This is a genomic window from Ideonella sp. B508-1, assembly GCF_000333615.1.
In the GTDB taxonomy this organism is placed as follows: domain Bacteria; phylum Pseudomonadota; class Gammaproteobacteria; order Burkholderiales; family Burkholderiaceae_C; genus Ideonella.
Map to the genome: position 1 here is coordinate 1 of NZ_BADL01000106.1, position 40,780 is coordinate 40,780.

The 40,780-nt window shown below is 68.8% G+C and carries 41 protein-coding genes; 14 read left to right on the plus strand and 27 right to left on the minus strand.

Annotation, left to right across the window (positions count from 1 at the left end):
- The first annotated feature begins 13 nt into the window (after positions 1–13).
- From I73_RS04360 to I73_RS25890, 4 genes are all read left to right on the plus strand, one after another.
- Positions 14–706, plus strand: coding sequence for a 16S rRNA (uracil(1498)-N(3))-methyltransferase (locus tag I73_RS04360; RefSeq protein WP_026096295.1), 693 nt, complete (start codon positions 14–16; stop codon positions 704–706).
- 130 nt (positions 707–836) lie between these two features.
- Positions 837–1,265, plus strand: a complete 429-nt coding sequence (locus I73_RS04365; RefSeq protein WP_022979496.1) for a YidB family protein — start codon at positions 837–839, stop codon at positions 1,263–1,265.
- Positions 1,266–1,452: 187 nt separating this feature from the next.
- Positions 1,453–3,018, plus strand: a complete 1,566-nt coding sequence (locus I73_RS04370) for a methyl-accepting chemotaxis protein (RefSeq protein ID WP_026096296.1) — start codon at positions 1,453–1,455, stop codon at positions 3,016–3,018.
- 14 nt (positions 3,019–3,032) lie between these two features.
- On the plus strand, positions 3,033–3,371 hold the full coding sequence (locus I73_RS25890) for an energy transducer TonB (RefSeq protein ID WP_022979497.1): 339 nt from the start codon (positions 3,033–3,035) through the stop codon (positions 3,369–3,371).
- Here I73_RS25890 and I73_RS04380 read toward each other — a convergent pair.
- The 7 genes from I73_RS04380 to argS form a co-directional block, all read right to left on the minus strand.
- Positions 3,362–4,687, minus strand: coding sequence for a class I SAM-dependent RNA methyltransferase (locus I73_RS04380; RefSeq protein WP_022979498.1), 1,326 nt, complete (start codon positions 4,685–4,687; stop codon positions 3,362–3,364). The genes I73_RS25890 and I73_RS04380 overlap by 10 nt on opposite strands.
- Complete coding sequence (locus tag I73_RS04385) at positions 4,684–6,201, minus strand: RNA polymerase factor sigma-54 (protein ID WP_022979499.1); 1,518 nt, start codon at positions 6,199–6,201, stop codon at positions 4,684–4,686. The genes I73_RS04380 and I73_RS04385 overlap by 4 nt, the downstream gene beginning before the upstream one ends.
- A gap of 10 nt (positions 6,202–6,211) precedes the next feature.
- Positions 6,212–6,976, minus strand: a complete 765-nt coding sequence (gene lptB, locus I73_RS04390; RefSeq protein WP_022979500.1) for an LPS export ABC transporter ATP-binding protein — start codon at positions 6,974–6,976, stop codon at positions 6,212–6,214.
- Positions 6,973–7,590 (minus strand): lipopolysaccharide transport periplasmic protein LptA, encoded by a 618-nt coding sequence (gene lptA / locus I73_RS04395; RefSeq protein WP_022979501.1) that lies wholly within the window; start codon positions 7,588–7,590, stop codon positions 6,973–6,975. The genes lptB and lptA overlap by 4 nt, the downstream gene beginning before the upstream one ends.
- 145 nt (positions 7,591–7,735) lie before the next feature.
- Complete coding sequence (locus I73_RS04400) at positions 7,736–8,380, minus strand: thiol:disulfide interchange protein DsbA/DsbL (protein ID WP_022979502.1); 645 nt, start codon at positions 8,378–8,380, stop codon at positions 7,736–7,738.
- Between the two features lie 55 nt (positions 8,381–8,435).
- Positions 8,436–9,173: an SPOR domain-containing protein gene (locus I73_RS04405; RefSeq protein ID WP_022979503.1), complete on the minus strand. Its 738-nt coding sequence runs from the start codon at positions 9,171–9,173 to the stop codon at positions 8,436–8,438.
- Positions 9,170–10,870 (minus strand): arginine--tRNA ligase, encoded by a 1,701-nt coding sequence (gene argS / locus I73_RS04410; RefSeq protein WP_022979504.1) that lies wholly within the window; start codon positions 10,868–10,870, stop codon positions 9,170–9,172. The genes I73_RS04405 and argS overlap by 4 nt, the downstream gene beginning before the upstream one ends.
- Before the next feature lie 124 nt (positions 10,871–10,994).
- Between argS and I73_RS04415 the strand changes: the two genes are divergently transcribed.
- Positions 10,995–12,392: a serine/threonine-protein kinase gene (locus I73_RS04415; protein WP_022979505.1), complete on the plus strand. Its 1,398-nt coding sequence runs from the start codon at positions 10,995–10,997 to the stop codon at positions 12,390–12,392.
- A gap of 143 nt (positions 12,393–12,535) precedes the next feature.
- Positions 12,536–12,874 (plus strand): PsiF family protein, encoded by a 339-nt coding sequence (locus tag I73_RS04420; protein ID WP_022979506.1) that lies wholly within the window; start codon positions 12,536–12,538, stop codon positions 12,872–12,874.
- A 105-nt stretch (positions 12,875–12,979) separates the two neighbouring features.
- Here the strand turns inward: I73_RS04420 and I73_RS04425 are convergent, their stop codons facing one another.
- On the minus strand, positions 12,980–13,252 hold the full coding sequence (locus tag I73_RS04425) for a hypothetical protein (RefSeq protein WP_022979507.1): 273 nt from the start codon (positions 13,250–13,252) through the stop codon (positions 12,980–12,982).
- 179 nt (positions 13,253–13,431) lie between these two features.
- On the opposite strand from I73_RS04425, the gene I73_RS25895 reads away from it, so the two are divergent.
- On the plus strand, positions 13,432–14,166 hold the full coding sequence (locus I73_RS25895) for an N-acetylmuramoyl-L-alanine amidase (RefSeq protein WP_374701942.1): 735 nt from the start codon (positions 13,432–13,434) through the stop codon (positions 14,164–14,166).
- Positions 14,163–14,546 (plus strand): lysozyme inhibitor LprI family protein, encoded by a 384-nt coding sequence (locus I73_RS04435; RefSeq protein WP_022979509.1) that lies wholly within the window; start codon positions 14,163–14,165, stop codon positions 14,544–14,546. Before I73_RS25895 ends, I73_RS04435 begins: the two co-directional genes overlap by 4 nt.
- 45 nt (positions 14,547–14,591) lie before the next feature.
- Here I73_RS04435 and I73_RS04440 read toward each other — a convergent pair whose 3' ends face one another.
- A complete protein-coding gene (locus tag I73_RS04440; protein ID WP_022979510.1) occupies positions 14,592–15,497 on the minus strand; it encodes a LysR family transcriptional regulator in 906 nt (301 codons plus the stop codon).
- Between the two features lie 91 nt (positions 15,498–15,588).
- Here I73_RS04440 and I73_RS04445 point away from each other — a divergent pair, with 91 nt between their 5' ends.
- Positions 15,589–16,275: a haloacid dehalogenase type II gene (locus I73_RS04445; RefSeq protein ID WP_022979511.1), complete on the plus strand. Its 687-nt coding sequence runs from the start codon at positions 15,589–15,591 to the stop codon at positions 16,273–16,275.
- A gap of 59 nt (positions 16,276–16,334) precedes the next feature.
- Positions 16,335–18,551: a malate synthase G gene (locus tag I73_RS04450; RefSeq protein ID WP_022979512.1), complete on the plus strand. Its 2,217-nt coding sequence runs from the start codon at positions 16,335–16,337 to the stop codon at positions 18,549–18,551.
- A 61-nt stretch (positions 18,552–18,612) separates the two neighbouring features.
- On the opposite strand, the gene I73_RS04455 is transcribed toward I73_RS04450, so the two are convergent.
- Both I73_RS04455 and I73_RS04460 read right to left on the minus strand, forming a co-directional pair.
- The gene (locus I73_RS04455) at positions 18,613–19,374 is read right to left on the minus strand and encodes a TSUP family transporter (RefSeq protein ID WP_022979513.1); all 762 of its coding nucleotides are present in this window, start codon (positions 19,372–19,374) and stop codon (positions 18,613–18,615) included.
- A 267-nt stretch (positions 19,375–19,641) separates the two neighbouring features.
- Positions 19,642–21,318 carry a GMC family oxidoreductase gene (locus I73_RS04460; RefSeq protein WP_022979514.1) on the minus strand — a complete coding sequence of 559 codons (1,677 nt, stop codon included), beginning with the start codon at positions 21,316–21,318 and terminating at the stop codon, positions 19,642–19,644.
- Between the two features lie 123 nt (positions 21,319–21,441).
- Between I73_RS04460 and I73_RS04465 the strand changes: the two genes are divergently transcribed.
- Entirely contained in the window at positions 21,442–22,344 is a 903-nt protein-coding gene (locus I73_RS04465; protein WP_022979515.1) for a LysR family transcriptional regulator, read from the plus strand.
- Positions 22,345–22,363: 19 nt separating this feature from the next.
- Here I73_RS04465 and I73_RS04470 read toward each other — a convergent pair whose 3' ends face one another.
- Entirely contained in the window at positions 22,364–23,002 is a 639-nt protein-coding gene (locus I73_RS04470) for a MarC family protein (RefSeq protein WP_022979516.1), read from the minus strand.
- A gap of 295 nt (positions 23,003–23,297) precedes the next feature.
- On the opposite strand from I73_RS04470, the gene I73_RS04475 reads away from it, so the two are divergent.
- Positions 23,298–23,732 (plus strand): RNA-binding protein, encoded by a 435-nt coding sequence (locus tag I73_RS04475; protein WP_022979517.1) that lies wholly within the window; start codon positions 23,298–23,300, stop codon positions 23,730–23,732.
- A gap of 73 nt (positions 23,733–23,805) precedes the next feature.
- Here the strand turns inward: I73_RS04475 and lptC (I73_RS04480) are convergent, their stop codons facing one another.
- From lptC (I73_RS04480) to I73_RS04495, 4 genes are read right to left on the minus strand one after another with little or no spacing between them, the layout of a single operon-like run.
- The gene (gene lptC / locus I73_RS04480) at positions 23,806–24,000 is read right to left on the minus strand and encodes an LPS export ABC transporter periplasmic protein LptC (RefSeq protein WP_026096300.1); all 195 of its coding nucleotides are present in this window, start codon (positions 23,998–24,000) and stop codon (positions 23,806–23,808) included.
- Between the two features lie 2 nt (positions 24,001–24,002).
- Positions 24,003–24,494 carry an LPS export ABC transporter periplasmic protein LptC gene (gene lptC / locus I73_RS30695; protein ID WP_026096301.1) on the minus strand — a complete coding sequence of 164 codons (492 nt, stop codon included), beginning with the start codon at positions 24,492–24,494 and terminating at the stop codon, positions 24,003–24,005.
- 42 nt (positions 24,495–24,536) lie between these two features.
- Positions 24,537–25,112 carry an HAD family hydrolase gene (locus I73_RS04490; protein ID WP_022979518.1) on the minus strand — a complete coding sequence of 192 codons (576 nt, stop codon included), beginning with the start codon at positions 25,110–25,112 and terminating at the stop codon, positions 24,537–24,539.
- Position 25,113: 1 nt separating this feature from the next.
- Positions 25,114–26,133, minus strand: a complete 1,020-nt coding sequence (locus I73_RS04495) for a KpsF/GutQ family sugar-phosphate isomerase (protein ID WP_051049002.1) — start codon at positions 26,131–26,133, stop codon at positions 25,114–25,116.
- A 56-nt stretch (positions 26,134–26,189) separates the two neighbouring features.
- Here I73_RS04495 and I73_RS04500 point away from each other — a divergent pair, with 56 nt between their 5' ends.
- Positions 26,190–28,187: a cation:proton antiporter gene (locus I73_RS04500; protein ID WP_022979520.1), complete on the plus strand. Its 1,998-nt coding sequence runs from the start codon at positions 26,190–26,192 to the stop codon at positions 28,185–28,187.
- A 96-nt stretch (positions 28,188–28,283) separates the two neighbouring features.
- Entirely contained in the window at positions 28,284–28,853 is a 570-nt protein-coding gene (locus tag I73_RS04505; RefSeq protein ID WP_022979521.1) for an adenine phosphoribosyltransferase, read from the plus strand.
- A 26-nt stretch (positions 28,854–28,879) separates the two neighbouring features.
- Here I73_RS04505 and I73_RS04510 read toward each other — a convergent pair whose 3' ends face one another.
- The 11 genes from I73_RS04510 to yidD all read right to left on the minus strand — a co-directional run bounded on the left by I73_RS04510 (position 28,880) and on the right by yidD (position 40,573).
- Positions 28,880–29,356 (minus strand): Crp/Fnr family transcriptional regulator, encoded by a 477-nt coding sequence (locus tag I73_RS04510; protein ID WP_040499541.1) that lies wholly within the window; start codon positions 29,354–29,356, stop codon positions 28,880–28,882.
- A 69-nt stretch (positions 29,357–29,425) separates the two neighbouring features.
- The gene (locus I73_RS25905) at positions 29,426–30,799 is read right to left on the minus strand and encodes an MFS transporter (RefSeq protein ID WP_022979523.1); all 1,374 of its coding nucleotides are present in this window, start codon (positions 30,797–30,799) and stop codon (positions 29,426–29,428) included.
- A 70-nt stretch (positions 30,800–30,869) separates the two neighbouring features.
- Positions 30,870–31,850, minus strand: a complete 981-nt coding sequence (locus I73_RS04520; protein WP_022979524.1) for a DUF535 family protein — start codon at positions 31,848–31,850, stop codon at positions 30,870–30,872.
- Between the two features lie 479 nt (positions 31,851–32,329).
- Positions 32,330–32,794, minus strand: a complete 465-nt coding sequence (locus I73_RS04525) for a hypothetical protein (RefSeq protein ID WP_026096303.1) — start codon at positions 32,792–32,794, stop codon at positions 32,330–32,332.
- Entirely contained in the window at positions 32,794–34,023 is a 1,230-nt protein-coding gene (locus tag I73_RS25910; protein ID WP_083876541.1) for an AAA family ATPase, read from the minus strand. The genes I73_RS04525 and I73_RS25910 overlap by 1 nt, the downstream gene beginning before the upstream one ends.
- Positions 34,020–34,481, minus strand: a complete 462-nt coding sequence (locus I73_RS04535; protein WP_026096304.1) for a CHC2 zinc finger domain-containing protein — start codon at positions 34,479–34,481, stop codon at positions 34,020–34,022. Before I73_RS04535 ends, I73_RS25910 begins: the two co-directional genes overlap by 4 nt.
- Before the next feature lie 131 nt (positions 34,482–34,612).
- Positions 34,613–34,882 carry an AlpA family transcriptional regulator gene (locus I73_RS04540; RefSeq protein WP_022979525.1) on the minus strand — a complete coding sequence of 90 codons (270 nt, stop codon included), beginning with the start codon at positions 34,880–34,882 and terminating at the stop codon, positions 34,613–34,615.
- Between the two features lie 574 nt (positions 34,883–35,456).
- Complete coding sequence (locus I73_RS04545; RefSeq protein ID WP_026096305.1) at positions 35,457–36,686, minus strand: site-specific integrase; 1,230 nt, start codon at positions 36,684–36,686, stop codon at positions 35,457–35,459.
- 186 nt (positions 36,687–36,872) lie between these two features.
- A complete protein-coding gene (gene mnmE / locus I73_RS04550; protein WP_026096306.1) occupies positions 36,873–38,273 on the minus strand; it encodes a tRNA uridine-5-carboxymethylaminomethyl(34) synthesis GTPase MnmE in 1,401 nt (466 codons plus the stop codon).
- A gap of 255 nt (positions 38,274–38,528) precedes the next feature.
- Positions 38,529–40,181, minus strand: coding sequence for a membrane protein insertase YidC (gene yidC / locus I73_RS04555; RefSeq protein ID WP_022979528.1), 1,653 nt, complete (start codon positions 40,179–40,181; stop codon positions 38,529–38,531).
- Positions 40,178–40,573: a membrane protein insertion efficiency factor YidD gene (gene yidD / locus I73_RS25915; protein ID WP_022979529.1), complete on the minus strand. Its 396-nt coding sequence runs from the start codon at positions 40,571–40,573 to the stop codon at positions 40,178–40,180. The genes yidC and yidD overlap by 4 nt, the downstream gene beginning before the upstream one ends.
- Positions 40,574–40,780 lie beyond the last annotated feature (207 nt).

The window sequence follows — 40,780 nt, forward strand, 5'->3', positions numbered from 1 at the left end:
ACCTGGAAGCCCCCTGCACGAAGGCGCCGAGCTGACCCTGCCCCCCCATTCCACCCGCCACATCCAGGTGCTGCGCCTGCAGCCCGGTGACGGCCTGACCGTCTTCAACGGCGAGGGCGGCGAATGGGACGCCACCGTGACCCGCATGGGCCGTCAGGATGTGGACCTGCGCATCGGCGCGCACCAGCCTGGCGACTGCGAGTTGGCCTGCCCAGTGACCATCGCCCTGGGCATGCCCGCCAACGAGCGCATGGACGCGCTGGTGGAGAAGGCCACCGAGCTGGGGGTGGCCGCCATCCAGCCGCTGATGTGCGCGCGCTCGGTGCTCAAGCTCTCGGGCGACCGGGCCGAGAAGCGGCGCGCCCACTGGCAGGCGGTGGCCGTGGCGGCGGCCGAGCAGAGCGGCCGCACCCGGGTGCCCACCGTGGCCCCCATCCTGGCGCTGGACCGCTGGCTGGCCGATGTCGGACCCACCACCGGCGCACGCCATGTGCTGAGCTTTGCGGCCGATGCGGCCGGCCCCGCCACGCTGCTGCAGGCGCGCGGGCCGGTGCTGCTGCTGTCGGGCCCCGAAGGCGGGCTGGACCCGCGCGAGGAGGCCCTGGCGCGTCAGGCCGGCTTCGCGCCGCTGAGCCTGGGCCCGCGGGTGCTGCGGGCCGACACCGCGCCGCTGGCCGCCCTGAGCCTGCTGGGCCTGGCCGACTGAGCACCGTGGCGCCGGCTCCACGCCGGGCCCACCTTTCGCACGGTGCCCAAACGTCCCATCCCGATGGACGTGACAAGGTCATCGGGGCCGGTCATGCTGCGGGCTTCATCCCCACTGAAGGAGGAACACCATGGGACTGCTGGATGCCGTGAGCGGCCTGCTGAACGAATCGACCGGCGGCGGCAACGCCCCGGACCTGATGTCCATCGCCAGCCAGCTTCTGGACAGCAACGCGCCGGGCGGTGGCCTGGCCGGTCTGGTGCAGCACTTCGAGCAGGGCGGCCTGGGCGAGGTGGTGGGCTCCTGGATCTCCAACGGCCAGAACCTGCCGATCAGCGCCGATCAGCTGCAATCCGCGCTGGGCAGCCATCCGGCGCTGGCCGGCCTGCTTCAGCAGGCCCAGGGACCGCAGGACCAGGCCCTGCTGGGCCAGCTGGCGCAGATGCTGCCGGAGCTGGTGAACAAGATGACCCCACAAGGCCAGCTGCCCGCCACGGCCGCGGAATCGCCTGATCTGGGCAGCCTGCTGGGGGGCCTGAGCGGGCTGCTCAAGGGCTGAAAAACGCCCCATCCGAAGGCACCGCGCTGACCAGCGCGGTGCATGCCTGCCACCCCTTGGTGCCCTGCGTGAACTAGCCCACAGGAAGGCCATTATTCGACTCATGTAGTCGGGTTCCCGTTCCGATACTCCCGTGACCTCAAGGCGCGACAACGCGCCGATTCGTCACTGTTGTTGGGAGTTTTGGATGAATTGGCTTTGGAAGTTCCGCATCGGAACCCGCCTGGCGCTGGCCTTCGGCGCCATGATCGCCCTGCTGCTGCTGATCTGCGCCTTCGGCGTCAGCAGCACCCGCACCCTGGCCCGGGACCTGGAGGCCACCGCCTCCCAGGACCTGGTCAGGCTCTCGCATGTGCAGGCCCTGGACAAGAACGCGAGCGTGATCGCGCAGGCTGCGCGCGAGCTGCTGCTGCTGGACGCCGCCGGCCCGATCAAGAAGCAGCGTGAGCTGATCCACCACAGCCTGGCCGACAACGACAGCCAGGTCCAGGCCCTGCAAGCCATGGGCGGGCCCGAGGCGCTGCGCCGCCAGATCGACGAGGTGGCCCGCCAGCGCACCGCCTTCGGTCAGGCCATCGCCAAGTACCTGGACACCCTGGAGAACGGCAGCCCGGACGATGCGCGCACCGCCCTGCTGGTGGACCTGCGGCCGACGCAGACCGGCTACGAAAAGATCCTGCATGCGCTGACCGACAGCGTGGAGGCCCAGGCCACCGAGCGGGCCACGATGGGCCATCAGCTGGCGGCGGCCGACAGCCTGAAGATGATGGCCGGTGGCGCCGCCGCGGTGCTGCTGGCGGTGGTGGCCGCGGTGGCCATCACGCGCTCGATCAAGCTGCCGCTGAACCAGGCCGTGGAGGCCGCGCGCAGCATCCGGGAAGGCCATCTGGACCGGACGATCCAGGCCCGAGGCCAGGACGAGGTCGCCGACTTGCTGCGGGCCATCGCTGAGATGCAGGCCCACCTGCAGCAGGTCATCCTGTCCGTGCACCAGGCAGCCCGGGATGTGGCGGTGAGCACCAGCGAGATCGCCCAGGGCAATGCGGACCTGTCCGCCCGCACCGAGCAGGCCTCGGCCCATCTGCAGCAGACGGCCTCGGCCATGTCCAGCATCGCGTCCACCGTCTCCGAGGGCAGCCAGCGCGCCCGCGAGGCCTCCAGCGTGGCCAATCAGGCCCGGGCCTCGGTGGTGGCCGGTGGCGAGGCGGTGGACAGCCTGGTGGACACGATGAACCGCATCGCCGAGTCCAGCACCCGCATCAAGGACATCATCGGCGTGATCGACGGCATCGCCTTCCAGACCAACATCCTGGCGCTCAATGCCGCGGTGGAGGCCGCGCGGGCGGGCGAGCATGGCCGCGGCTTCGCCGTCGTGGCCAGCGAGGTACGCACTCTGGCCGCTCGCACCGGGGCGGCCGCCAAGGAGGTCAAGCAGCTCATCGACGACTCGGCGGAGAAGGTGGCCAGCGGCAACCAGACCGTCAGCGCGGTGGGCGAGCGCATCCGCGGCATCGTCAGCGAGGTGGTCAATGTGCGCGAGCTGATCGAGGTCGTCTCGCAGAGCGGCCACCAGCAGGAATCCGAGATCGGCCAGATCAACCAGCGGGTGTCGGGTCTGGATCAGAGCACCCAGCAGAACGCCACCCTGGTCGAGGAGCTCTCGGCCACCACCGAATCCCTGAAGTCCCACGCCGAGCGACTGGTCTCGACGGTGGAGTTCTTCCGTCTCGAATCGCAACCCGCCACAGCCTGAAGGAGCACCGCCCGATGAAGTCCCCCGTCCCCGTTGTTTCCCACGCCGGCCTGGCCCTGGTCACCAGCCTGCTGCTGGCCACCGGCGCCCATGCCGACCCGAAGATCCTCAAGAAGGTCCCGCCGGACTTTCCGCAGGAGGCCCTGCGACGCAACGTGCCCAACGGCGTGCTGCAAACCCAGCTGGCCATCGACGGCCAGGGCAATGTGACCGACGTGAAGGTGGTCAACGCCTCGCCGCCGCCGGCCCGTGTCTTCAAGGATGCGGCGACCGAGGCGCTGATGAAGTGGAAGTTCGAAGGCTCGGGCAAGCCCGACACCGCCGAGGTGAAGCTGGTCTTCTCTCAGGAGTGACGGGCGGAGCCGGCCACCATGTCGAAGCGGAACAGCCGGCACTCGATCGGCCCGTTCCACATCGGCACGCGCCGGCTTTCTTTCAAGCGCATCAGGCTGGGCAGCTTGGCCTCGGGCGTGAGCACCCAGGCCGTCCAGCCGGCGTAGCCCTTCTTCCAGTGCGCGGCCAGGCGGGCATAGAACTCGCCGGCATCGGCCGCGCCTTCGAACTTCTCGCCCTGGGCACCGGCCCGGCCGTGGCCCAGGCCACCCTGGCCCTGGCCGGAGCCCTTGGGCGCGATGCGCTCGCCATAGGGCGGGTTCATCAGCAGCACGCCATGGTCGGCCGGCGCGGGGCGCTGCAGCGCGTCGGCGGTCTTGAACTCGATGGCGTGCTTGACGCCGGCACGCTCGGCATTGCGCGTGGCGAAGTCGGTCATGCGGAAGGACACATCACCCGCCCACACCGGCACCGTGGGCGCATGCACGGCGGCCTGGGCCGCGACCTTCATCTCGCGCCAGGCGCCCAGCTGGTCCCGGAAGGGCAGCAGGCGCTCGAAGGCGAAACGGCGCTGCAGGCCCGGGGCGATGCCGCAGGCGATCTGCGCGGCCTCGATGGCGATGGTGCCGGCGCCGCAGCAGGGGTCCAGCAGGCCGCCGTCCTCGGGCCGGCCCTGCCAGCCGATGGCCGCCAGCATGGCCGCGGCCAGGGTCTCCTTCAGCGGGGCCTCGCCCTTGGCCTCGCGCCAGCCGCGCTTGAACAGGGCTTCCCCTGAGAGGTCCACGCTCAGGCTGGCGTGGTCGGGCCCCAGGTGCAGCACCAGCGACAGGTCGGGATGGTGGGTGTCCACGCTGGGCCGCTCGCCGCAGGCCTCGCGCATGTGGTCGCAGACGGCGTCCTTGATGCGCAGGGCGGCGAAGTTCAGGCTCTGCAGCGGCGAGCGCCAGGCACTGGCGTCCACCCGCAGGGTCTGCTGGGGCGTGATCCACTCGTTCCAGCGCACCCGGCGCGCCAGCTCGTAGAGGTCGTGCTCGTTGGCGTAGCCGCCCTCGGCCACCTGCCACAGCACGCGCTGCGCCAGCCGGCTGCCCAGGTTCAGGCGCATGGCCTCGCCCAGGCCGCCCTCGACATAGACGCCACCGCGCCCGGCCTCGACCCGGGCCTGCGGGCCCAGCAGGGCCTGACATTCCTCGGACAGCCAGGGTTCGGTGCCAGCGGCGCAGGGCAGAAACAGCGTGCCCTGACGCACGCTGGAGGTGGGACGGGGACCGGCGGCAACCCGCACCACACGGCGCGGTCCGGCTGCGCCGGGCGCCGGGGTGGGGGTCGAGCTCATAGGGCCTTGCGGAGGTTGGCGGGCGCGATCTTCAGCGCTTCGCGGTACTTGGCCACGGTGCGGCGGGCCACCTGGATGCCCTGCTCTTCGAGCATGTCGGCGATCTGGCTGTCGGACAGCGGCTTCTTGGCGTCCTCGGCCGCCACGAACTGCTTGATCAGCGCGCGCACCGCGGTGCTGGAGGCGTTGCCGCCGGCATCGGTGTTGAGCGAGGAGCCGAAGAAATACTTCAGCTCGAAGGTGCCCTGTGGCGTGGCCATGTACTTGGCGGTGGTCACGCGCGAGATGGTGGATTCGTGCAGGCCCAGCTCGTCGGCGATCTCGCGCAGCACCAGTGGCTTCATGGCGATCTCGCCATGGGTGAAGAAGTTCTTCTGCCGCTCGACGATGGCCGCGCTCACCCGCAGGATGGTGTCGAAGCGCTGCTGGATGTTGCGGATGAACCAGCGCGCCTCCTGCAGCCGGGCCGACAGGTTGCCGCCGCCGCGCTGGCCGCGGATGGCCTGGGCGTAGAGGTCGGACACGCGCAGCTTGGGCATCACATCCGGGTTGAGCGTGGCCTTCCAGTTGCGGCCGGACTTCACGACGATGACGTCGGGCACGACGATCAGCTGTTCGGCCCGGGCGAAGGGCCGGCCGGGCTTGGGCTCGCAGGCGACGATCAGGGCCTGGGCGGCCTTGACGGTGGCCTCGTCGCAGCCGGTGGCCGCCGAAAGCTTCTTGATGTCCCGCCGGGCCAGCAGCTCCAGGTGGGCCGCTGCGATCTGCAGCGCGCAGGCACGGGCCGGGGAGGCGGCCCGCTGGCGCAGCTGCAGCGCCAGGCATTCGGACAGATTGGCCGCGCCGACGCCGGCCGGCTCCAGGCTCTGCAGCCACTTCAGGCCGCAACGCAGCTCGTCGAGCAGTTCCTCGCGGGCCTCCGGGTCGGTGAGGTCCAGCGAATCGGCAATGCGCTCGGCGATCTCCTCCAGCGTGCCGTCCAGGTAGCCGTCCTCGTCCAGTGATTCGATCAGGGCCAGCACGGCCGCGGCGTCGCGGTCGGCCAGGCGCATGCCGCTGAGCTGGTGGCGCAGGTGGTCCTGCAGCGTGGGGCCCAGGCCGGCTCGGTCCTGGGGCTCGAACTCGTCGTCGCCGCCGGTGGCGCTGCCGGTACCGGGCGTCTCGCGGATGCCGTCGAAGTCGTCGCCCTCGGTACCGTTCTCCCAGTCGTCGCGCTCGGTGGTGCCGAAGTCCGAAGCCTCCATGCCCGCGGGCTCGTCCGAGCCTTCGCCGCTGCCGCCGCTGTCTTCGTCCGACGCCGTCGAACTGCTGCTCGCGCTGGCGCGGTCGGCCAGGATCTGGTCCTCGAAGCTGCCCCGTTCCTCTTCCGGCTCCAGGAAGGGGTTCTGCTCGAGCATCTGCTCGACCTCCTGGTGCAGTTCCAGCGTGGACAGCTGCAGCAGGCGGATGGACTGCTGCAGCTGGGGCGTGAGCGCCAGATGCTGGGACAGGCGGACCTGCAGGGTGGGCTTCATGACTGCGGGCTCACATCCTGAAGTGTTCGCCGAGGTAGACCCGGCGCACGTCCGGGTTCTCGATGATCTGCTGCGGCGTGCCCTCGGCCAGCACATCGCCCTGGCTGATGATGTAGGCCCGGTCGCAGATGCCCAGGGTCTCGCGCACGTTGTGGTCGGTGATGAGCACGCCGATGCCGCGCGCCTTGAGGAAGCTGATGATGCGCTGGATCTCGATCACCGCGATCGGGTCCACGCCGGCAAAGGGCTCGTCCAGCAGGATGAAGCGCGGCTGGGTGGCCAAGGCGCGGGCGATCTCCACCCGGCGCCGTTCGCCACCCGAGAGGGCCGGCGCCGGCGTGTCGCGCAGGCCGGTCAGGCTCAGGTCGCTCAGCAGCTGGTCGAGCTGGCGCTGGATGGACTCGGCCTTGAGCGGCTTGCCGCGCTCGTCGGTCTGCAGCTCCAGCACCGCGCGGATGTTCTCGTCCACCGTGAGCTTGCGGAAGATCGAGGCTTCCTGCGGCAGGTAGGACAGGCCCAGGCGCGAACGCTGGTGGATGGGCATGCGCTCCACCGGGGTGCCGTCGATGGTGATCTGACCGTCGTCGCAGCGCACCAGGCCCACGACCATGTAGAAGGTGGTGGTCTTGCCCGCGCCGTTGGGGCCCAGCAGGCCCACCACCTCGCCGGCGGACACGGACAGGTGCACGCTCTTGACCACGGTGCGGGCACCGTAGGTCTTGCGCAGGCCGGTGGCCTCCAGGCGGCTCTGCGCCGTCAGAACGGGACCGCTCACTGACCCGCCCCCGCCGCACTGGCCCCGCTGCTCGCCGCCGAGGCCGCCGCCGGTGCGGAGGCGCTGCGCGGCGTGAACACCAGCCGCACCTTGCCCGGCACCACCCCGGGCTTCACCGTGGGGGCTTCGCCGTCGAAGATGACCGTGTCCACCTTCTGGTCGTAGGTGATGATGGCGCCGCTGGCCTCGTCGGTCACGACGCCGGCCCGGCGCATGCGCAGCCAGGCATTGCCCAGGAACTTCACCTTCTCGGTGGCACCGTCGTATTCGATGCGGTCGGCCTGGGCCTCGATGAATTCGTTGTCGCGGTCACGCTTCTGGCGGAAGGTGGCCTGCTGGCTGGGCCAGCTGTAGGCCACCGCGTTGTAGACCCCGTCCTGCGGCTCGCGCACCTCGACCCGATCGGCGCGGATCAGCATGGACCCCTGGGCGATGCTGACATTGCCGCTGACCACGGTGAGCTTGCGGGCCAGGTCCACCTGGGCGCTCTGCTTGCCGTCGCTTTCCACCACCAGGGGCTGCTGGCGGTCGGCCTTCTCGGCGTGCACGGCCGGACCCATCCCCACCAGGAGGGTGAACAGGGCCAGAGCGGAGGAATGGCGACGCAGCGGCATGGTTATCGGCATGAAAATTGCAGATCATTCTACGACGCCCACTGCGCGCTGCGGCAGATGCCTTGCGACCCGAGCAACGCGCTGGGGAACGGCCCGAAAGACTTGACCTGCGACCCCGAATGGGGCCTGCAGGCCGCGCACAACGTCAGCCCAGGTTCTTGGCGACCTGCGCGATGAGCATGTCGGCGGTGGCGTAGAGCCGGGGCTCGCTGCCCGTCATGGCCGCCGAGGTGGTGAAGCGCCCCTGGATGCCCAGAGTGGGCACGCCGTCGATCTTGTAGCCCTGGGCCAGGGCCTTGGCCTGGCGCAGCTTGCCCTCGACGGTGAAGGACTTCATGGTCTGCACCACCTTCTGGCCGTCCAGGCCCTGGGCGGTGAAGAAGGCCGCCACGTCAGCGTCCTTGTCCAGGCGCTGGTGCTGCACGTGGATGGCGGCGAAGACCTTGGTGTGGAAGGCCTCGACCTTGCCCATCAGCTCCAGCGCGTAATAGATGCGGGCGTGGTAGCTGTGCATGGGGCTGAAGGTGGCCGCCACGCGCTCGAAGTGGACGTTGGGCGGCAGGCGCTTGACCCAGGCCTCCAGCGAGGGCTCCAGCGCATTGCAGTGGGGGCAGCCGTACCAGAAGAACTCGACCACCTCGACCTTGCCCGTGGGCGCCATGGGCACCGGCGGCGAGACGCGCTGGAAGTCCTTGCCTTCCACGGGCGCGCCTTGCGCCAGGGCCGGGCCGCTCAGGGACAGGAGCCCGGCCAGACCGGCCAGGTGCAGGGGGAAATCACGCCGATTCATCGAGGGGAGTCCTTGTCAGAGAAGGGGCGTCGCTGCCACCGCCACGCCCGGTGTTTCAGGGCTGGGCCTTGCTGCGCTCGACCCGCACCAGGGCGGAATCCATGCCCGCGCCCTTGAGCCGGTCCTGCTGGCGCTCGGCCTCGTCCCGGTTGTCGTAGGGCCCCAGGCGGACCCGGTAGACATTGCGGCCGGCCTGCTCGCGCTCGGACACCTTGGCCACCAGGCCCTGCATGGCCAGGCGGGCGCGCTGCTGCTCGGCATCGTTGGCGTTGGAATAGGCCCCGGCCTGGACGAAGTAGACGAAGGGATCCGCACCAGCCGCTGCCGGTTCCGCGGGCTTGTCGGCATGGGCGGCCGCCACCGGCGCCCCCGACAGGATGGCCGCCGGATCACGCTTGGACTTGGCTTCAGCAGGGGCCGGGGCCGGCGCGGCAGCCGAGGCGGCCTTGGGCGCGGACGCCGACTTGCCCACCACGGCCACCGGCACCGGCGAGGACGCGCCGCCCACATAGGGCAGCGGCGCGCTGGCGGGCTCGGAAGCCGCCATCACCGGGCGGGGCGCCTGCTTGCCGGCCAGGCCGGCATTGGGGTCCCAGGTCTTGAGCTTCTCGGCCTCCTGGGCCTCCTGCTCGGGCGTGCGGTGACCCACCTTGTCCATGAAGGGCACCGGCACCTTGGCGATGTAGAGCGCCACCCCCAGGGCGATGGCCAGGCCCACCAGCAGGCCGACGATCATGCCCAGGACAAAACCACCCCGCTGTGCCTGCCGACGGGCACCGCTGCCGAGCTTCATGCGTTCTCCTGTTGTTCCGCGCGAACCATGGATTCTGGAGCGCTCACGCCCAGCACCGCCAGCGCGTTGCGCAGCACGTGGCGCGTGGCCGACAGCAGGGCCAGGCGGGCTTGCGCCAGGGCCTTGTCCTCCACCAGGAAGCGCTCAGCCGCGTAGTAGCTGTGGAAGGCCGCGGCCAGGTCACGCACGTAGAAGGCCACGTCGTGCGGGGCCAGCGAGGCCGCCGCCGAGCTGAGCATCTCGGGATACTCGGCCAGCTTGAGCATCAGCGCCAGCTCGGCCGGCGCGGTCAGCAGCGTCAGGTCGGCACCTTCGGGCGACAGGCCCTGGGCCGCGCCCTGGGCCAGCACCGAGCAGATGCGGGCATGGGCGTACTGGACGTAGAACACCGGGTTCTCGTCGTTCTGCTTGAGCGCCAGGTCGATGTCGAAGGTGAACTCGGTGTCGGCCTTGCGGCTGATCAGGAAGAAGCGCACCGCGTCGCGGCTGGTCCAGTCGATCAGGTCGCGCAGCGTGACATAGCTGCCCGCGCGCTTGCTGATCTTGACCTCGGCGCCGTTGCGCATCACCCGCACCATGGTGTTGAGCACGTAGTCGGGGTAGCCCTGGGGGATGCCCAGGCCCACGCCCTGCAGGCCGGCGCGCACCCGGGCGATGGTGCCGTGGTGGTCGGTACCCTGGCAGTTGATGACCTTGGTGAAGCCGCGCTCCCACTTGGCGATGTGGTAGGCCACGTCCGGCACGAAGTAGGTGAAGGAGCCGTCGGTCTTGCGCATGACCCGGTCCTTGTCGTCCCCGTCGTCGGTGGAGCGCAGCCACAGCGCACCATCCTTCTCGTAGGTCTTGCCCGCGGCGATCAGCGCGTTGACGGTCTTCTCGACCCGGCCGCTGGTGTAGAGGCTGGACTCCAGGTAGTAGTTGTCGAACTGCACGCTGAAGGCCTGCAGATCCAGGTCCTGCTCGTGGCGCAGGTAGGCCACGGCGAACTGGCGGATGCCGTCCAGATCGTCCGGATCACCGGAGGCGGTGAACTCGCGGTCGTCGGCCTTGACCGTCTTCTTGGCCAGGAAATCGGCGGCGATGTCGGCAATGTAGTCGCCGTTGTAGGCACTTTCGGGCCAATCGGCGTCACCGGGCTTGAGGCCCTTGATGCGGCACTGGGTGGAATTGGCCAGCGTGGCGATCTGCACGCCCGCGTCGTTGTAATAGAACTCGCGGGTGACGTCCCAGCCCTGGGTCTGGAACAGGTGGCACAGGCTGTCGCCCAGCGCGCCCTGGCGGGCATGGCCCACGTGCAGCGGGCCGGTGGGGTTGGCCGAGACGAACTCCACCATCAGCTTCTGGCCGTTGGCGGGCTGGCGGCCGAAGGACTCAGGCGCGGCCAGCACCTCGGCCACCACGGCCTGCTTGGCCGCCGGCGCCAGGCGCAGGTTGATGAAACCCGGGCCGGCGATCTCGAGCGCGGACACCCAGCGCTCGAAGGCCGGCTGGGCCTTGAGCGCGGCCACCAGCTGCTCGGCCACGGCACGGGGGTTGGAACGCAGCGGCTTGGCCAGCTGCATCGCCACGGTGATGGCCAGGTCGCCATGGGCGGCCTGCTTGGGCGATTCGAATTGGGGGGTGAGGGCGGCGTCAGGGGCCAGCTGCGCGACCGCAGCGGCCAGCGCGCGCTGGAGCTCTGCCTTGGCTTGGATCATGGGCGGATTCTAAGGTTGCGCCTGCCGAAAAGCCGGGCGGGGACCGCTCTGTTCCAGCGCTGGCCCTGTCCAGGTGCTGGCACAGTAGGATCTCTCGAACGACCGTCCCCCCGGGCGTGTGCCCATGTCCTCGACCGTCACGTCCACCCACTCGAACCCCACCCGCTCCGGCCGCCATGAGTCCACCGTGACCCTGGCGCTGCAGCCGGACCTGCCGGCGCACATCGGCAAGTACCGGGTGGCCTCGCGCCTGGGCACGGGGGCGACCAGCGAGGTCTTCCTGGCGCACGACCGCTTCAACGACCGGCCGGTGGCGATCAAGCGGGTGCAGGCCCGCCCCCATGCCACCGAGGTGGAGACGCGCTTCTCCAACCGCTTCTTCGCCGCCGAGGCCGCTCTGGTGGGCAAGCTCAACCACCCGAACGTGGTGCAGCTGCTCGACGCGGTGGAAGAACCCGATTCCCGCTATCTGGTGATGGAGTACGTGCCGGGCGTCACGCTGCGGCACTTTTGCAGCCCGGAGCGCCTGCTGTCGCTGGAGCAGGTGGTGGAAGTGGGCTTCAAGTGCGCGATGGCCCTGGGCTATATGTACCGCCAGGGCCTGGTGCACCGCGATGTGAAGCCGGCCAACATCCTGGTCAGCACCGACGGCGACGACATCACCGACCTGAAGATCAGCGACTTCGGCAGCGTGCTGGACCTGGGCTCGGACCAGACCCAGATCCACCGTGTCGGCTCGCTGGCCTACATCTCGCCCGAGCAGCTCGACGGCGCCGCCGTGGACTGCCGCGCCGACATCTATTCCCTGGCCGCGGTGCTCTACCACCTGGTGTCCGGCCGCCCGCCTTTCGAGGCCGACAGCCAGGGTGCCCTGCTCAACATGATCTGGCACCGCGAACCCGACTCGCTGGTGGGCAGCCGCGAGGGCGTGACCGAGGCGCTGGACCGGGTCATCCGCGGGGCCTTGGCCAAGAAGACCGAGGACCGGCCGGCGGACTGGGACAGCTTCGCCAACCAGCTCTCGGCCCTGATCACGAACAACGAGGTGCCGCGCGGCCCGCTGCAGCGGGTGCTGGACTCGGAGCGTTTCACCCTGTTGCGCAGCCTGGACTTCTTCACCGGCTTCGGCGACGTGGAGCTGTGGGAGGTGGTGCACCGTGCCCGCTGGCAGCGCTTTCCGCTGGGCCACCACATCTACAAGGTGGGCCAGGAGGGGCGGCGCTTCCACATCATCGCCCAGGGCGAGGTGGAGGTCTTCCGCGATGGGCAGAAGGTGGCCAGCTTCGGCGCCGGCACCTCGGTGGGCGAACTGGCCTACCTGGCCCCCAGCGCGGAGCTGCGCAAGCATTCGGCCGACGTGGTGGTGAGCGAGCCCTGCACCACCATTTCCTTCACGCCCGATGCGCTGGAGCAGCTCAGCGAGCGCACCCGCCACCGCTTCGACAGCGGCTTCATCCGGGTGCTGGTGCGCCGGCTGCACGAGGCCCACGAGGCCCTGCGGCATCCGCAACGCATCCTTTGACGCCTGGCCATCCCCAGGGAGGTTGAGGGTTTATCCCTCCGAGGAGGGTCAACGGGAGTGGGCCGGCCGCGTTGAAATGGTCAGGACGGTGTCATACGCTTGCGGCACTGTCCCACCCACCATCTCACCACGCAGAGGACTTCATGAAGCACTTCATTCTGGCTGCCGCCCTGACTTGCGTCGCTGGCCTGGCCATGGCCCAAACCGCGGCCACCCCGGCCGCTTCCGCGCCCAAGGCCAAGACGGCGCAGCAGAGCAAGATGGGCGCCTGCAACGAGCAGGCCGGCGACAAGAAGGGCGCCGAGCGCAAGGCCTTCATGAAAGAGTGCCTGAGCGCCAAGGCCCCGGAAGCCGCGGCCTCCGGCTCGGCCAAGACCGCCCAGCAGGAAAAGATGAAGACCTGCAATGCCGACGCCAAGGCCAAGAGCCTGGCCGGCGCCGAGCGCAAGGCCTTCATGAAGGAATGCCTGAGCGCCAAGTGAACCCTGGATGGCGGCCAGAGGCCCCTCTGGCGCCAGAACGACAAAGCCCGGCCGAAGCCGGGCTTTTTTCATGGCGCCCCGAGTGCGGGACGCGGGCCGCGGACGTCACTTCTTCTGCTGCTCCAGCAGCTTGGCGTAGTCGGCCGAGACCTTCTCGACAAAGGCCACCGCCGCCTGTTGCTGTTCGGCCTGGAACTGCACCAGCTTCTCGAACTGGTCGGCCGCCATGGCGAAGGGCGCCCCCGCGGGCCGCATCGAGTTCAGCAGGGTCTGCTGGGATTTCAGCACCATGGCCCAGGCGTCCTGCGCCTGCCGGGCGGCGGCGCGGGATTGCTCCCACAGCGTCTTGGCCATTTCCATCTGAACCTTGTCCATCATCGGGAGCTCCTCGGTCGCGTTGGTGTGAGCTCATAGGCTAGCAGGCCCCTCCCTCCGGCTCAAGCCGGAGCGTGGCCTGGCTTCGCCCCGTCGAGGTGTTACCAGCGGTGTCTGGCCCTCGGGCGGTCCGCCTCGGCTTCGATAATCGCCGCTCGATCGCTCCCCCCGCCGCCGTGAACCTGTTGTTCCCCTTCCGCGCCGTCGCGCGCCTGGGCCTGCTGGCCCTGAGCCTCGGCCTGCCCCTGTTGGCCGCCGCGGCCACGGTGGTCGTCGACACCGGGCACACCCCGCAGCACCCGGGCGCGCATGGCCCCGACGGTCAGGCCGAATACGGTTTCAACCTGCGCCTGTCGGACGCCGTGAGCCGCCGGCTGCGCGAGGCCGGCATCGCCGTCACCCGGGTGTCCGCCGATGGCCGCGAGATCGAGCTGCAGCAGCGCACCCAGGTCAACCCGCAGGCCGATCTGTTCGTGTCCATCCACCACGACTCGATCCAGCAGGCCTGGATCGACGCCGGCCGGCGTGGCGAATTCAAGGGCTACGCCCTGTTCGTGTCCGAGAAGAACCCCCGGGCCAGCGACAGCCTGCGCTGTGCCGAGCACCTGGGCCAGCAGATGCGGGACATCGGCGAAACGCCCTCGCTCTACCATGCCACGCCCATTGCCGGCGAAGACCGCCCCTTGCTCAACCCCGCCCTGGGCATCCACCGCTTCGACGACCTGGTGGTGCTCAAGACGGCGACCATGCCCGCGGTGCTGATCGAAGCCGGCGTCATCGCCAACCCGGCCGAGGAATCCCGGCTGGCGCAACCCGACACGGTGGAGCGCCTGGCCGGGGCGATGGCGCGGGGCATCGCCCTGTGCCTGGCGCCCCCACCCCACCCCCCTGACACCCCAACGAGGACACCCCCATGAACAAGAAGCTCTGTCTCATCGCACTCGCCCTGGCCGGCCTGAGTTCGGCCACCCTGGCCGCAGGCTGCGGCAAGCCGCGCAACGCCTTCGACCAGGTCTATTGCGCCGGCAACCTGTTCTCGCAGACGGACAAGGACCTCAACCAGGCCTATGGCGAGCTGCGCAAGCAGCTCAACGACACCCAGAAGGACGCCCTCAAGCAGGGTCAGCTGAGCTGGATTCGCCAGCGCGATGCCGAATGCAGCGAAGAAAAGCCCAGCGGCTACTTCGTCAACCTGGACTGCGCGGTCACGATGACGCAATCCCGCCTGGACTTCCTCAAGGCCCGCGCCCGGGAATGCAGCAGCACCGGCTGCGAAAGCAGCAAGCTGGGCCAGTGAAGGCCCTGCGGGCGCGCTGATGGCGCCCGCGCACGCTCAGCGCACTCAGCCCATCCAGTACCGGGCGTCGCCGTAGCTGTGCTTGAGGAAGTCGATCCACAGCCGCACCCGCAGCGCCAGGTGGCGGGCGCTGGGGAAGACGGCGTAGATGCCGTTGGGCGGCGCCGCGAAGTCGTCCAGCACGCTCACCAGCCGGCCGGCCGCCAGGTCGGCCTGCACCTCCCAGGTGCTGCGCCAGGCGATGCCCAGGCCCTGCAGGCACCACTCGTGCAACACCTGGCCGTCGCTGCAGTCCAGCCGGCCACGCGGGCGCAGGTACTGCACCTCGCCGTCGATGCGGAAGGCCCAGCCGCGGGTCTGGCTGGCGTCGGAGCTCAGCGTCAGGCATTCGTGTCGCAGCAGTTCGGACGGATGCTGCGGCCGGCCGGCCCGGGCCAGGTAGACGGGTGCGGCCACGCACAAGCGGCGGTTGTCGGCCAGGCGCACGCTGACCAGGCGCGAGTCCGGCAGGTCGCCCACCCGCACCGCGCAGTCCACCGCCTCGTTGACGATGTCCACCACCCGGTCGGACAGGTTCAATGAGAGCGTCACGTCCGGGTGCTCGGCCAGAAAGGCCGGCACCAGGGGCGCCACATGGCGGCGCCCGAAGCCGGCCGGCGCGGTCAGGCGCAAGTGGCCACTCGCTTTCACACCACCTTCGGACACGCTGGCCTCGGCGTTGTTGAAGTCGGTGATCAGGCGCTGGCAATCCTCCAGGAAGGCGCTGCCCTCGTGGGTGAGGGTGATGCGCCGGGTGGTGCGGGTCAGCAGCTTGACGCCCAGCCGGGCCTCCAGCGCGTCCATGCGCCGACCGATGATGGCCGGTGCCACACCTTCGGCCTGGGCGGCCGCGCTGAGCGAGCCGCGGGTGGCCACGGCCACGAAGGTTTCCATCTGCTTGAGGCGGTCCATGGGGTCAGCGCGAGGATTCGATCCTTTTTGTCACGAATCAATCGACTTCTGCGGTATCAATGTTCTGTCGAGTATCGAATAGATTGGCGACATGGAAAAGCGCCCTCCGCCCCGTGCCGTGCTCTTCGACGCCTACGGCACCCTGTTCGACGTGTACAGCGTCGGGCTGCTGGCCGAGCAGCTGTTCCCGGGCGCGGGCGAGCGCCTGGCCCAGCTCTGGCGCGACAAGCAGATCGAATACACCCGCTTGGTGTCGATGAGCGGCACCTACCAGCCCTTCTGGACCCTGACCCGCAGCGCCCTGCAGTTCAGCGCCGAGAAGCTGGGCCTGGCGCTGGCGCCCGAGGCCGAGGACCGGTTGATGAACGAGTACCGGCACCTGTCGGCCTTCCCGGAGAACCGCGAGGTGCTGCAGGCGCTGAAGGCGCGCGGCGTGCGGGCCGGCATCCTGTCCAACGGCGACCCGGAGATGCTGGCCATCGCGGTGCGCAGCGCCGGCTTCGGCGGCCTGCTGGACCCGGTGCTGAGCGTGCATGAGACCCGCCGCTTCAAGACCGACCCGGCCGCCTACCAGGTGGGCCTGGACGCACTGCAACTGCCCGCCCGCGAGATTCTCTTCGTCTCCAGCAACGGCTGGGACGCCATCGGCGCCACCTGGTTCGGCTTCACCACGCTGTGGGTGAACCGCGCCGGCGGCCCGCTGGAGCGGCTGGGCACCGAACCCACGCGCATCGGCCACAGCCTGCGCGATGTGCTCGAGTTTTTCCCCGCGGCCTGAGGCCGCCCCCCGTTTTCCTTCCCTTCCTCTTTCTTCTCTGACCGACCCGAGGTGACGATATGAACGCACGCACCCCCATCCATGGCCTGCAGGTGGCCACCGAACTCTTCCGCTTCGTCGAGGACGAGGTGCTGCCGGGCACCGGCGTGGACGCGGCCGCCTTCTGGGCCGGCTTCGACCAGATCGTCGCCGATCTGGCGCCCAAGAACGCCGCCCTGCTGGCCGAGCGCGACCGCATCCAGGCCGAGATGGACGCCTGGCACCGCACCCACCCGGGCCCCATCACCGACATGCCGGCCTACCGCGCCTTCCTGGAGAAGATCGGCTACGTCGTGCCCGAGCCGGCCAGCGTGAGCGCCACCACCGCCAATGTGGACGCCGAGCTGGCCGTGCAGGCCGGCCCGCAGCTGGTGGTGCCCATCCTGAACGCCCGCTACGCGCTGAACGCCGCCAACGCGCGCTGGGGCAGCCTGTACGACGCGCTGTACGGCACCGACGCCATCCCCGAGACCGACGGCGCCGAGAAGGGCCGCGGCTACAACCCGGTGCGCGGCGCCAAGGTCATCGCCTTCGCCCGCCAGGTGCTGGACCAGGCCGCGCCGCTGGTCAGCGCCAGTCATGTGGACGCCGCCGGCTACGCCATCGAGGCCGGCCAGCTGGTGGTCACGCTGAAGAACGGCACCCACACCGGCCTGGCCCACCCGGCCCAGCTGGTGGGCTACCAGGGCGAGGCCGCCGCGCCCAAGAGCGTGCTGCTGGCCCACCACGGCCTGCACCTGGACATTCAGATCGACCGCAGCACCCCGATCGGCCAGAGCGATGCCGCCGGCGTGAGCGACATCATCATGGAAGCCGCCCTGTCCACCATCCTGGACCTGGAAGACTCCGTCGCCGCGGTGGATGCCGAGGACAAGGTGCTGGCCTACCGCAACTGGCTGGGCATCCAGCTGGGCACGCTGACCGAGGAAGTGAGCAAGGGCGGCAGCACCTTCACCCGCCGCCTGAACGCCGACCGCGTCTACACCGCGCCGAGCGGCCAGGGCACCGTCGCCCTGCACGGCCGCAGCCTGATGTTCGTGCGCAATGTCGGCCACCTGATGACCAACCCGGCCATCCTGTGGGGCGCCGAGGGCCGCGAGATCCCCGAGGGCATCCTGGACGCGGTGATCACCACCGCCATCGCCATGCATGACCTGCAACGCCATGGCCAGAACGGCATCACCAACTCGCGCACGGGCTCGGTCTACATCGTCAAGCCCAAGATGCACGGCCCGGCCGAAGTGGCCTTCGCCGACGAGCTGTTCGGCCGCGTCGAGCAGCTGCTGGGTCTGCCGGCCAGCACCGTCAAGCTGGGCATCATGGACGAGGAGCGTCGCACCTCGGTCAACCTGAAGGCCTGCATCGCCGCGGCCGCCAGCCGCGTGGCCTTCATCAACACCGGCTTCCTGGACCGCACCGGCGACGAGATGCACACCGCCATGCTGGCCGGCCCGGTGATGCGCAAGGGCGACATCAAGGGCAGCGCCTGGATCGCCGCCTACGAGCGCCGCAACGTGCTGATCGGCCTGCAGTGCGGCCTGCGCGGCCGCGCCCAGATCGGCAAGGGCATGTGGGCCATGCCCGACCTGATGGCCGAGATGCTCAAGCAGAAGATCGGCCACCCCAAGGCCGGCGCCAACACCGCCTGGGTGCCCAGCCCCACCGCCGCCACCCTGCACGCGCTGCACTACCACCAGGTCAGCGTGGCCGAGGTGCAGCAGACGCTGGAAGCCGAGGCCGCCAGCATGGCCACCAGCGGCCTGCACGAGAAGCTGTTGAACGATCTGCTGACCATCCCCGTGGTGGCCCAAGCCACCTGGAGCGCCACCGAGCGCCAGCAGGAGATCGACAACAACATCCAGGGCATCCTGGGCTACGTGGTGCGCTGGATCGACCAGGGCGTGGGCTGCTCCAAGGTGCCCGACATCAACGACATCGGCCTGATGGAAGACCGCGCCACGCTGCGCATCTCCAGCCAGCACGTGGCCAACTGGCTGCACCACGGCGTGGTGAGCGAGGCGCAAGTGCGCGAGACCTTCGAGCGCATGGCCGCCAAGGTGGACCAGCAGAACGCCGGTGACCCGCTGTACCTGCCGATGGCCGGCCATGCCGAAACCAGCTTCGCCTACCGCGCGGCGCTGGACCTGGTCTTCAAGGGCCTGGCCCAGCCCAGCGGCTACACCGAGCCGCTGCTGCACGCCTGGCGCCTGAAGGTGAAGGCCGCGCGTCGCGCCTGAGCCTGCACCGCTGCCGGACACAGGGCCGCCCCACGGGGTGGCCCTTTTTCATGGGCGACCCTCAGTGCCCGAAGGCGTCCCAGCCGGTCTTGAGAATCAGCAGGCTGACCACGACGATGAACACGCCGCGCACGAAGCCGGCACCGTGGCGCAGGGCCAGGCGGGTGCCCAGCAGGCTGCCGGCCACATTGGCCACCGCCAGCACCGCGGCCACCTGCCACCAGAGGTGGCCCTTGGCGATGAACAGCGCCAGCGCCGCCGCGTTGGTGGCCGTGTTGAGCAACTTGGCCGCGGCCGAGGCGTTGAGGAAGTCGTAGCCCAGCACGCGCACGAACAGGAACACGAAGAAACTGCCGGTGCCCGGGCCGAAGAAGCCGTCGTAGAAGCCGATGGCCAGGCCGATCAGGCCGGCAGCGATGGCCTCGGCACGACCGGCCAGGCGAGGTGCGTGGACCCGGCCCAGATCCTTGCGCAGCAGGGTGTAGAGCAGGATGACCGCCAGCACGAAGGGCAAGGCGCGGCGCAGGCTGTCGGCATGCACCAGGGTCAGCGTCCAGGCGCCCACGAAGCTGCCCAGCAGGGCCGCGCCCACCGCCGGCCCCAGCGCCGCCCAGCGCAGCTGCACCCGGCGCGCGAACTGGCCGGCCGCCCAGGCCGTGCCCCAGATGGCACCGCCCTTGTTGGTGCCCATCAGCGTGGCCGGCGGGGCCGCGGGATAGGTGGCGAACAGCGCCGGCACCAGGATCAGGCCGCCACCGCCCACGATGGCATCCACACAACCGGCCAGCCCGGAGGCCGCCGCCACCAACAGCAAATCCCACATCGTCAGAGGTGCGCAAGCGCGAAACAGAGGCGCTTTGCACGCCGGAAATGAACAAGGGCGCCAGCGGTGGCTGGCGCCCTTGATTGTCACATTGTGACGCTCCGGTCAGGTTCCGGTTGTCGGTCCCGCCGGATGGGCTGGCTTGAGTTCTGAGTCTCAGCCCAACGGTTTTTGTCTCCTCGGCCCCCTACAGCAGCGCACCACGCAGGGGCTTATCGCTGAGAGTGGACGCACTTTAATGGCGCGGGGACGGGAGGCACATCAGGGCTAACCCCGGTCCTGGCGGATCCAGCCGGCCGCCCGCTCGGCAATCATCAGCGTGGGCGAGTTGGTGTTGCCGCTGGTGATGGAAGGCATGACGCTCGCGTCAGCCACCCGCAGGCCCCGCAGGCCGCGCACGCGCAGGCGGCTGTCCACCACGGCCAGCGGGTCGTCCGACCGCCCCATCTTGCAGGTGCCCACCGGATGGAAGATGGTGGTGCCGATGTCCCCGGCCAGGCGGGCCAGGTCCTCGTCGCTCTGGTACTGGACGCCGGGCTTGACCTCCCGCGGCCGGTAGGGCGCCAGCGCGGGCATGGCGGCGATGCGGCGGGTCAGGCGCAGCGAGTCGGCGGCGACCTGGCGGTCCTCCTCGGTGCTGAGGTAGTTGGCCAGGATGGACGGCGCCGCTTCCGGGTCGGCCGAGGTGATCTGGATGCGGCCGCGGGAGCTGGGGTTGAGGTTGCAGACGCTGGCCGTGAAGGCGTTGAAGCTGTGCAGGGGCTCGCCGAAGGCTTCCAGCGACAGCGGCTGCACGTGGTACTGCACATTCGGCCAGGCGTAACGTTCCGACGAGCGGGTGAAGGCCCCCAGCTGCGACGGCGCCATGCTCATCGGCCCGCGGCGGCGCAGCGCGTAGTCCAGGCCGATGCGGGCCTTGCCCCACCAGGTCTGGGCCAGCGTGTTGAGGGTGGGCACTCCATCGACCTGGAAGACCGCGCGGATCTGCAGATGGTCCTGCAGATTGCCGCCCACGCCGGGCAGCTCATGCACGGGGGTGATGCCCAGGCCATGCAGGAAGGCGCCATCGCCCACGCCGGAGCGCTGCAGGATGGACGGCGTGCCCACCGCGCCAGCGGCCATCACCACCTCCTGCCGGGCCCGCGCCACCAGTGGCGCACCGCCGCCCAGCGGCAGCACCTCCACCCCGGTGACGCGCGGCGCGCCATCGGCGTCGCGGTCGATCAGCAGGCGGCTGACGGTGGCGCCGGTCCAGACCTGCAGGTTGTCGCGGTGGTCGCGCAGCAGGGCCGGCTTCAGGAAGGCCTTGGCCGCATTCCAGCGCCAGCCATTGCGCTGGTTGACCTCGAAATAACCCACGCCTTCGTTGTTGCCGCGGTTGAAGTCCTCGGTGGCCGGCAGGCCGGCCTCCTGGGCGGCGGCAGAGAAGGCGTCCAGGATCTTCCAGGACAGGCGCTGGCGCTCGACCCGCCACTCGCCACCGGCACGTCCGCCCTTGGGATCGAAGCCCGGCGCGGCGTGGTGCTCGCTGGTGCCCCGCCAGTGATCCTCATGGGCCAGGAAAGCGGGCAGACATTCGTCCCAGCGCCAGGCCGCATCGCCCACCTCGTCGGCCCAGCGGTCGTAGTCGCGCGACTGGCCGCGCATGTAGATCATGCCGTTGATGCTGGAGCAGCCGCCCAGCACCTTGCCGCGCGGGTAGCGCAGGCGCCGGCCGTTGAGGCCCGGATCGGCGTCGGTCTGGTAGAGCCAGTCGGTGCGCGGGTTGCCGATGCAGTACAGGTAGCCCACCGGGATGTGGATCCAGAGGTAGTCGTCCTTGCCGCCCGCCTCGATCAGCAGCACCCGGCACGTCGGGTCGGCCGACAACCGGTTGGCCAGCAGGCAGCCCGCGGTGCCGGCACCGACGATGACCACATCGAAGTCCTGGACGGCGCCCGGCATGCGGGCCGTGGAAGCGGTGTTTGATTTCAATTTGGCTTGTCTCCTGATGGGGCACTCTAGGCAAAGCTGCCGGGACTGAGCACACTTCTGCCCCAGCTCTCATTTCAAGATTTCTGAAATCGCATGCGTGCCGATCTGCGCCAGCTCCAGGCCCTGGTGGCCATTGCCGATCATGGCACCCTGGGCCGTGCCGCCGATGCGCTGCACTGCAGCCCCTCGGCCCTGTCCATGCAGCTCTCCGCCCTGGAAGCCCGCATCGGCCAGGTGCTGACCGAGCGCACCGGCCGCGGCCTGCGCCTGAGCGCCGAGGGCGAACGCCTGCTGCCGGCCGCGCGCGACACGGTGCATGCCGCCGAGCGCTTCGCCCAGTTGGCCCGCGCGGCCCCGGTGGACGGCCAGCCGGCGCCGGCCGTGCCGGTGGTGGTGGGCACCATCCTGGACCCGCCGGCCATCCGGCTGGGCGAGTTCCTGCGCGCGGTGCGCGAACGGGGGCCGCAGCTGCACCCGGAACTGCGCCACGGCATCTCGGGCAGCGTGCTGCGGGAGGTGCAGGACGGCCGGGTGGACCTGGGCTTCTTCCTGGGCGAGGCCGAGGGCCCAGGCTGGCGGGTGCAGACCCTGGCCCCGGTGCGCTACGTGGTGGTGGCCCCTCGGGGCTGGCAGGGCCGGCTGGAGGGACGGCGCTGGGAGGACCTGGCGGCCCTGCCGTGGATCGACACGCCCAGGGAATCGGTGCACCACGCCCTGCTGCAGCCCGTCTTCGGCGGGCGGCCCCGCAGCACCGTGGCCCGGGTGGACCAGGAGGCCTCGATGCTGGACCTGGTGCGTGCCGGCTTCGGCCTGAGCCTGGCGCGGGAAGCGGTGGCGCTGCGCGAGGCCCATGTGGGCGGGCTGGCCGTGTCCCGCGAGCACCGGCTGGACACCACGCTGTCGCTGGGCGCCCTGGCGGAGCAGCACGACCCGTCCCGGGCCGCGGCACTGGACACCCTGTTCGACGCCGCCGCGGCCGTCTGGCGCGGCCCCTGAGCCCGGGCGCCGCGCCGGCTCAGCGCCCGTGCGAGGCCAGCACCGGGAAGAGCACGCCCAGCCCGTCGGCCAGCAGTTCCACCGCCATGGCCGCCAGGATCAGGCCCATCAGCCGCACCATCACGTTGATGCCGGTCTGACCCAGCACGCGGGCGATGCGGCCGGCAGCCGAAAAGGCCAGGAAGGTGGCCGCGCCGATCACCACGCCATAACCCACCAGCACCGCGTGCTCCCAGAAGGTGCGGGTCTTCTCGGCGTAGATCACCATGGTCGAGATGGTGGCCGGACCGGTCAGCAGCGGGATGCCCAGTGGCACCACCGCCACCGAGGCCCCGGATTCGGCCTTGGCGCGCCCCTGGTCCGCATCCCCGGGGCGGCTCTCGCCCGGGCGGGCGTTGAGCATGTTCAGCGAGGACACCAGCAGCAGCATGCCGCCCCCCACCTGGAAGGACGCCACCGAGATGCCGAAGAAGGCGATGATCTTCAGGCCGGCGATGCCGCTGATGGCGATGACCGCGAAGGCCGTCAGCGAGCTGACCCGGATCGTGCGCCGCCGCTCCTGGGGGGTCAGACCCTGGGTGAAGTGGATGAAAAACGGCACCGCCCCGATCGGGTTGACGATCGCCAGCAGCGCAATCAGGGGTTTGATCAGGTCCATGCGGTAGATTCTGGCGGCAACTGTGGGGACGACTGTGGGTTTTTCGCAGCGAGAAGTTCTCGGCCGACGGGCCTGGACACCGAATTCCATCCACCCCCCCAGCTCATCGGAGCTTCAAAACAACAGATTGCAGTTGACCCCTTTACTCTTCCGAATCTTTTGTGTTCATAATGCCTCGCAACCCGTTGTCAAGACGGGTGATGAATGCTGTGTCTGGACGCGGCACCTTCGCTTGATGGTTCACGCTGGGTTGAAGCTCCACATGGTCTCTTGGTGATTGAAAGGAGCTTCCCCCATGGGAAACAAGCTTTACGTCGGCAACCTCGCATACAGCGTGCGCGACGATTCCCTGCAACAAGCGTTCGCCGAGTTCGGCAACGTCACCTCTGCCAAGGTGATGATGGACCGTGAAACCGGTCGTTCCAAGGGCTTCGGCTTCGTGGAAATGGGCTCGGACGCCGAAGCCCAGGCCGCCATCAACGGCATGAACGGCCAGCCTCTGGAAGGCCGCAACATCGTGGTCAACGAAGCCCGTCCCCGTGAAGAGCGTCCGGGCGGCTTCGGCGGCGGCGGCAGCCGCGGTGGCTTCGGTGGCGGCGGCGGCGGTGGCCGCAGCCCCTACGGCGGTGGTGGCAACGGCGGTGGCTACGGTGGCGGCGGCGGTGGTCGCAGCCCCTACGGCGGCGGTGGCCGCAGCGGTGGTGGTGGTGGCGGCCGCGGCGGCTACTGATCCCCAGGCAGCCCTGCGCTGCCCCTGAAAAATGCCCCGGCTTGCCGGGGCATTTTGCTTTCTGGTGCCGGGTTCAGCGCTGGGCCGCGCTGGCCGCGCGCGGCATCAGCACCGCGCGGGTGTGACCCTTGAGCGTGAGCAGGCCGCTGGCCTGTTCATAGCTGAAGGCATCGGCAAGCACTTCGGTGTTGCCCTGCCGCACCGACACCGGCTTGTCCGAGGACACCCGCCGCAGCTTGGGCTCGGCGGTCAGTTCCTCGCCCAGCATCGTCACCGTTTCACCCGAGGTGCGGTACTGATCACATGGGCCGCGCCCATTAGCTGCACCTGCTGCCGTCGCCGAAGCCAGGGCCTCGCGCGCGGTGGCCGGGTCACCCGCCCATCCGGGTGGTAGAACAGCACGTGGACGGTGTCGATCTCGATCTCGTCGGTGTCGGGGTAGTGGCGCGAATGCTCGCCCTCGATCCGGGTGGTCGGACGCCCCTGGGCGTCATAGCGCTCCAGCGTGAAGTGCTCCACCTGGTAATCGGGCACATGGCGAACCTGGCCCTGGGGATGCGCCGTCTCGGCCTGGGGCGCGTTCTTCACCAGCCACCAGGTCCCGGCGGCCAGCACGGCCATGGTGAACAGCGGCAGGGCGGTGCCCGCCAGGCTGCCCAGGCGGGCGCGCCAGGCCAGCCGCGGTCGACACGGGGCGCCGGGGTCCTTGCCCAGGCTCACCGGCACCTCGGGCAGATCGGGCAGGTGCAGTTCGCCGCTCATCGGCCGTCCGCCTTGCCTCGCAGCAGACCCTGTGCGGCCATGTCAGCGACCGTCCAGCGTCTGGAGGTGGCCGTGGAACAGCTCGCCGTAGCGCCCCGCGGCCATCAGCAGCAGGTCGCAAAATTCGCGCGCCGCCCCCTGGCCACCGGGCACGGCCGTGACATGGTGGGCCACCGCCTTCACCTCGGCATGGGCATTGGCCGGCGCACAGGCGAAGGCCGCACGCGTCAGCAGCGGCAGATCGGGCCAGTCGTCGCCGATGGCGGCCACCTCGGACCAGTCCGCCCCCAGCGAGGCCAGCAGCGGCGTGGCCGCCGCCAGCTTGTCCTTCACGCCATAGAGCGCGTGGCGCAGGCCCAGATCGGCCACACGGCGACGCACCGCCGCCGAATCCCGGCCGGTGATGATGACCGGCTCGATGCCCGCCTGGGCCAGCAGCTTCAGGCCGTGGCCATCCAGGGTGGAGAAGGCCTTGAAGACCTCGCCCTGCTCGCCGATGAACACGCTGCCGTCGGTCAGCACACCATCCACATCGAACAGCGCGACCTTGACGCCCAGGCCCGCGCCCTGGGCGCGCACCAGCAGCTCGGGCGGAAAACGCAGGGCGGGCTGGACCATGTCAGATCACCTTGGCACGCATCAGGTCGTTGCTGTTGAGTGCGCCGACCAGACGGCCATCGTCCTCGACCACCAGCACGCTGGTGATGCGGTGGCGCTCCATCAGTTCGGCCGCATCCACGGCCAGCGCATCGGCCCGGATCAGCTTGGGCGAGGGATGCATCAGGTCCTTCGCACAGCGGGTGCGCAGCTCCTCGCCCGCCTCGATGCGGCGGCGCAGATCGCCATCGGTGAAGATGCCCAGCACCCGGTCGCCCTCGACCACGGCGGTGGCGCCCAGGCCGGTGCGCGACATCTCGCGCATGGTCTCGCCGAAGCTGGCTTCGGGGCCGACGCGGGGCACCTGGTCGCCGCTGCGCATCAGGTCACGCACATGCATCAGCAGTTTGCGGCCCAGGGCACCGCCCGGATGAGAGGCCGCGAAGTCCTCTTCGCGGAAGCCGCGCGCATCCAGCAGGGCCACGGCCAGCGCGTCGCCCAGGGCGATCTGCACCGTGGTGCTGGCGGTGGGCGCCAGATTTAGCGGGCAGGCCTCCTGGCCGACCGAGGCATCGAGCACGATGTCGGCGTGGCGCGCCAGCGTCGACTCGGGCTTGCCGGTCATGGCCACCAGGCGCACACCCAGCCGACGCAGGGCCGGCAGGATGGCGTTGATCTCGCCGCTTTCGCCGGAATTGGACAAGGCGATCACGGTGTCGCCCGGCATCACCATGCCCAGATCGCCGTGCGCCGCCTCGCCCGGGTGGACGAAAAAGGCTGGCGTGCCGGTGGAGGCCAGGGTGGCCGCGATCTTGCGGCCCACATGGCCGCTCTTGCCCATGCCCATCACCACCACGCGGTGGCTGCTGTCCAGCATGGCCTGCACCGCCTGCACGAAGGCTTCCCCCAGCCGGTCGCGCATGGCCAGCAGGGCCTGGGCCTCGACGGTGACGGCATCGCGCGCCAGCTGCAGGGCGCGCTCGGGTTCAAAGGAAGTTCGTGCGTTCAAGTGACAGGTCTGATTCAGAATGGGGCAGCGCATTTTAGGCGCCCCATCCGCCCGCCGCTTGGCCACCTCCCTGCCCCCTGTCCCCACCCATGGCCACCACGCTCGAAGTCGTCCTGCTGTACCTGATCGCCGCCGTGCTGGGGGTGGTGGGCTGCCGCCTGCTCAAACTCCCGCCGATGCTGGGCTATCTGGCCGTGGGCGTGCTGATCGGCCCCAATGCCCTGGCCGTGGCCAAGGACTCCAGCGCGATGGCCAACCTGGCCGAGTTCGGGGTGGTGTTCCTGATGTTCGCCATCGGGCTGGAGTTCAACCTTCCCAAGCTCAAGAGCATGCGCACCCTGGTGTTCGGCCTGGGCCTGACCCAGGTGGTGCTGACCGTGCTGGGTGCTGTGCTGGGCAATCTGCTGCTGACCACGGCCACTTCTTGGTTCGGCCTGCCCTGGGACCTGGGCTGGCAGGGCGCCTTCGTGCTGGGCGCGGCCATGGCCATGTCCTCCACCGCCATCGTGGTCAAGCTGATGGCCGAACGGCTGGAGCTGGAGAGCGAGCACGGCCGCCGGGTCATGGGCGTGCTGCTGTTCCAGGATCTGGCCGTCGTGCCGCTGCTGGTGCTCATCCCGGCCCTGGGCAGCGGTGGCGAAGGCCTGGTGACCGCCCTGGGCAGCGCCCTGGTCAAGGCCGTCATCCTGCTGACGCTGCTGCTGGTGGGGGGACAGCGGGTCATGCGCTGGTGGCTGACCCTGGTGGCCCGGCGCAAGAGCGAAGAGCTGTTCATGCTCAACCTGCTGCTGGTCACCCTGGGCCTGGCCTGGCTGACCGAGCACTTCGGGCTCTCGCTGGCCCTGGGCGCCTTCGTGGCCGGCATGCTGGTGGCCGAGACCGAGTACAAGCACCAGGTGGAAGCCGACATCCGGCCCTTCCACGACGTGCTGCTGGGCCTGTTCTTCATCACCATCGGCATGAAGCTGGACTGGCACCCGGTCTGGGACCACTGGCTGCTGGTGCTGATGCTCACCACCCTGCCGGTGCTGACCAAGGCCGCCCTGGTGGCCGCCCTGGCGCGCGGCTTCCGGGCTGCCCCCGGCGTGGCCCTGCGCACCGGCCTGTACCTGGCCCAGGCGGGCGAATTCGGCTTCGTGCTGCTGACCCTGGGTGGCGAGCACGGCCTGATCGACCCGCGCTGGCAAAGCCCGGTGCTGGCCTCCATGGTGCTGTCGATGCTGGCCACGCCCTTCGTCATTCTCTACAGCGACCGCATCGTGCTGCGCCTGGCCAGCAGCGACTGGTTGATGCAGTCGGTGCAGCTGACCGCCATCGCCAAGAAGGCCATCCGCAACCAGGCCCACGTCATCATCTGCGGCTACGGACGCAGCGGCCAGAACCTGGCGCGCCTGCTGGAACAGGAACACATCCCCTACATGGCGCTGGACCTGGACCCCGACCGGGTGCGCCAGGCCGCCGCCGCCGGGCAGAGCGTGGTCTTCGGCGACGCCGCGCGGCTGACCAGCCTGGTGGCCGCCGGCCTCTCGCGGGCCAGCGCGGTGGTCATCAGCTACCACGACACCCCCTCGGCCCTGAAGGTGCTGCACCTGGTGCAGCAGCATGCCGCCCAGGTGCCGGTGGTGGTGCGCACCCTGGACGACAGCGACCTGGAGAAGCTGCGCGCGGCCGGCGCCACCGAGGTGGTGCCCGAGGCCCTGGAAGGCTCGCTGATGCTGGCCTCCCAGGCCCTGGCCCTGGTGGGCGTGCCGCTGCGCCGGGTGATCCGCCTGGTGCAGGACGCCCGCTACGAACGCTACGGCCTGCTGCGCGACTACTTCCATGGCGCCGATGACGACACCGCCAGCGAGGCCCAGCAGCCCCGGCTGCGCACCGTCAGCCTGCCGCCCGGCGCCGTCAGTGTGGGGCGCACCCTGGGTCTGCTCGCCCTGGACGCACTGGGTGTGCACGTGGTGTCGGTGCGCGGCCCCGACGGCCATGTGCGCGCCGGCGAGGACGACTTCATGCTGAGCGCCGGGGACACGCTGGTGCTCTCCGGGCGCCCGGAAGCCCTGGCTCTGGCAGAAGCCCGGCTGCTGACCGGTTGAGCCACACCCCCCCGACGGTTGACGGCCGCAGGGCGCTTGGCGGCACAATGCCGGCCCGCCCAGGCCTCGCGCGCCGCTGCGCGCGCACCAAACACCATGTCCCTGCCCCGCCCCGACCCCCTGCTGGACCGCCCCACCGAGCTGATCCGCAGCACCATCCGCACCGTGCCCGATTGGCCCGAGCCGGGGGTGCAGTTCCGCGACATCACGCCGCTGCTGCAGAACCCGCGCGTCTTCCGGGTGCTGATCGACCAGTTCGTGCACCGCTACTTCGATGTGCGCCCCGATGTCATCGCCGGCCTGGACGCGCGCGGCTTCATCATCGGCTCGGTGCTGGCCTATGAGCTGGGCATCGGCTTCGTGCCCATCCGCAAAAAGGGCAAGCTGCCCTTCACCACGGTGGAGGAAACCTACGAGCTGGAGTACGGCAGCGCCACGGTGGAGCTGCACACCGACGCGGTGAAGGCCGGCGACCTGGTGGTGCTGGTGGACGACCTGATCGCCACCGGCGGCACGATGATGGCGGGCAAGCGCCTGCTGGAGAAACTGGGGGCCACCGTGCTGGAAGGCGCGGCCATCGTCGACCTGCCCGAGCTGGGCGGCTCGGACCGCCTGCGCGAGGCGGGCCTGCCGCTGTTCACGCTGGTGGATTTTTCAGGCCACTGAGGGCCTGACGAGGGAGGGTGCCGCTGTCAGACGATGGGCTGACCGCGCTCCAGGTTGGCGCGCATGCGCTCGGCCATCACCGCGCCGATGGCGCGCAGCAGCTCGATGCCCAGATCGGGCACCCGGACCAGCAGCTCCTCGAACCGAGGGCGAGTGAGCACCCACACCACGGCGGGCGACATGGCCTCGACCTGGGCCATGCGCGGGGTGTCGCCGAACATGCTGGGCTCGCCCACCACCGAGCCGGGCCGCAGGATGGCCACCGGGCGGCGCTGGGGGGCGGGGCTGCCGGTGTCGGGCACATAGACCTGCAGGTTCCCGCTCTCGAGCAGGTACATGTTGCGGTCCTGGTCGTGGAAGCGCACCAGCATGTCGCCGGCGCGCAGCTTGTGCTGCTGCAGATAGCTGCCGAACTGCGCCCAGCGCTTGGCATCAAAACGGGGGCGAAAGGCGTCCGGTGCGTTCAGCGACGCGGTGGCTTCGACCAACTGCTCGATTGACATGGCCTTGTCCCAGGAAGTGAAGAAGCCGCGCCCCACGACTGTCTCCCCGTGGTGGCAACGGTGCGCCGATTATGCGAGGCGCCCCCTCGCGGGCCAATCCCCTGGCTGGAGGGCGGGCACACGTCTGTCCGCCCACGGGTGCCGTCTGTCCATCGTGCCGGGCCCACGCGCCGCACGGCGCACGCTCAGGCCGCGGCCTGCGGCATGCCGGCACGCAGCCAGCCCCGGCGCACCATCGCCACGGCCAGCAGCGCCAGCAGACCGTTCAGGGCCAGCGCCTCGCGCACGCCCCAGGCGCTGACCGTCAGGCCGGTGAGCAGGCCGCCCAGCGCCGTGCCGCCGCGCATGGCCAGCATGAACAGGCTGACCGTCTGGCCCCGGATGGCGGTCGGCGCCTGGGACTGCAGCCAGGCATTGGCCGAGGCATTGGCCACCGTCATCGCCAGCCCGCCGGCCACGAACAGCAGGGGCAGCGCCCCGGCCCAGGGGTTCAAGGGCCGACAGCAGCACCACCGCCGCGAAGCCGCTGGCGGCCCAGGAGGCCAGCGGCCGGCGGTCGCGCGCCGGATCCACCGCCATCAACAGCAGGCCGCCCAGCAGCCCGCCCACGCCGAAGGCGCTGACCGTCAGGCTGAACTGCGCCACATCGGCCTGGAACACCGTCTTGACCAGCACCGGGCAGAAGGTCAGCAGCGTGCTGCACAACAGGCTGCCCACCAGCACGGTGAGCACCGCACCGCGCAGGGCCGGCTGGGCCAGCACCGCACGCGCACCGGCCAGCAGCTGGCCATCCCCGCCGCCCTCGGCCGGCGCCACCGCCCGCACCGTGGCCCGCGGCAGGATCCACAGCGCCACCGCGATGAAGGGCAGGTAGGACGCGGCACTGACCGCAAAGGCCCCCACCGCGCCGATGCTGGCCATCAGCACCCCGGCCAGCGAGGGCCCCAGGATGCGCGAGAGGTTGAACTGCGTGGTGTTGAGGGCGATGCCGGTGGGCAGTTGCCGGCGATCGACCAGGGTCGAGACGATGGTCTGGAAGGAGGGCATGGACAGCGCGTCCGTCACCCCCACCACCAGCGAGAGCGCCACGATGATCCAGGGCTGGATGGACCCATGCAGCAGCAGCCCCACGATCAGCAGCGGGCACAGCATCTGGATGGACTGCAGCACGGCGATCAGACGCCGGCGGTCGGCCCGGTCGGCCAGCACGCCACCCACCAGGGTCAGCAGCAGGCCCGGCCCGCCCAGGGCGAAGGAATCCAGCCCCAGCAGCCAGGGCGAGGCGCCCAGCGACAGCAGCAGCCAGGGTTGCGCCACCTGCTGGGCCCAGGTGCCGATGTTGGACAGCAGGCTGGCCAGCCAGAAGGTGCCGAAACGCCGCGTCAGCAGCAGTTGCAGCGAGGCGTGGAAGGTGCTGGGGGAAGTCCCCGGCCTCAGGCTCATGTCGACACCGCGTCCCTCGGAAAGAGGGACCGATTGTGCGTGCCTGCGACGCGGCGCGGCCGTGGAGACGTCAGGCCGCGGCCCGCTCCAGCGCGAGACTCAGGGACGGTGCCAGATGGGGTTGCAGGCGCAGGGGCAGACTCGCCAGCAATTCATTGCGGCGCCGATACATGCTGCGCTTCTTGGACGGCACCTCGGACAAAAGGCGCTGCCCGCCATCATCCAGCGGCAGCACCCAATGGCCGTCCGCGTTCAGGGTGCCCCCCTGCTCGCCCCAGAAGGCACGGTAGTCGAAGTGGTAGCTTGAGCGCAGCAGGCGACGGCGCAACCGGGCCTTGACATGCAGGTCCACCCCCAACAGCTGCTGTCCGGCCAAGCGGGCCAGCACCTTCAGGACGGCCAGCACGACATGCGGCGGACGCAGGCCATGGAAGGCATGTGTGGCCCGTCGGATTTCATCGAGCGCCAGGGCCTCCGACAGCTTGGGCCCTTGCACGCAGCCGAGCATGAGCCGTTGGCCTGGCAGGACACTGAAACTCACCGAGGACAGGCGCACGCCCTGGGCGCCGCGCAGGGTCACCGACCACAGCCCCTCCTCCATGCTGTACTCGTTGGGGCCCAGGTCGATCTGGCAGTCCTCGTGGCTGAGCAGCACCACGCGCCGCCCCTGGTGAAGCTCGCGCAGGGCGGCTGCAGACAGCATCTGCTCGGTGCCCAGCACGCTGTGGGCGAACACCTCGAAACGCCGGCTCAGGGAGAGTCGGCGGTCGGCCAGCTCACGAACCAGGGGGGTGAAGGCCTCCGTCCCACGCTGCAGGACGACCCCGAGCAGGGTGCTGCCGCGCAGCTGCTGCTCCAGCCCAGGCCTCAAGGCGCGGGCACGGACATAGGCCAGGCCCACGCTGACCATGCGACCCAGATTCACGGGACTGGTGCGCATGTGCCGCAGCAGCGCGAGCAGGGAGGGCCACTGAAGAGCCGTGGCGCCCTCCGGTTTGGCATGCGGGCCCGGATCCGTGGCCTCGCCGATGGGAATCGGAATCGCATTCATCGTGACATGCGACAAGAAGGCCCAGGCGGTTGCGAGCCTTCTTGTCTTGATAAGGTACTGCGGGGAGAAACATCTTAGATACAAAGTGGCCCCCGCGGGCGACTACGTCAGTTTCAAGTTAGAAAAATGACAGCTTTTCGAAAGATAGGCACCTGATCGCGTCGAAAATATGACAGAAGACCGCCTTTGGCGCCTGTCTCTTCACTTGCCGATGCAGAAAGGAACTTTCATCACTAAACCATTGATAGGAAAAGGGACCTAATTTCCAACAGCCGAGCTTGGACTCAAACTTGGACTCTAAAAAGTCCCGTCACCACCCGGCCGATGCTCGTAGGGCCGCCGTCCGTTGCACAGGCTTCCGCTGCGTACTGCGCACCTGAACTGCGTACCGGTCTTCATGGTCGTGCAATGTAGACAGAGGATGCGTGCACCCACTTCGGGCTCAGGCGCACACCCCTCTGCTCTCAGTGCGCCCCCCGTCACCTCACAGCTAAGAAGCCGGGACAGCGCTGCGGTAGGCTAGCCAAGTCGCTCCCCACCGCAGGGTCAGTCAATCCAGCCCTCCGATGGTTCGCACAATGTCCTGGGCAGTAATGCAGGCAGTCCGCTGCACATGCCACCCGGTCATCGCCCATTGAGGCATCGCTATTCAGCCGCTCGGCCAATGCTCGGGCCTGCGCCTCATCCCACCCGAACATCACCAGGCGCTCAAAGCGTGCCGCCATTCCTGGCGGGTCGGGCTCCTGAACTTCGGATTGGGCACCTTTCGTGGCCTCCTCTTCGGCATCCAACAGCGCCAGCAGTGACTGCCTGTGTGCACGGATGGCCTGCCTCACGTCCTCGGCCAAAGCACTGGCGGGTGACACCTTGATGCCGCCATCGGTGGTCAATGCCAAAGCAAAGCCCGTAGCGCGCAGGTATTCCAATAGGTCGAGCGCACCCATCAGAACACCTCGCTATCTTCGTCAAGCGGGCCAAGAGGGCCAACAGTGCCAGGGATTTCTGGAACTGATTCCTTGGCACCCTTGGCACTCTTTGACCCTTGGCAGTCCCAGCCCTGTACATCGTCAGTCATGCCCCAAAGCCAGGCAGTAGCCTCCTTCCGAGACTCGATCCCTAACCGCTGCTTGGCGCGCTTGAGCGTGCGTTCCGAATGGCCTGCATTGCGGGCTTCGCTCAAGAGATATTTGGCAGGTTTTGGCCCAAGTCTCAGTTCGCTGCGGAGAAACGCGCACGCCTCGTCAAGCGCGGTCTCTTCCTCGTCGCCTGCATCGGCTTCGGCCTCGGCCAGCACCTCGCGCGCCGTGCCCTTAAGCGGCTCCAGCCAGCGTACCCGCTGCCCTTCCACTTCCGGCGCCACCTCCACGCGCTCCAGGCCATATGCGAAGCCGCCATCGTCGGGGCCAATGTTTGACTTGGCACGCACCAGCACACGGCGCGACTCATCGCCGTCCTCTTGCTTGACCTTTGCTGCCACCAAGACCAAGCGGGCCAGCGCTGCGAAAGCCAAGCTGCCGGTGATGCGCTCCACCGGATCACGTCCTCCCGTGCCCTTGCTGAAGTGCGTTATGCCCAGCACCGCGCACCCTAGGCGGTGTGCCAGGTCCACCACCGGCTGCAGCGAGCGCCGCACATCGTTGGACTTGTGCCCGTCACCCGTCACGGCAGACACGATGGGGTCAAGGATCAGCAGCCGGGGCGCCGCCAGTTTGCAGGCCGTGGACTCCAGCAGATCCATGTGTCTTCCGGGGTCGAAGCCTTCCCCTTCGCAGCCAGTCAGCCCGTCGATGAAGTGCACCCTGCGCATGTCGGCCCCAGATGCCACCAGACGTGCCGCCGTCACCGGGGCCGGGTCTTCACCGCTCCACACCATCACATCTCCGGCCTGGCGACAGCGTGTGCCATCAGGCCAGGTGCCTGCCATGGTGATGGTCGCGGCCAGGTCCAGTGCAATCGTGGTCTTGCCACAGCCCGGCGCACCGCCCAGTAGCGTCAGCATCCCAGCAGGCAAGAAGCCAGGCCACGCCCACTGCACAGCTTCTAGCGTCACCGCATCACCACGCAGCAGCCGCACGCCTGGCGTAGGCGGTGGACCAGCGTCTTGGCGGGCAGCCAGCACTTTGGCGCGGTCGGCATCCAGCTTGGCCCAATCGGGCTTTGGAAGTGCACTCATGAGTTCACCTCCAACATGATGTTCTGAATGGTTCGGGCGGCTTCGATCAGGCGCAGCCGGTCATCCGCGTCTGGCACCGCCTCGGCGGTAGCCAGGGCAGTGCAGGCGATCAGCCATGCCTCAGACTGAAGAAGTGTCAAAGCAGCCGATGCCGAGAGTGTGGTTCGGCGGGCTGGCGCTGCCCGCGTGCCGTCTTCCACAGTGGCGCCCAAAGCCTCGGCGGCCTCCATGAAGTCGGCAGCGTGGGCCTGCATGTGATACGCCAGCACATCACTGCCATGCACGCCGCAATTCATGCACTTGAAGGCGCCTGTCTCGGTGTTGACGCGCATAGAGTCGCTGCCACCGTGGAAGTTGCAGCGAGTGGTCTTCCACCCGCCTGGCCCCTTGAGACTCAGCCCCTCAGCCTCGAAGAACGCCTGCGGATCTGGCAAACGCTCGTGAATGAACCTCCTCATGACGACGCCTCCCCCCATGCAACTGAGTGGATCTGCCACGCAGCATGAGCCGTGTAATTCCCGTCAGATTCGGTCTGTGCAGGCGTGACCAAGCCCGGCGCCTCGGCGCCGTGTGCTTCGTTTAGCATGTTTTAGACCTCCGCCAGTGCGTTGCCGCGGCTGGCGTGCAGCCTGGTTACCAGGGCGCGGATTTCGGCCTCAGTCTTGCCCGCGATGCGCGCAGCGTTGAGCGCTTCGACTTCGCCGGCAGGCCATCCGACTGCGCGTGCGCCGAGTGAAATGGGCTTGGTCCACAAGCCCTGGGAGATGCGAAGGTAGATCGTGGAGCGGGAGTAGCCGGACGCGGCTTCCGCTTGTTTACGCCTGAGGATGATCAGCGCGGTTTGGAGAGATGGAGGCATGGTTTCCTTTGCGTGAGATGTGTACACGCGCCGGGCACACGCACCCAACCATTCGCCAAATTCGGCGCATTGGTGTACGCTCGCACTTGTCTACCGTTCAAAGTTGACAAAGCGCCCCGGCGCTACTCTTGAGAGTCCTCATCGCGTTCCAGGCGTTGAGGACTTTCCCCTTTCTGGGCAACAGAAGTACTGCTCTTCCGAACAGATTGTTTTCTTTGTCCGTCAAGGTCTTTCGATTATGGCCGCTGCTGAACGTATAAGAACAGCACAGAACGTCTGTAGACTGGAGAGATGGGGCTGCTGGTCCGGTCCTGCTGCCCTCTCGGCGCCATAGGAAACTACCTGTTCTCGCAGTGAACCAGCCCCTTGCATGATGTGGGCGTAGCCGCTGGTCAGGATCTCATTCACCCCGGTCTGAGGGGGCTCCTGGTCGCCTTGTCAGTGTGCAATGTGCACGCAGTGCTGGCGCTGGTAATGGGGTCGGCGTAGTTAGGTTGTCTTTGCCGCTCGTCATTAAGTAGGAAGGCGATCTTGGCAGGGGCATTCGCCTTACACCCCTACACCCCAAACTCGCTCAAGCCACCCGTCGAAATCGCCCCAAAAGCACCTTTCCAGCGACCTCCGCCGTGGTGTTGGTCAGAAGCTGCTCAATAAAGTCAGCCCAAAACTGCAGCATCTCGCGCCGTTGGGGCTCGTATTCGGCCCGGTTGTAGACCCCGCGCACGCCGCCAATGGTGTGATTCATCGCTTTTTCCACCACATCTGACGGCCATCCGTTCTCGTGCAGCAGCGTGGAGGCTGTGCGCCGCAGATCGTGCACCGTGAAGGCAGGGACGGCTTGCCCCTGCAGTGCCGTTTTCAGCGCCGAGTTGATGGCGTTATGGGCAAATGGCTTGCTCAGGCTGGAGCGCCCCGGCATCACCAATTCGCTGCCGCTGGCCAGCTTCTTCAGTTCCTCGAATAGCACGATAGCCTGCCTCGACAGATAGACGATGTGAGGCTTTCCCGTTTTGCTGTTTTCTACGGGGATGTGCCATTCGGCTTGCTCTAGGTGCACATCCCGCCAGCGTGCCAGCAGCAGTTCAGACTTCCGCACCATCGTCAGCAGAATCAGATGCAGGCCGATCTTGAACTGGCGCCGAATGTTGGATTCAAAGGCTGCCTGCAGAAAGGCCCGGATTTCATCGGGAGATAGGGCTCGCTCCCGTGGCTTGGCCTTGTGCACATGGCGCATGGGCAGCGCCAGAACCGGGTTATTTGCGACCAGGCCCGCCGTCATGGCGAAGTCAAAAAGACGCTTCAGCACGCCACGAATTTGGCCCGCAGCCGCATCAAAGCCTTCGTCCTTCTTTTTCCAAACGATAGCCCGCACATCCTCGGTGGTCACTTCACTGACGGGCTTGGCACCAATGGCGGGGACGATGGCCTTGTCAAAGTACCGGCGCGGAATGGTCAAGTCCTTCCGATCCTTGGCAACGATCTCCCGAAAGAACCGCTCCCCGAACTCGGCCACCGTTGCCTGACTGTCCGCCGCCGCCTTGGCACGCTGCTTTTGATCTGCAGGGGACGTGCCGAGCACCACTAGTTGCGCGGCCTCATCTCGCTTGAGGCGTGCGTTTTTCAGCGTCAGTGCCGGGTACTTGCCGAGGGTCAGCTTCTCCTGCTTGCCGTTCAAGCGGTAGCGGTAGCGCCACACCATGCCCCCGGTGGGGAAGACCTCCACATAAAGCCCACGGTCATCGGCCACCGTGTAGGTCTTCTCCCTGGGCTTCAATGCCTTGAGGGCTGCGTCTGTCAGTGCCATGTCTGCCTCACCTGTGTCCATGTAGCGCAAGCAAAAGTCCAAGAATGGCCTCTTGGACTCACTCTTGGACTCAACAAGTGTCGGCTCTTTTGAGGTCTGGCGAAACCTCTTAGGAACAAAAAAGCCCGCTGCTACGCGGGCTTATGGCCGTCTCTCGGACGTTGATAGACCTCTCAGGAACTCACTCTATTTTCCGATGCAGAAGCGGCTGAAGATTTCGCCCAGCAGATCGTCGGCGCTGAAGCGGCCGGTGATCTGCTGCAGGGCCTCGTGCGCCAGGCGCAGCTCTTCGGCCAGCAGGTCCAGCGCGGCATCGGCCTGGTCGGCGTGCGCGGCCGCCAGCGCCAGGTGCTCGGCCGCTTCGCGCAGGGCCTGCACATGGCGGGTGCGGGCGATGTAGACGCCCTCGGGCGCGGCCTGCCAGCCGGCACGCTGCAGCAGCAGCTGGCGCAGCGCGTCCAGGCCCTGGCCGGTGCGGGCGGAGATGACGATGGCCGTCTCGCCTTCGGGGTGGTCGGCCAGCGCCTGGCTGCCGCTGTCGGCCTTGTTGAAGACCTGGATCCGGCGCGCCGGATCCACGCCCTGCAGCTTCTGGGCGATCAGCGCATCGGCGGCCTGGTAATCGGCGTCGCGCAGGCGGGTCAGGTCGTGCAGGAAGAGCACCGCGTCGGCGCTGGCGATGGATTCCCAGCTGCGCGCCATGCCGATGCGTTCCACCTCGTCGCTGGCGGCCGCGTCCTCGCGCAGGCCGGCGGTGTCGGTGATGTGGATGGGCACGCCCTCGATCTGGATCGTCTCGCTGACCCGGTCGCGCGTGGTGCCGGCAATGGGCGTGACGATGGCCAGCTCGGCGCCGGCCAGGGCGTTGAGCAGCGAGCTCTTGCCCACATTGGGCTGGCCGGCCAACACCACCCGCAGGCCCTCGCGCAGCAGCGCGCCCTGGCGGGCCCGGCCCAGCACGGCGTCCACCGCGGCCTGGATGGCGCGCAGCTTGCCGCGCGCATCGGCTTTCTCCAGAAAGTCGATCTCTTCCTCGGGGAAGTCCAGCGTGGCCTCCACCAGCATGCGCAGGGTGACGATGCGCTCGGCCAGGGCCTCGATCTCCTGCGAGAAGGCCCCGGCCAGCGAGCGGGTGGCGCTGCGCGCGGCGGCCTCGGTGCTGGCATCGATCAAATCGGCCACCGCCTCGGCCTGGGCCAGGTCCAGCTTGTCGTTCAGAAAGGCGCGCTGGGTGAACTCGCCCGGCTCGGCCAGGCGCAACGGCCAGCCCAGCGCGGCACCTGCGCCCAGGCAACGGGCCAGCAGCAGCTGCAGCACCACCGGGCCGCCATGGGCCTGCAGCTCCAGCACGTCCTCGCCGGTGTAGCTGTGCGGGGCCGGAAAGTAGAGCGCCAGGCCATGGTCGATCAGGGCGCCGTCGGCCTCGCGGAAGGGGCCGTACAGCGCATGGCGCGGCGTCGGCACCTGGCCCAGCAGGGCCTGGGCCAGGGGTTTCAGGTCCGGCCCGGAGACGCGGACGATGCCCACTGCCCCGCGCCCGGGGGCGGTGGCGATGGCGACGATGGGATCCTGGTGGCGACCGAGCAGCAACATGCCTGCATTGTCGGGCAGCCCGCCAGGCGGTGTTGGCGCGGGGGGCGGGCCGCGCTCGCCGTCACCGGCTCCCGCGTCACCCTGTGCACGAACCCCACGTGACAAGAACGTGTGGTTCACCCCCGCCCCCGTGATATCGGGCGCCGGCAGGGGTGTTTCTATTCGTAAAAACCACGACGCCCCGGGGACGTGACGTCCGCCGGGGCGTTCTTTCGAGCGGATTCCAGACAGAACCCGCTCAGGCGGGCGTCAGAGCACGCCCATGCGCTTGTTGATGACGTACTGCTGGGCGATGGACAGCAGGTTGTTCGTCAGCCAGTACAGCACCAGGCCGGACGGGAAGAAGAAGAACATGAAGCTGAAGGCCAGCGGCATGATCCACATCATCTTCTGCTGCATGGGGTCGGCCTGCTTGGGCGAGAGCCAGACCTGCAGCAGGCTGGACATGGTCATCAGCACCGGCAGGATGAACAGCGGGTCCTTGGCCGACAGGTCGGTGATCCAGCCGATCCAGGGCGCGCCGCGCATCTCGACGGTGGACATCAGCACCCAGTACAGCGCCATGAAGAAGGGCATCTGGATGAAGATCGGCAGGCAGCCACCCAGCGGGTTGACCTTCTCCTCGCGGTAGATGCGCATCATCTCCTGCTGCATCTCCTGCGGCTTGTCCTTCAGGCGCTCGCGCAGTTCCATGATGCGCGGGTTGACCGCCTTCATCTTGGCCATCGACTTGTAGGCGTTGGCATTGAGCCAGTAGAAGGCGGCCTTGAGCAGCACCACCAGCAGGATGATGGACCAGCCCCAGTTGCCGATGAGCTTGTGGATGTGGTCCAGCACCCAGAACAGGGGCTCGGCCAGCACCTTGAACCAGCCGTAGTCCTTCACCAGTTCCAGGCCCGGGGCCAGGGTGGCGAGCTTCTTCTCTTCCTGCGGGCCGACGAACAGAGTGGCGTCGCTGGTTTCGGTGGCGCCCGGTGCCACGGCGGCCAGCGGCTGCACCAGGGCCACGGTGAAGAGGTCCGGACCGATCTTGGTGGTGCGGAATTCGCGCGGCGAGCCGTCCTTCACCAGCCAGGCGGTGGCGAAGTAGTGCTGGACCATGGCAATCCAGCCGTCGTTGGCCTTCTGCACATGCAGCGGCGAATCACCCGGCTGGTGCTTGGCGATGGCCTCGAACTTGACCTTCTCGTAGTGCTTCTCGTTGGTGTAGACGGCCGGGCCGGTGAAGGTGCTGTAGAAGGACGAGGTGACGCCCGGGGCCTTGTCGTCGCGCTGCAGCTGCAGGTAGAGCTGAGGCTGCAGCGGGGTGGTGCCGACGTTGGTGAGGGCGTGCTTCACATCCACGGTGTACTGGCCGCGGTGGAAGGTGTAGGTCTTGACCAGCTTGGCGCCACCCACCTCGGGCGATTCGAAGCGCACGGTCAGGGTGTCCTGGCCATCCTTCAGATCGCGCTCGCCCGGCACCGCGCTCATCAGCGTCAGGTGGGTGGGCAGCGGCGTGGCCGCGGCGCTGATGTAGCCGGTCTGAGCTTCATAGCGGTGGCCCGTCTCGTCCAGCACCAGCATGGGCTGCTGGGGATCCACATCGCTCTTGTACTTGTTCAGAGCCACCCGGCGGATGGTGCCGCCCAAGGTGTCAAAGGTGGCCGTCATCACATCGGTGTGGACGGTGAAGGTCTCGCTCTGGACGGGCGCGGGGGCCGAGGCGCCCGCCACGGCCGGCGCGGCGCCCGTGGCCGCCGCCGAGGGTACGCCGTCGTTGCCGGACGCCGCCGCGGAGGCCGCCGGCACCGGGCCACCGAACAGGGTGGGCTGGCCGTTGTGGCGGCTCCACGCGTCCCACAGCAGGACGAGCGACATGGTGAACACCACCCACAGCAGGGTGCGGCGCATATCGGTCATGAGGATGGCCTGGAAGAAGTCAGGGGAACGATGGTGGCCGGCTCGACTGACGCGGTCGTGTCAGTCGGGTTGACGGCCCCGGAAGAGGCCACCGGGACGGTGGCGCCAGGCAGCAGATGCCGGAACAAGCGGGGGCGCTCGACGGGCACGTGATCGCAGCCGCCGGTGCACCAGGGCGCGCAGCGCGCGATGCGCACCGCCGCCAGGTAGCTGCCGGCCGCAGCGCCGTGGCGCTCCAGCGCCTCGAGCGCATAGCGCGAGCAGGTGGGCTCGAAACGGCACTGGTTGCCCAGCCAGGGGCTCAGCAGCAGGCGGTAGCCCCGTACGCCGGCCTGCAGCAGCAGCCGGGGCAGCAGACGCAGGACATGGAGCGGGTGCGCAGGGCGGGACATGGCGACGCTTCAGGCCTTGCCGGCCTTGGCGGCCTTGCCGCGCGGACGCAGGCGACCACCACCATCGGCCGGCAGGGGCTGGCGGATGGCGCGGTCGAACAGCGTTTCCATCTAGGCGTGGGTCGCCTCGCGCAGGGTGTCCGACGCGGGGCTAAGGGACTGCGCACGATCGAAGGGCGCACGCAGACGCACCACCCACATGCCGCC

Coding starts and splice junctions, on each gene's coding strand:
- I73_RS04365 (WP_022979496.1), top strand. CDS start 837: ATGGGACTGCTGGATGCCGTGAGCGGCCTGCTGAACGAATCGACCGGC.
- I73_RS04370 (WP_026096296.1), top strand. CDS start 1,453: ATGAATTGGCTTTGGAAGTTCCGCATCGGAACCCGCCTGGCGCTGGCC.
- I73_RS25890 (WP_022979497.1), top strand. CDS start 3,033: ATGAAGTCCCCCGTCCCCGTTGTTTCCCACGCCGGCCTGGCCCTGGTC.
- I73_RS04380 (WP_022979498.1), bottom strand. CDS start 4,687: ATGAGCTCGACCCCCACCCCGGCGCCCGGCGCAGCCGGACCGCGCCGT.
- I73_RS04385 (WP_022979499.1), bottom strand. CDS start 6,201: ATGAAGCCCACCCTGCAGGTCCGCCTGTCCCAGCATCTGGCGCTCACG.
- lptA (WP_022979501.1), bottom strand. CDS start 7,590: ATGCCGCTGCGTCGCCATTCCTCCGCTCTGGCCCTGTTCACCCTCCTG.
- I73_RS04400 (WP_022979502.1), bottom strand. CDS start 8,380: ATGAATCGGCGTGATTTCCCCCTGCACCTGGCCGGTCTGGCCGGGCTC.
- I73_RS04405 (WP_022979503.1), bottom strand. CDS start 9,173: ATGAAGCTCGGCAGCGGTGCCCGTCGGCAGGCACAGCGGGGTGGTTTT.
- argS (WP_022979504.1), bottom strand. CDS start 10,870: ATGATCCAAGCCAAGGCAGAGCTCCAGCGCGCGCTGGCCGCTGCGGTC.
- I73_RS04415 (WP_022979505.1), top strand. CDS start 10,995: ATGTCCTCGACCGTCACGTCCACCCACTCGAACCCCACCCGCTCCGGC.
- I73_RS04420 (WP_022979506.1), top strand. CDS start 12,536: ATGAAGCACTTCATTCTGGCTGCCGCCCTGACTTGCGTCGCTGGCCTG.
- I73_RS04425 (WP_022979507.1), bottom strand. CDS start 13,252: ATGATGGACAAGGTTCAGATGGAAATGGCCAAGACGCTGTGGGAGCAA.
- I73_RS04435 (WP_022979509.1), top strand. CDS start 14,163: ATGAACAAGAAGCTCTGTCTCATCGCACTCGCCCTGGCCGGCCTGAGT.
- I73_RS04440 (WP_022979510.1), bottom strand. CDS start 15,497: ATGGACCGCCTCAAGCAGATGGAAACCTTCGTGGCCGTGGCCACCCGC.
- I73_RS04445 (WP_022979511.1), top strand. CDS start 15,589: ATGGAAAAGCGCCCTCCGCCCCGTGCCGTGCTCTTCGACGCCTACGGC.
- I73_RS04450 (WP_022979512.1), top strand. CDS start 16,335: ATGAACGCACGCACCCCCATCCATGGCCTGCAGGTGGCCACCGAACTC.
- I73_RS04455 (WP_022979513.1), bottom strand. CDS start 19,374: ATGTGGGATTTGCTGTTGGTGGCGGCGGCCTCCGGGCTGGCCGGTTGT.
- I73_RS04460 (WP_022979514.1), bottom strand. CDS start 21,318: ATGCCGGGCGCCGTCCAGGACTTCGATGTGGTCATCGTCGGTGCCGGC.
- I73_RS04465 (WP_022979515.1), top strand. CDS start 21,442: ATGCGTGCCGATCTGCGCCAGCTCCAGGCCCTGGTGGCCATTGCCGAT.
- I73_RS04470 (WP_022979516.1), bottom strand. CDS start 23,002: ATGGACCTGATCAAACCCCTGATTGCGCTGCTGGCGATCGTCAACCCG.
- I73_RS04475 (WP_022979517.1), top strand. CDS start 23,298: ATGGGAAACAAGCTTTACGTCGGCAACCTCGCATACAGCGTGCGCGAC.
- lptC (WP_026096300.1), bottom strand. CDS start 24,000: ATGCTGGGCGAGGAACTGACCGCCGAGCCCAAGCTGCGGCGGGTGTCC.
- lptC (WP_026096301.1), bottom strand. CDS start 24,494: ATGAGCGGCGAACTGCACCTGCCCGATCTGCCCGAGGTGCCGGTGAGC.
- I73_RS04490 (WP_022979518.1), bottom strand. CDS start 25,112: ATGGTCCAGCCCGCCCTGCGTTTTCCGCCCGAGCTGCTGGTGCGCGCC.
- I73_RS04495 (WP_051049002.1), bottom strand. CDS start 26,133: ATGCGCTGCCCCATTCTGAATCAGACCTGTCACTTGAACGCACGAACT.
- I73_RS04500 (WP_022979520.1), top strand. CDS start 26,190: ATGGCCACCACGCTCGAAGTCGTCCTGCTGTACCTGATCGCCGCCGTG.
- I73_RS04505 (WP_022979521.1), top strand. CDS start 28,284: ATGTCCCTGCCCCGCCCCGACCCCCTGCTGGACCGCCCCACCGAGCTG.
- I73_RS04510 (WP_040499541.1), bottom strand. CDS start 29,356: ATGTCAATCGAGCAGTTGGTCGAAGCCACCGCGTCGCTGAACGCACCG.
- I73_RS25905 (WP_022979523.1), bottom strand. CDS start 30,799: ATGAGCCTGAGGCCGGGGACTTCCCCCAGCACCTTCCACGCCTCGCTG.
- I73_RS04520 (WP_022979524.1), bottom strand. CDS start 31,850: ATGAATGCGATTCCGATTCCCATCGGCGAGGCCACGGATCCGGGCCCG.
- I73_RS04525 (WP_026096303.1), bottom strand. CDS start 32,794: ATGGGTGCGCTCGACCTATTGGAATACCTGCGCGCTACGGGCTTTGCT.
- I73_RS25910 (WP_083876541.1), bottom strand. CDS start 34,023: ATGAGTGCACTTCCAAAGCCCGATTGGGCCAAGCTGGATGCCGACCGC.
- I73_RS04535 (WP_026096304.1), bottom strand. CDS start 34,481: ATGAGGAGGTTCATTCACGAGCGTTTGCCAGATCCGCAGGCGTTCTTC.
- I73_RS04540 (WP_022979525.1), bottom strand. CDS start 34,882: ATGCCTCCATCTCTCCAAACCGCGCTGATCATCCTCAGGCGTAAACAA.
- I73_RS04545 (WP_026096305.1), bottom strand. CDS start 36,686: ATGGCACTGACAGACGCAGCCCTCAAGGCATTGAAGCCCAGGGAGAAG.
- yidC (WP_022979528.1), bottom strand. CDS start 40,181: ATGACCGATATGCGCCGCACCCTGCTGTGGGTGGTGTTCACCATGTCG.
- yidD (WP_022979529.1), bottom strand. CDS start 40,573: ATGTCCCGCCCTGCGCACCCGCTCCATGTCCTGCGTCTGCTGCCCCGG.